Source organism: uncultured Dokdonia sp., assembly GCF_937910895.1.
Taxonomy (GTDB): domain Bacteria; phylum Bacteroidota; class Bacteroidia; order Flavobacteriales; family Flavobacteriaceae; genus Dokdonia.
Genome location: NZ_CALEMI010000051.1, coordinates 1 through 57,671 on the forward strand (window position 1 = coordinate 1; position 57,671 = coordinate 57,671).

The 57,671-nt window shown below is 35.8% G+C and carries 53 protein-coding genes and 1 tRNA gene; 19 read left to right on the top strand and 35 right to left on the bottom strand.

Annotation, left to right across the window (positions count from 1 at the left end):
- The 3 genes from Q0505_RS06110 to Q0505_RS06120 form a co-directional block, all read right to left on the bottom strand.
- Positions 1–3,125 (bottom strand): strawberry notch C-terminal domain-containing protein (locus tag Q0505_RS06110; protein WP_299210225.1); only part of this gene is annotated, 3,125 nt, incomplete at its 3' end.
- Positions 3,118–3,540, bottom strand: coding sequence for a hypothetical protein (locus Q0505_RS06115; RefSeq protein WP_299210227.1), 423 nt, complete (start codon positions 3,538–3,540; stop codon positions 3,118–3,120). The genes Q0505_RS06115 and Q0505_RS06110, both read right to left, overlap by 8 nt.
- Positions 3,537–6,236, bottom strand: coding sequence for an N-6 DNA methylase (locus tag Q0505_RS06120; RefSeq protein ID WP_299210229.1), 2,700 nt, complete (start codon positions 6,234–6,236; stop codon positions 3,537–3,539). The genes Q0505_RS06115 and Q0505_RS06120 overlap by 4 nt, the downstream gene beginning before the upstream one ends.
- Positions 6,237–6,544: 308 nt before the next feature.
- Between Q0505_RS06120 and Q0505_RS06125 the strand changes: the two genes are divergently transcribed.
- On the top strand, positions 6,545–6,676 hold the full coding sequence (locus Q0505_RS06125; RefSeq protein ID WP_015361296.1) for a hypothetical protein: 132 nt from the start codon (positions 6,545–6,547) through the stop codon (positions 6,674–6,676).
- Between the two features lie 21 nt (positions 6,677–6,697).
- On the opposite strand, the gene Q0505_RS06130 is transcribed toward Q0505_RS06125, so the two are convergent.
- The 6 genes from Q0505_RS06130 to Q0505_RS06155 are packed head-to-tail and all read right to left on the bottom strand — an operon-like array spanning position 6,698 to position 10,337.
- Positions 6,698–7,864 (bottom strand): glycosyltransferase, encoded by a 1,167-nt coding sequence (locus Q0505_RS06130; RefSeq protein WP_299210233.1) that lies wholly within the window; start codon positions 7,862–7,864, stop codon positions 6,698–6,700.
- A 1-nt stretch (position 7,865) separates the two neighbouring features.
- Positions 7,866–8,096, bottom strand: coding sequence for a hypothetical protein (locus tag Q0505_RS06135; protein WP_299210235.1), 231 nt, complete (start codon positions 8,094–8,096; stop codon positions 7,866–7,868).
- A gap of 50 nt (positions 8,097–8,146) precedes the next feature.
- Entirely contained in the window at positions 8,147–8,635 is a 489-nt protein-coding gene (locus Q0505_RS06140) for a hypothetical protein (protein ID WP_299210237.1), read from the bottom strand.
- 3 nt (positions 8,636–8,638) lie between these two features.
- Positions 8,639–9,895: a winged helix-turn-helix domain-containing protein gene (locus Q0505_RS06145; protein WP_299210239.1), complete on the bottom strand. Its 1,257-nt coding sequence runs from the start codon at positions 9,893–9,895 to the stop codon at positions 8,639–8,641.
- Positions 9,882–10,043: a hypothetical protein gene (locus tag Q0505_RS06150; RefSeq protein ID WP_299210240.1), complete on the bottom strand. Its 162-nt coding sequence runs from the start codon at positions 10,041–10,043 to the stop codon at positions 9,882–9,884. The genes Q0505_RS06145 and Q0505_RS06150 overlap by 14 nt, the downstream gene beginning before the upstream one ends.
- A gap of 15 nt (positions 10,044–10,058) precedes the next feature.
- Positions 10,059–10,337 (bottom strand): hypothetical protein, encoded by a 279-nt coding sequence (locus Q0505_RS06155; protein ID WP_299210242.1) that lies wholly within the window; start codon positions 10,335–10,337, stop codon positions 10,059–10,061.
- Between the two features lie 162 nt (positions 10,338–10,499).
- Here Q0505_RS06155 and Q0505_RS06160 point away from each other — a divergent pair, with 162 nt between their 5' ends.
- The 4 genes from Q0505_RS06160 to Q0505_RS06175 all read left to right on the top strand — a co-directional run bounded on the left by Q0505_RS06160 (position 10,500) and on the right by Q0505_RS06175 (position 14,025).
- Positions 10,500–11,252 (top strand): hypothetical protein, encoded by a 753-nt coding sequence (locus Q0505_RS06160; RefSeq protein ID WP_299210244.1) that lies wholly within the window; start codon positions 10,500–10,502, stop codon positions 11,250–11,252.
- A gap of 58 nt (positions 11,253–11,310) precedes the next feature.
- Positions 11,311–12,057, top strand: a complete 747-nt coding sequence (locus Q0505_RS06165) for a DNA-directed RNA polymerase subunit beta (protein WP_299210246.1) — start codon at positions 11,311–11,313, stop codon at positions 12,055–12,057.
- A 178-nt stretch (positions 12,058–12,235) separates the two neighbouring features.
- Complete coding sequence (locus tag Q0505_RS06170; RefSeq protein ID WP_299210248.1) at positions 12,236–12,421, top strand: hypothetical protein; 186 nt, start codon at positions 12,236–12,238, stop codon at positions 12,419–12,421.
- Positions 12,421–14,025, top strand: coding sequence for a recombinase family protein (locus Q0505_RS06175; protein WP_299210250.1), 1,605 nt, complete (start codon positions 12,421–12,423; stop codon positions 14,023–14,025). Before Q0505_RS06170 ends, Q0505_RS06175 begins: the two co-directional genes overlap by 1 nt.
- On the opposite strand, the gene Q0505_RS06180 is transcribed toward Q0505_RS06175, so the two are convergent.
- Positions 13,991–14,064: transfer RNA gene (locus Q0505_RS06180), tRNA-Arg, on the bottom strand. The two genes, Q0505_RS06175 and Q0505_RS06180, sit on opposite strands and share 35 nt — an antisense overlap.
- A 93-nt stretch (positions 14,065–14,157) precedes the next feature.
- Here Q0505_RS06180 and Q0505_RS06185 point away from each other — a divergent pair.
- Positions 14,158–14,670 carry an adenine phosphoribosyltransferase gene (locus Q0505_RS06185; protein WP_299210252.1) on the top strand — a complete coding sequence of 171 codons (513 nt, stop codon included), beginning with the start codon at positions 14,158–14,160 and terminating at the stop codon, positions 14,668–14,670.
- Between the two features lie 79 nt (positions 14,671–14,749).
- On the opposite strand, the gene Q0505_RS06190 is transcribed toward Q0505_RS06185, so the two are convergent.
- The 3 genes from Q0505_RS06190 to Q0505_RS06200 all read right to left on the bottom strand — a co-directional run bounded on the left by Q0505_RS06190 (position 14,750) and on the right by Q0505_RS06200 (position 19,806).
- On the bottom strand, positions 14,750–15,619 hold the full coding sequence (locus Q0505_RS06190; RefSeq protein WP_299210358.1) for a cation diffusion facilitator family transporter: 870 nt from the start codon (positions 15,617–15,619) through the stop codon (positions 14,750–14,752).
- 833 nt (positions 15,620–16,452) lie between these two features.
- The gene (locus Q0505_RS06195) at positions 16,453–18,186 is read right to left on the bottom strand and encodes a M14 family metallopeptidase (protein WP_299210255.1); all 1,734 of its coding nucleotides are present in this window, start codon (positions 18,184–18,186) and stop codon (positions 16,453–16,455) included.
- A 9-nt stretch (positions 18,187–18,195) separates the two neighbouring features.
- A complete protein-coding gene (locus Q0505_RS06200; RefSeq protein ID WP_299210257.1) occupies positions 18,196–19,806 on the bottom strand; it encodes a M14 family metallopeptidase in 1,611 nt (536 codons plus the stop codon).
- 532 nt (positions 19,807–20,338) lie between these two features.
- On the opposite strand from Q0505_RS06200, the gene Q0505_RS06205 reads away from it, so the two are divergent.
- Both Q0505_RS06205 and Q0505_RS06210 read left to right on the top strand, forming a co-directional pair.
- On the top strand, positions 20,339–21,031 hold the full coding sequence (locus Q0505_RS06205) for a hypothetical protein (protein WP_299210259.1): 693 nt from the start codon (positions 20,339–20,341) through the stop codon (positions 21,029–21,031).
- Positions 21,032–21,037: 6 nt separating this feature from the next.
- Positions 21,038–23,890 (top strand): AAA family ATPase, encoded by a 2,853-nt coding sequence (locus tag Q0505_RS06210; RefSeq protein ID WP_299210261.1) that lies wholly within the window; start codon positions 21,038–21,040, stop codon positions 23,888–23,890.
- 174 nt (positions 23,891–24,064) lie between these two features.
- Here Q0505_RS06210 and Q0505_RS06215 read toward each other — a convergent pair whose 3' ends face one another.
- The gene (locus Q0505_RS06215; protein WP_299210263.1) at positions 24,065–24,685 is read right to left on the bottom strand and encodes a JAB domain-containing protein; all 621 of its coding nucleotides are present in this window, start codon (positions 24,683–24,685) and stop codon (positions 24,065–24,067) included.
- Between the two features lie 917 nt (positions 24,686–25,602).
- Between Q0505_RS06215 and Q0505_RS06220 the strand changes: the two genes are divergently transcribed.
- From Q0505_RS06220 to Q0505_RS06250, 7 genes are all read left to right on the top strand, one after another.
- A complete protein-coding gene (locus tag Q0505_RS06220; protein WP_299210265.1) occupies positions 25,603–26,109 on the top strand; it encodes a hypothetical protein in 507 nt (168 codons plus the stop codon).
- A gap of 324 nt (positions 26,110–26,433) precedes the next feature.
- Positions 26,434–28,137 (top strand): ATP-binding protein, encoded by a 1,704-nt coding sequence (locus Q0505_RS06225; protein ID WP_299210267.1) that lies wholly within the window; start codon positions 26,434–26,436, stop codon positions 28,135–28,137.
- Positions 28,130–28,879, top strand: a complete 750-nt coding sequence (locus Q0505_RS06230; RefSeq protein ID WP_299210268.1) for a response regulator transcription factor — start codon at positions 28,130–28,132, stop codon at positions 28,877–28,879. The genes Q0505_RS06225 and Q0505_RS06230 overlap by 8 nt, the downstream gene beginning before the upstream one ends.
- 705 nt (positions 28,880–29,584) lie before the next feature.
- Positions 29,585–29,887: a hypothetical protein gene (locus Q0505_RS06235; RefSeq protein WP_299210270.1), complete on the top strand. Its 303-nt coding sequence runs from the start codon at positions 29,585–29,587 to the stop codon at positions 29,885–29,887.
- An 825-nt stretch (positions 29,888–30,712) separates the two neighbouring features.
- A complete protein-coding gene (locus Q0505_RS06240) occupies positions 30,713–31,297 on the top strand; it encodes an SET domain-containing protein (protein WP_299210273.1) in 585 nt (194 codons plus the stop codon).
- A gap of 37 nt (positions 31,298–31,334) precedes the next feature.
- Positions 31,335–31,766, top strand: coding sequence for an NUDIX domain-containing protein (locus Q0505_RS06245; RefSeq protein ID WP_299210274.1), 432 nt, complete (start codon positions 31,335–31,337; stop codon positions 31,764–31,766).
- 12 nt (positions 31,767–31,778) lie between these two features.
- Positions 31,779–32,033 carry a hypothetical protein gene (locus tag Q0505_RS06250; RefSeq protein WP_299210276.1) on the top strand — a complete coding sequence of 85 codons (255 nt, stop codon included), beginning with the start codon at positions 31,779–31,781 and terminating at the stop codon, positions 32,031–32,033.
- Between the two features lie 735 nt (positions 32,034–32,768).
- On the opposite strand, the gene fahA is transcribed toward Q0505_RS06250, so the two are convergent.
- Entirely contained in the window at positions 32,769–34,061 is a 1,293-nt protein-coding gene (fahA, locus tag Q0505_RS06255) for a fumarylacetoacetase (RefSeq protein ID WP_299210278.1), read from the bottom strand.
- Positions 34,062–34,174: 113 nt separating this feature from the next.
- Here fahA and glyA point away from each other — a divergent pair, with 113 nt between their 5' ends.
- Complete coding sequence (gene glyA / locus Q0505_RS06260) at positions 34,175–35,449, top strand: serine hydroxymethyltransferase (RefSeq protein WP_299210280.1); 1,275 nt, start codon at positions 34,175–34,177, stop codon at positions 35,447–35,449.
- 70 nt (positions 35,450–35,519) lie between these two features.
- On the opposite strand, the gene Q0505_RS06265 is transcribed toward glyA, so the two are convergent.
- The 7 genes from Q0505_RS06265 to Q0505_RS06295 all read right to left on the bottom strand — a co-directional run bounded on the left by Q0505_RS06265 (position 35,520) and on the right by Q0505_RS06295 (position 42,032).
- Positions 35,520–36,620 carry a VWA domain-containing protein gene (locus Q0505_RS06265; RefSeq protein WP_299210282.1) on the bottom strand — a complete coding sequence of 367 codons (1,101 nt, stop codon included), beginning with the start codon at positions 36,618–36,620 and terminating at the stop codon, positions 35,520–35,522.
- 242 nt (positions 36,621–36,862) lie between these two features.
- Positions 36,863–37,246: a LuxR C-terminal-related transcriptional regulator gene (locus tag Q0505_RS06270; protein WP_299210284.1), complete on the bottom strand. Its 384-nt coding sequence runs from the start codon at positions 37,244–37,246 to the stop codon at positions 36,863–36,865.
- 181 nt (positions 37,247–37,427) lie between these two features.
- A complete protein-coding gene (locus tag Q0505_RS06275) occupies positions 37,428–38,075 on the bottom strand; it encodes a response regulator transcription factor (protein ID WP_299210286.1) in 648 nt (215 codons plus the stop codon).
- A 135-nt stretch (positions 38,076–38,210) separates the two neighbouring features.
- Positions 38,211–40,109, bottom strand: coding sequence for a sensor histidine kinase (locus Q0505_RS06280; RefSeq protein ID WP_299210288.1), 1,899 nt, complete (start codon positions 40,107–40,109; stop codon positions 38,211–38,213).
- A 2-nt stretch (positions 40,110–40,111) separates the two neighbouring features.
- Entirely contained in the window at positions 40,112–40,852 is a 741-nt protein-coding gene (locus tag Q0505_RS06285; protein WP_299210290.1) for a hypothetical protein, read from the bottom strand.
- A gap of 15 nt (positions 40,853–40,867) precedes the next feature.
- Positions 40,868–41,671 (bottom strand): caspase family protein, encoded by an 804-nt coding sequence (locus tag Q0505_RS06290; RefSeq protein WP_299210292.1) that lies wholly within the window; start codon positions 41,669–41,671, stop codon positions 40,868–40,870.
- Positions 41,672–41,843: 172 nt separating this feature from the next.
- Positions 41,844–42,032 (bottom strand): hypothetical protein, encoded by a 189-nt coding sequence (locus Q0505_RS06295; protein WP_299210361.1) that lies wholly within the window; start codon positions 42,030–42,032, stop codon positions 41,844–41,846.
- Between the two features lie 165 nt (positions 42,033–42,197).
- Here Q0505_RS06295 and Q0505_RS06300 point away from each other — a divergent pair, with 165 nt between their 5' ends.
- Positions 42,198–42,584: a nucleoside triphosphate pyrophosphohydrolase family protein gene (locus Q0505_RS06300; protein WP_299210294.1), complete on the top strand. Its 387-nt coding sequence runs from the start codon at positions 42,198–42,200 to the stop codon at positions 42,582–42,584.
- Between the two features lie 141 nt (positions 42,585–42,725).
- On the opposite strand, the gene Q0505_RS06305 is transcribed toward Q0505_RS06300, so the two are convergent.
- The 12 genes from Q0505_RS06305 to Q0505_RS06360 all read right to left on the bottom strand — a co-directional run bounded on the left by Q0505_RS06305 (position 42,726) and on the right by Q0505_RS06360 (position 54,705).
- On the bottom strand, positions 42,726–43,562 hold the full coding sequence (locus Q0505_RS06305) for an IS3 family transposase (protein WP_299210296.1): 837 nt from the start codon (positions 43,560–43,562) through the stop codon (positions 42,726–42,728).
- A gap of 8 nt (positions 43,563–43,570) precedes the next feature.
- The gene (locus tag Q0505_RS06310; RefSeq protein WP_299210298.1) at positions 43,571–43,969 is read right to left on the bottom strand and encodes a transposase; all 399 of its coding nucleotides are present in this window, start codon (positions 43,967–43,969) and stop codon (positions 43,571–43,573) included.
- A 464-nt stretch (positions 43,970–44,433) separates the two neighbouring features.
- Complete coding sequence (locus tag Q0505_RS06315; RefSeq protein ID WP_299210300.1) at positions 44,434–44,946, bottom strand: OmpH family outer membrane protein; 513 nt, start codon at positions 44,944–44,946, stop codon at positions 44,434–44,436.
- Between the two features lie 77 nt (positions 44,947–45,023).
- Positions 45,024–45,263, bottom strand: coding sequence for a hypothetical protein (locus Q0505_RS06320; RefSeq protein ID WP_299210301.1), 240 nt, complete (start codon positions 45,261–45,263; stop codon positions 45,024–45,026).
- A complete protein-coding gene (purB, locus tag Q0505_RS06325; RefSeq protein WP_299210303.1) occupies positions 45,263–46,606 on the bottom strand; it encodes an adenylosuccinate lyase in 1,344 nt (447 codons plus the stop codon). Before purB ends, Q0505_RS06320 begins: the two co-directional genes overlap by 1 nt.
- A gap of 274 nt (positions 46,607–46,880) precedes the next feature.
- A complete protein-coding gene (locus tag Q0505_RS06330) occupies positions 46,881–48,314 on the bottom strand; it encodes a hypothetical protein (RefSeq protein WP_299210305.1) in 1,434 nt (477 codons plus the stop codon).
- A 100-nt stretch (positions 48,315–48,414) separates the two neighbouring features.
- Positions 48,415–49,755 (bottom strand): DUF58 domain-containing protein, encoded by a 1,341-nt coding sequence (locus tag Q0505_RS06335; protein WP_299210307.1) that lies wholly within the window; start codon positions 49,753–49,755, stop codon positions 48,415–48,417.
- 1 nt (position 49,756) lies between these two features.
- The gene (locus Q0505_RS06340; RefSeq protein ID WP_299210308.1) at positions 49,757–50,848 is read right to left on the bottom strand and encodes a MoxR family ATPase; all 1,092 of its coding nucleotides are present in this window, start codon (positions 50,846–50,848) and stop codon (positions 49,757–49,759) included.
- Between the two features lies 1 nt (position 50,849).
- Positions 50,850–52,067: a DUF4350 domain-containing protein gene (locus Q0505_RS06345; RefSeq protein ID WP_299210310.1), complete on the bottom strand. Its 1,218-nt coding sequence runs from the start codon at positions 52,065–52,067 to the stop codon at positions 50,850–50,852.
- Positions 52,064–52,840: a DUF4129 domain-containing protein gene (locus Q0505_RS06350; protein WP_299210312.1), complete on the bottom strand. Its 777-nt coding sequence runs from the start codon at positions 52,838–52,840 to the stop codon at positions 52,064–52,066. Before Q0505_RS06350 ends, Q0505_RS06345 begins: the two co-directional genes overlap by 4 nt.
- Positions 52,830–53,711: a hypothetical protein gene (locus Q0505_RS06355; protein ID WP_299210314.1), complete on the bottom strand. Its 882-nt coding sequence runs from the start codon at positions 53,709–53,711 to the stop codon at positions 52,830–52,832. The genes Q0505_RS06350 and Q0505_RS06355 overlap by 11 nt, the downstream gene beginning before the upstream one ends.
- A 1-nt stretch (position 53,712) precedes the next feature.
- Positions 53,713–54,705 (bottom strand): stage II sporulation protein M, encoded by a 993-nt coding sequence (locus tag Q0505_RS06360; RefSeq protein ID WP_299210316.1) that lies wholly within the window; start codon positions 54,703–54,705, stop codon positions 53,713–53,715.
- 34 nt (positions 54,706–54,739) lie between these two features.
- On the opposite strand from Q0505_RS06360, the gene Q0505_RS06365 reads away from it, so the two are divergent.
- Positions 54,740–55,453, top strand: a complete 714-nt coding sequence (locus Q0505_RS06365) for an RDD family protein (protein WP_299210318.1) — start codon at positions 54,740–54,742, stop codon at positions 55,451–55,453.
- Entirely contained in the window at positions 55,453–56,073 is a 621-nt protein-coding gene (locus Q0505_RS06370; protein ID WP_299210320.1) for a trimeric intracellular cation channel family protein, read from the top strand. Before Q0505_RS06365 ends, Q0505_RS06370 begins: the two co-directional genes overlap by 1 nt.
- A 665-nt stretch (positions 56,074–56,738) precedes the next feature.
- Here the strand turns inward: Q0505_RS06370 and Q0505_RS06375 are convergent.
- Positions 56,739–57,629 carry a DJ-1/PfpI family protein gene (locus tag Q0505_RS06375; protein WP_299210322.1) on the bottom strand — a complete coding sequence of 297 codons (891 nt, stop codon included), beginning with the start codon at positions 57,627–57,629 and terminating at the stop codon, positions 56,739–56,741.
- Positions 57,630–57,671: the final 42 nt, after the last annotated feature.

Here is a 57,671-nt window from a genome sequence, read left to right on the forward strand (position 1 = left end):
AGAATCTTTCGTGAATCTGTAACTCCAAATTTTAAACTGATGTTACTCAGCGTATATGGATTCTTACCAGACTTACCGATGCTCACGCCCAAGAAGATTCCCCAAGATGGATTGATGGTTGTCCCAATAAACGGAACGCGCACCACGTCGCCAATGTTCCACATTGTGATATACCTGACGATAGAACGCTTCGTATTCTCCAATCCTGCCACATAGGTGGCGAGTTGAGATGTCTTGGCGTGAATAATTTCTTCCAGCTTTGTCCAGTCAGACTGAATACGCTCGTTTTCTTTTTCGGTATCGCCACTACCACGCTGGGGTAAATCGTCACGATCTTCTTTTAGCCTATTGATGACTTCAAGCTTTTTCGCTTTACGCTCTTCAATAAGCAATGGATACTTCTCATTGATAGCATCTACCATTTTCATTTGTACCTGAACAGGTTTCTGTCCTTCAAGCGCATCAGTAATTCGCTTATCGATATCCTGTTTGGTAAACGGTCGTTTTAGATTATTGACAATCGTAATATCGCGCACTGTATCTTTTCCAAATGGTGTAGCGCCACCTTGACCTTTCTGAAACAGAAAGCGCTTTTTAGTTTCTGCGTCAAGTGGCAGGAACTCTGTTTCCAGATCATAAGTTCCTTGTTGTTTTTCAAGTTTGATTTGATGGTCATAACGTTCCAGAAGATCATCATAAAGTGCATCTTGCTCTTCCACTTTCAGCAACCCAGCACGACCAGTTAGTTGACGTACAGCTCCATCCTTAAAACCATTTCGCTCATAACGTATGTAGCCGTTTTTATCAGTTTTCTTCTGATAGGTAGGATAACCTAATTGCTCCATCATTTCCTGATTCTCATCTACCCAATTCCAGGCAGCGATATCTCCATATTTATTTAGGAAATCGGCACTTTTTAAAGTTTCATCATTGGTTTTTTGTGATCCTGTGGTATTCGCATCCAGCGATTTTAATTTCGCCTTTAGCATAGTCATCAATCTTTTTTCCGTAGGAATGTCGCTTGTGATGTAATAGTATTCAGGCAACACCACTTGCCCAGTACGATTGATACGACCACGCTTTTGAACTTCGGTATTGATATCCAATTCAAATTGATGCACAATCATCGCCCGCTGCCGCTGATCCTTAAAATCTTTACTTGCGTGTGCCGATGAGCCTGTGGAACCACTTTGATTAATCAGCAACACATCATAATCGCCACTATTGAACATCCTAAAAGATCGCTCCGTATTACTGCGGAAGGATTGCACCACAGCTTCGTCGCCATCCATCGCAATGCGTTGATTACGACCTGTGACTTCGGCTACTTTAAAATATAAATCGGTATGGCCACCAAGATGTTTTGGTTTTTTCTTTTTCTCAATAAAGTGAATCAGCTCATCAATAGGCGAAATAGAAAGTCCTGAACTCTCCAGAACCATTCGACTTTTAATGTCTTTGTATTTCTCGATACCTTTTTGTGATAGCTCTTCCAGTTCTATGCGCTCACGTGTTTTTGAGCCATCAATAGCGGTATAACTGTAATTGAAAATTCCGTCCAGACCACGAACCAAAGTTCTCACAAAATCTATTTGTTCCTTGGGAATCACATCGCCACTTACCAAGTTCATTTCCTTTAAAAATGCACCCATTGTCGATTTAAAAGCGATCACTACCTTTTTGTCTTCCTTCAGCAATTTGATGGTATGATCAACCACATCTTTTACCTTAAGAGCAAACAGCATTTGGTCAACAATATTGAAAACTCTGGAAAAGTATGGCGATTGCTTTACGCCCAGACTTCTCGGTTTGGAAGACATATGCTCGCCTTGCGCTTTCGCGGAAGCGTGAATATCTGCCAAAATAGGCGCCACAAATTCCTGTTCAAACTGAACAACTTCATTCATCAATGAAATGATGCTGTTGACACTCGCACGACTGATGCTACGCTGTGGCTCTGCATCGAGCGTGATATAATCTATTTTAATGCCTTCATTTGATCTTTGCCTACGAATGAGCTGACCACTTTCAGAAAGGTTGGACGCCACAATTTCCTGAAGCGCTAAACCGCCACTAGTCATTGATCGCACAAAACTGGCATCAGTCAATCCAGTTTCTGCAATTGCGGTTTTCTTTGCATAAAACGGCATCACTTCTGGATATTTGGCAAAGGTGGCACTCAAAAAGCAACACGCTTTAGTTTGTGGTAATACATTCCGCATCCACGTCCCAATGATGGAATCAAAACCACCTGCCATATGCGACTCATCGAGAATAAAGATGACCTTCTTGTATTTCTTGCTGCCTTCCAGACCATTGTTTACCATACTTTCCAGCCACAATCGTTTATAAGGATGTGCAGACTGTACTTGAGAATAGGTGCAAAAAATCATATCGTAACCTACAGGCAAATGGTCTAAGGTTTCCGTAATCGTGATGAAAGGCAACTTGTCTGGATCTGGTAAATTCTTACCGATTTTCTTGTGCCACTCAATAGACTCGATGCTTTCTGTGGGAAATTCTTTTTCGGTGGTAATCAGCTCATATTGTGCCTTACTGATCATCGGTGTAAAGACGACATTTCCTTGGGCATCTTTTACCTTGGAATCCGTATCTGTGTTGACGATAAATGGGCGGATGTTGTCAAAACCAATCGCTTTGAGATCTCGGTACATATCTGTAAAAAGATCTGGCTTTTTGGTAAAGAAAACGGGAAGAAAGCCCTGCATAACTGCGTGTCGTATCACCGCCGCTGCTTGCCTGCCTTTCCCAATTCCCGTTTGATCTGCTATGATAATGCCTTGCTCGTTCTCAAATTGCTTGAGATATAATCCCACAGCATCCACCTGTTCTGCGCCGAGACCTTTCCACATCTCTTTAGTAGATTCATACTTGAGCTGATTGCGCACATAATTATCAATATTGCCTTTGTCCTTAACGATACGGTTCAATGACTTTTGTACTTCAAAAGCCATATTGCGTGGGATAAGCGTATTCATTTTGTAAGGTGCTTGCGACTTGGACGCATAAGGCACTAATGCCGCTTCCTGAGTGGCAAGTTTTGCTACTTCATCAGCGTTCTGGCTGTACTCAGCTTCCTTGATATCGAGTTCTTCGTTATTCATTTTTGAAAAGTGCTAAAGCTTCTAAGTAGCTGCGAAGCGTGGTTTCTGAATACAATTGCACGGCATCTTCCTTGTCCATTCCACCATACATTAATGAATTAGTGGGTAGGCTGTCGTCCATTTTATCCCAACTTTCTTTGAGCGTCCACAGCGCGGTTTGCATCTTATCGGTTTCCAATAAAAAGCTCGCAATTTCTTCAGTACTAGTCCCATCATTGTAGATGACTTCTAAGTATTCTTCAATAAGTGCTATAGGATCTTCTCCCGTTGCTCTAGCTTGCTCAATGAGTTCGTGTAGTTGGATGAATATGCCTGCTTCGTGATCTTCAAACCGTTCAAATTTTGAAGGGTTTGAAACCATAAACAGTCGCGCTTTGACATCGCCAGACATTAATTGGTTGTTATAAAATATCATTGTATTCGTGCTTTTTTAAGTTGCGAGATGAGTGTATTTAAATTTGGTTTAATGTGTGACTTGACACGTTTCCAGAGATCGAAAAAGGTCTCAACCATTGTATTTAATTCTGGCGCTTTAGTCTGATCTGGCGCAACACCAGATGGTTTTGATTTGCGACCACCTACTAGAATGAGCATCGTTTTTGTCACAGCGCCTTGCTTATTGTAGAGCTTGTAACTGTTCATATTGATAATATCGTCCACGTGATAATGACGGTACAACCAATTGAAAAATGGACGGTATTTTGCAAACAAACCATCTTCGCCAAAATACACGTGACCCATAATGATGATCGCCGCTTTGCCATCACCCTTCATCGTGTGCAACGCCAGTCCTGCCATTAAGTGTTCCAGACGAATATGGTTTGCTATCCCACGCTGTTTGTTGAAATATTTATTGGCGATACGCTGCTTATCAAATTTGGACGCTTCCCATCGTGCAAATGGCGGATTGGTCACAACCACATCGTGCACTTTATTCATTACTTCAGGAAAAGGTTCGGCAGCATTGTTATTTGTGATGCGGCCAAAACCCTGATACTCTAGTGATTTTTTTCGGCTGTTGTCAATCTCATTAACGTGCGTGATTCTAGGATTTGCGCCTACGAGCAACAGGCCATTGCCGGCACTTGGTTCAAAGATGAATTCTGCATCCTTCATTTGGGTGTATTCTGCGACGATGGCGCCTATGGGACAAGGCGTTGAATACTGTTTGTACAATTCTTTGCTACTGTCTGAATAGGCGTATGTCGGCTGAACTTGACTCCAGAAAAAATCCATTTTACGCAAGCGACTTTCAAAAGCGATTGGCTCTTTGTAGAGCATTTTGTACCACAGTAACCAACTCAATTCCACAGCTTCCCAGAGTGCACCTAAATTGGGTGCGCCGGTTTCTTCTTTTAATGCTTCGACTTTCTTTTTTGATAGGCGTTCCGCTTTCGCGAAAGCGGTATGCATCACAGCCACCACACGATCTATATAATCGTTTTTAGTAGTTGATTTTTGAGTCTTTTGCTTTTTGGGAAGTGATTTCGGTTTGTTGTCTGGCTTTTGCTGTCCATCCAAATAATCCTGAATATTGGACTTAGAACGCTCCAAACGATTCATCTGCCATTGCATCTCGTTAAAGGCTTCTTTGGATTTCTTATCCGTTTTGGGTTTACCAGTTTTAGGGTTCACATAGTCCAGATGATCTTCTACCAATTGCAATAACATCGCATCGATAATCTCAATTCCTTTCTGTGGATTTGCGATGGGACGTGAATGCTCTACCACAGACCACCACTTGTGGCTGTAATCCTCGATGTCGATTTCGGCTCCCAATGGCGAGACACTTTTATAGCCTGTGTGAATGTTTACATAAGGATAATTGAGATCAGTGGGATAGCCGATGGTTGCAAATGCTTCTGGCCCACGATTTTCCCATTCCTGCAACAGCGTCGAGCGATTTACAGCAATACCATAATCGTTGGGATGTGGCATCTGTGACAATTGAAAGAGCTCCAAACCAGACACTTGTTTCAAGTTCTCATCATTAACTGTATAAAGTTGGGGAAACTTAAATTTTAAGAAGTTGCCATCGCCTATGGTCAAACTGCCAGACTGAAATGGCTCGCCAGCGTGAACGGGAACAAGCACATTGGGAACGATATGATCGCGATTAAAAATATCTTTGGCAATAGACCGAGCTTCAGTTTCAACTTCTTTTAAGGGAATAAGCTCCAGACTCAAAGATTGATTCAACCGGTTCACTTGCATTAATGCCATCGCCCGATCTTTAATATCCAGATCGTACACCCAATCTTTAAAATTTTGAAGTGCTTTTAAAAGATGATTTTTAAAATGAATTTCGCTCCATTGGTCGGCAGCGTCTTCCAGATCCATTACGGTGGTGGCGATAATAGTTTCAGGTTCGCCGTCCAGATCTTCGGTTTGCTCGTTCAGTTTTTCTATGACTTCCTTTAAAACAGATCTTGTGGAAAGCTTACGTTCTGCATCTGTTTTATAACCAGAATCATTTTCTGGTTCTTTACCGATTTCTGTTTTTTCTTCAGCTAGTTCTTTAGGGACTTTGTCATTTGCAGCATCTCCTTCCTTAGCGACTAGTTCATCATTTTCAGCTACTTCCTTAACGACTTCGTTTTGGATAGGTACACTTTCTAAAGCTACCATACCATCAATCACTTTCCCATCTCTAAACAGGACGCGTGACTTTCTCTTGTAGTTGCGAGGATGTACTTCTATATGTTTGAGTGTATCGCCATACTTGCGCATTGCAAAACGACTCGCTATCTCGTGAGCGACTTTCTTGTAAGAATCAAAAACGACATAGTTTTCCTGTTCTGCTTTTTCCTGCCCCTTAAGGAAGATCGTTACATAGGTAAATTGCCCTTTGTCAATGTTTTCTAAGGACGACTCAAAAGATGGATGGATCAATACGTGTTTCCAATCGCCATCTTTTACAAATTCCTTTTCCAACTCTTCGACATAGCGACAGTATGCAGGATGATTGTCAACATACCATTTCATTGGGTCTGACAGTGTTTCCTTAAAACCAAGTTCCTTCAAATGAAATGCTAGTTCTTTAGGAAGGACTTCGCTAAAGTGAAGCTCGATGCCTTTTTTCTGTTTGTTGAATGTACTGGTTAATTGCATTTGCGTTCCCAAAATTTGCTAGTCGCTTAGGGACTAGTTTGTGGTGTGTATTGGGATAAATATAGATTTCGCTTTCGCGAAAGTGACGTAAGGGAAAGGGGTTGCGGTACGTTACAGCATTTAGTTTTTTAGTCTAAAATCAAGAAACCCTAGCGGTGGCTAGGGTTGTGAATTTATGGGTGGGATAAATAGAAAAAGAAGTTATCGGTACAATGGTCTTTTCTAAAAAAATTCAAACTAAGTTGAAAACTTAAATTTCTAACGAGCTTATAAATGATTAAATTAGTAAAGAATTTAAACTTAAAATTATGGGAATTAAACCAGGTCCAAAAAGAACTGCCAAATCAACGGGAAAACCAGACAGACGCCAACGAGATAATAAAAAGACTGGTGGAAATACGCCATCATTAAAACCACATAAGCACAAGAAAGGAGATTAGTTTATATAAATTATTTGATTTTTAAATAAACAAATCCTGAAACCTCTGAAGTTGCCTGCTCGTAAAATGCTGCTCCATCCAAATAGACTTCAGGGCATTCTTACCCATCTGATCGCGTAGCTTTTTATTAGAAACTAAACGTTGGATAGCGTTTACCCAATCTTCAGCGCTTTCGGCAAGTAATCCTGTTTCTCCTTCCTTAAGGACTTGTTCCGCTGAATGAAATTTTGATGCAATTACTGGAATACCAAAAACAGCACCTTCCAATAGCTCAGTGTAAGGCGCACATTGAGAAAAGCGGTTCTTTTCAGAAAGTAAAAGAACCATATCCAGTGCCAAATCATTCAGTTTTTTAAAGTGATTTTCAAACGCCACAGGTTTATGATATTCTATTGCTAGTCCTTTAAGAACTAGCTCGTCATTACTATCTTTTCCATCCCAACCATAGCATACAAATTGAACTCCTTCCTTAGGGACTTCTTTAGTTTTTGCAACTAGTTCCTTAAGAACTAGCAAATCTTCAAGCTGACTTTTACTACCTATAATCCCAATCCTGATTGTTTCAGACTCATTACGTTTTAATGGCGGTATTTCTTCGTATCCTAGTCGTGACACTAAAGAGGGCAATTGCGCAACGTGTGTACTATGATTAGGAAAATTGTCGTGCAGGATCTTTTTGTAAAAACTAGCCAGTGGTTTAGTAGCAGTTGTAACCACATCCATAGAAATCATATTAGATAATAATTGCTCTTTGTCACGAGTGTTGACTTTGCGCGACAATGCGTGACTTTGAGGAATAGCGGTAAAGTTTTGATCGATATCCATTATCAATTGAACATCTGGTCGCAACACACGAATCGCTTTTATAAAGAAATCAATATCTGAAAAGATAACTGGGAAGATCACATAATCTGCCCAGTATAATAGTTTTTCATCAATCAGATTCTCATAATCTTCAAAGCGCTTATTGAAGTTGAAGGTTTCAATAGCGGTAATAATCGCGCAATGAGATGATGTCTTATTTAGTTCTAACGCAGGTGTTATTGCACGGTAATACCCTGTGGAATCTAAACAAGGAGACACATACAGCAAATGAACTTTATCATCGTCTTCTTCATAATCAGGATATTTTCTGCTGAATAAGGTTTCATTCTTCAGTCGTGCTTTTAATTCTAAAATGGTTCTCATATCAATTGGTTTCAGCATTAATATTCATCTCGTTTCCTTCGTAGAATTTGGCAATACGTTGTCCAGTAGCTTTGTCATAAATCTCAATAGTGCCCGCAAGTGGTCCGTATTCCTTTATCTTTTTGCGAAAGCGCGAAAGACCAGTTTCCTTACTTTTAGTTTTGGATAATTTATGGCGCCAGTCGATAGAGTACATCGTTCGCACATTACCATCTTTGAACCAGACAATCATTTTAGTTTCTGAGTCTTGGCCGAGTTTCCAGCCTTTTTTCTTTTGTTGCATTATTTAAAGTATTTAATGAGTGATAAAAGTGAAATTTCCTTGACGTAGGTCTTGTTGTGAAAAGCTTTAACTGTTACAACATCCTCTTTGACATTTAGCCAGATCTGAACATCTTGCTCACAGATTTGATTGGCCGTGGCAAATTCCTTGAGATACTTTTTGATACTGAAGGCAATCTTGTTGCGCACATTGGGTAGCGCAGCAATACTTTCTTCCAGGAAAAAGAACGCCAGCTCATCAGTAGGGATTTTTTTCAAAGGCACATCCTGATTGTACAGGTAAGAATGAACTTTGTGCTGCTCTTGGTAAATACGCAGATATAATCGCTCCACGGGAAGTTGTTGCCAAGTGGCAATCTGCTGTGTATAATTCTTGATATTATGCGAGATCTTTTTCTCATAGCCAAAAACATCAATAGATATCTCGGCAATCGCTCCCTTGAGTTTGTTGGTCAGGGCAGCGTTTTTCTTTTTGAAAATGCGTTTCATTCGTTAAATATTGGTGTATAAAAATCGTTGTGTAGAAGGGTTGAGCACACTTGCGTGAAAGTGTTGCAATAGCTCAGGTTGTCCCAGTTTACCTATTCTCGTCTCACATTGCCTGAAAAGTGCCAATCTCGGTTTTTGTTTGGCAGTATCTTTTTTTTCGTTGTTTAGAAATCTGCGTATTTGCGCAGCAACGATGAGTTTTAGTTGCACTTCTACCTGGCGTTTTTTGTGGTCTCGCCACCATTTTTTTGTGCCGGCAAAACCTGTTTTATTTTTAGGATCAAAATATTGATTTGGCAACTGCACGAAGCGACGCTCTGGGTCTTTGGCGAGATATTTCCGTACGAGTTCTATGCGATCTACATAGCATTGATGCACATTTGCTAGATGTTTATCGGCTACTGGATTATACCATTGCCAGAGTAACTCTTTACCAATTTTGATTTGTGATTCTGTGAGATAGGTGTCTTGGTAGAGCACATTTCGCGAAAGCGTCCAAAGCGCATTCACATAAACAGAAAGGGAAGCGGAACGAGCCGAATCTCGTGGCAAATTTTCGGCGCCAGTTTGATTTGTGGCTCGATTCCGCGCATTTTCCCCTGCATCTTTGGATTTTTTGGGGCATTTTTTCCCTGTGTATCCTGTAAAAGTGTTGCTAGAAGCGTTGCGTGACGTTGTTTCTTTTGTGAGCGGTAGCGAATTCCTTTTATCTCCGAATAGCTTGGCTCGGCTTGAGTTATCAACGCCTATTATTAAATTATTTATGTAACCATTGTTACTAGAGTCTGTATGACGACAAGTTGTCGTATGTGTTTTTTTAAGATGTTGATTGTGTGTAGGTTGTAAATTCCGTGAGTCTTGCTCATTTTTGGGCTTATCAACCTGTTTTAAACCGTTTGCTAACAAGATTTTTGGCTCGACCCAGAGGTCATATCCAGAATTGGTACCGTGCCATATTTTATTGATAATAATCCCTGCATCTATGAGTCTTTTTAAGTGACGCTGGATGGTACGAGGACTGGCGTTGCCCATTTTAGCCAACTGTAGATTGTTGGTCTTTAGAGGCGGTAAATTTTGTGGATCAAGTTGTGTGACATTACTCGCTTTCAGTAGTGAAAGTCCGTAAATCTTAATGATATCCTTTGCAGTAGCGGCAATGGCCTGGCGTATGCGGTTGGAAAGTTGATCTGTATTCTGGTTGTGTTCTTTTATGTGATAATCCAATGCCTTAAAGGCAATGGAATAATTAACTATGCTCATTTTTAGGACTGTTATGAAACAGCAAAGTGTGTGCTTTGTCTATCTCACTAGTCGGCTTGTGGTGCTTTTTTAGCATCTCTATTTCTTCCTTGATTTCTTTGATAAGGCTAAGGAAACCTTGGTCTGGGCTATCTTCTGCAAATTTCATAAGATGAGATCTGCATTATAATTTCATCGACGTTTGCGACTTTAAAGGCAGGTTCTCTGTGAGTACTTTTCCCTTTTTACTATTGCGCAATGTTTTCTCGTGTTTAGATTCTAAAAGAGTCAGACAGGCTTCGTAAATAAGTTCTTCGCTAGATGGCCTAATTTCTTTCCTATTAAAAAATTTAGAAACCGTTGGTCTTGATTTTCCCGATTCTTTAGCTACAAGCGCAATGGGATTATCAAAATACTTGTGCATTTTTCTCGTAATGGCTTTAATTTCATCTGGTTGATACATCTATTATAAATTTTATGTGATTCGTGTGACAATTCCGTGTAAAAGTTTTGTAAATTTGACAACAATTTAACGCTAAATAAGCATTTATTTGGTCAAATATATGTATAAACGTTGCTTAATAAGCAACAAAAACAAATAATTATTTTCAGATTATAGAATTAAATGAATGTAAAAAAGGTAGAGAAAAAGGAACAAGTCACTCAAAATAAGGTAGATAAAATGAAAGAAAATTTAGATTATGATACCATTGATCTTAAGTTTATAGATGCCATCGATGAAGTATTAGAGAAGAATGATGAGATGGGTATTAAACCAAGTAACGATAGTAGCCTTGGAAAATTAATTTATCCATCTAATAGAAGTATTATCTCATCTGTAAGAAGCAGGTCAAAGCATATACCGCATCTGGCACTTATAAACTTTGCAAAAATTTTTGATGTAGATATGAATTACTTCTACGGCCGTGATGCGTTGAATTATCTTCCTAAATCAAAAGGCACAGTCAACAATTCTAATAACTCTGTTCATAATACGGGAAATAATAATACAACTACTCACGCTGGAAACCGTGGTACCATAAAAGAAGTTAAAAATGTTCAAAACGAGGTAAATGGCGGCTCAATGGACATCGACACAATGATAATAAATCTTATGGCAAAGCTAGATAAAGAGTGTGTTGACGAATTTTATAAAATCATAAAGAAGATGAGGAAAGAAAATAAAAAATTAAATAAAGAACTTAATTCTCATTTAAAAAAGAAATCCAAAAAGATTGAAAAGATGGCAGCATTGCACAGCGCCGAAGTCAAATCGCTACAAAAAGAACTTAAAAAAAGTAATCAAAATTTACTTGATGCTCAAAAGAATGAGAGCGATATTCTTAAAAAATATATTTTTTCTTTAGAAACAAAGTAAAAACGTCTTTGTTTCGTAACGTTTATAATAGTATGTTTGTATTATCAAAATAAAAGTCTTGAAAGAACAATATCCAGATTATTCAAAATTATTGAGATTACTCAACGAAAAGGAATATGCTAATAAATACATCGTAAATGCCGAAAGACGTATGATTACCCACTGGCAGGATATAGGTCTCTTTGAAGATCAACGCCATACTGATAGTGGATGGAAAAAATTTAGTCTCATCGATATTCTATGGATGGGTATCATCATTGAATATCGCAATCTGGGATTTGCAAATGAGAGAATAAAGCCTGTTAGGAAATTTCTTTTTGAGAATACAACCATTGTAGGTAAAAGCATAAGTAAGTTAGAATACTCAGCTGTTCAAGTTCTCGCTTTCGCGAAAGCGTTATACTTAATAACTGATGTGGCGGGAAACATATATCTCGCAGACGATTATGAATATGTAAAGCTCTTGCAGGAAGGCGAAGTGACCAACCACATTGTATTAAGCTTAAATAAAGTAGTCAAAGAAAATATAGCTGTCCTTTTTTCTGAGCCTAATTTCAACGCTTTTGCAGGATTAAATAAAGAAGAAATCCAAGTAATGCTCATACTGAGAAGTGAATCATATCAATCTGTCCAAGTGACCAAAAAGAATAGAGAGATCGATATGATAGAAGGAACAGAACGCATTAGCGAGAAAGATAGAATCATTGACATTCTAAAACAGCACGAATATCAAAATATCGAAATAAAACAAGCCAACGGTAAAGTGGTCTTAATAAGCCGTACCGTAAAACAGAAAGCAAAATAGAACAACCATTTGCCATTCACACTCAATTTGTAATCCCATAACGGAAACAAGTTTGAAACCAATAATTATGAAAACCTAATAACCATCGATTGACAGTAAACGGAATGAGCTGAAAAAGCCATCCACCATCCCATTAGTGCTATGACTATAAAATAGAATAGCATTCACGGATTTATTAATGCAATCAATAGATGTAAAAAAAGAGAATAATAAGGAAGTAACAAAAAATAAAATGTCTGTAGAGAGACTCAAATCATTTAAGGGATTTGAGAACGTGAACGAAGATGAGGCAGATGAAATAATTAAAAATCTTGAGCAGTTTGCACTCATATTATGCAAACAAGTTCAGCAAAACGTAGCCTAATGAAAGATTTATCCATCTTTAACCAATTTGCCCGTAAAGACGAAAGCAAGTCACTCAGACAAGCAGGAAATGCTGTTATATATACAAGAGTATCCACTAAAGAACAAGCGGATAATAATGCTAGTTTAGATACGCAGTTAAAGTACTGTGAGCAACTTGCTCAGAAGAAAGGGCTTGATGTGGTTGAGTATTTTGGTGGGACTTATGAATCTGCTAAAAGTGATGAGCGTAAGCATTTTCAAAAGATGCTCAACTTTGTAAAACGCCGAAAGGATATTGGATATATCATAGTGTATTCTTATGATCGGTTTTCACGAACTGGTGCAAACGGAGCATACATAAGTGACCAGCTAAAAAGACAAGGTATTGTTACCATATCTGCTACTCAAGAGGTAGATACTTCAACTAGTGCAGGATCTTTCCAACAGAATTTATATTATATGTTTTCTCAATTTGATAACGAGTTGAGAAGAGACAAATCCGTTTCTGGAATGCAGGAAAAGTTACGTAGAGGCGATTGGACTGGAGCGTGGCCATACGGTTATACTAATACGAATCCGGGAAAAGGAAAAAAACCCAACTTTGTAATTAATGAAAAAGGAAAGCTTCTAAAAAAGGCATTTGAATGGAAAGCAATGTTAAACACCTCACACGTTGAGATATCCAAAAAACTTAAGCGAAAAGGATTAGACCTCTCAGCAAAAAAGCTAAGTGATTATTTTAGAAATCCGTTCTATTGCGGATTAATGGTAAACAAACTAATACCAGGAGAAGTAATTCAAGGTAACCACGAACCTATGATCACTCGTGAAATGTTCCTCAAGATTCACAATCTTCTTAACTCAAGAGAAGAAGGCAGGAAGTACAACCTTGATGATGAAAATCTACCGTTGAAAATGTTCGTTAAATCAACGGAATGCGGCACACCCTACACAGGATATGTTGTTAAAAAGAAAGGTTTGTATTACTATAAGAACAGAAGATCTGGAAGTAGAGAAAACCGAAGCGCAAAAAAGCTTCATAGTTCATTTATGGCACTTTTGGAAAACTACACACTATCTGATGCAAAGTATATAGAACCTCTTAAAGAGATTATCGAGAAGACTTTCATCGATTTAAACAAAGAGCAGATAGATGAAGCAAAGGTATTGAATACTAAAGCTGCGGAGCTGGATGTTAAACTTGACAGGTTGGAAGAACGTTTCGTATTTGAAGAAATATCGAAGGTTCAATACGATAAATTCAAATCAAAACTTGAGTCCGAAAAGAACAAAATAACGGAGCTAGTTTCAAACTCAGGATTTAATAGTTCGAACCTCAAAAAATCGATTGACAAAGCTTTGAATTTCGCCTTGAATCTCCCGTCATTGTGGCAATCAGGTAATATTGAAGTAAAGCGCTCACTTCAATTTATGCTCTTTCCAGAAGGAATAGGGTATGACTTTAAAAACGACCGACTTCGAACTTTTAGAGTGAACTCAATTTTTAGCGCAATGGCCTCTATTTCAGATAAGTTAGGAGCAAATAAAAACGGGACTTTTCAAAATGATTTTGAAAAATCCCGTTTAGTGACCTCGACTGGATTCAAACCAGTAACCTCTTGAGCCGTAATCAAGTGCGCTATTCAGTTGCGCCACGAGGCCTTTATTTTTCCAAAACAACAAAATAATAATTGTTTGTTTCGGGGTGCAAATATATTTCTTTTTATCTTGCTGGCAAATACTTTTTACAAAAAAATGAAACTAATTAAGTACATCCGTGATATACAAGATTTTCCAACGCCAGGAATTATTTTTAAAGATATTACTCCTTTATTGGGAGATCGCACCGCTTTCGCGAAAGCGTGCCAAGAATTAGTAGCACTCGTCGGAGATCAGCAGATAGATAAAGTGGTAGGCGTAGAGTCCAGAGGCTTCTTTTTTGGAGGCGTACTCGCCGAAAAATTAAACGTAGGTTTTGTCCCCGTGCGCAAACCTGGAAAACTACCATATAAGACAGCATCACAAAGCTACGCACTGGAATATGGAACCGATACTTTAGAAATTCACGAAGATGCTATCCAACCAGGCGACAAAGTCTTAGTACACGACGACGTCCTCGCCACAGGAGGTACAGCCGCTGCCGTTGTCAAATTAATCGAAGCCCTTGGTGGGGAAGTCGTACAATGTAATTTTTTGATTGAACTCAGCTTTTTATCTGGAAGAGAGAAATTACAAGGACACGCTATCGCTGCCGCGATTACGTATTAAATCAGAATATCCGTTTGAGTATCGTTGAGAATTTCTATAGCTATTAAGATTAGGTATACTCTATAGAATATATTGCTTTTTATTTGTCTGGTTCAATATGTATTAATACATGCCCTAAATGGGGTATTTCCATTCGTAAATGGTCTTTTAAATGATGTGCTATATCGTGTCCTTCTTTTACCGATATTTCTCCGTCAACAATTGCGTGTAAATCAACGTGGTATTTCATTCCTGCTTTTCGAATAAAACATTTTTCTGTCCCTAGAACACCTTTGACTTTAATAGATTCTTCGCGAATTTCTTCTAAAAGATCATCATATAAGTGCTCATCCATAATTTCTCCCAAGGCGGGTCTAAAAATTAAATAGCTATTGTAAAGAATAAAAGCAGAAGCAAACAACGCAGCCCAATCATCAGCTGTTTCATATCCTTCGCCGAATATTAAAGCGATAGAAATTCCGATAAATGCCATCATAGACGTAATTGCATCGCTTCTATGATGCCAAGCGTCTGCTTTAAGCGAAGAACTATGTGTCTCTTTACTTTTTTTAATGACGATTCTAAATGAGATTTCTTTCCATAAAATAATACACCCCAGTACAATTAACGTCCAATATTTGGGAGATTTATGAGGTGTTTGGATGTTTTGGATGCTTTCATAAGCAATAATGGTTGCAGATGTTACAAGAAAAACAACCACTAAAAAAGTGATGAGCGGTTCAATTTTTCCGTGTCCGTATGGATGATTTTTATCTGCGGGTCGTTTTGCATATTTTAAACCAAATAGAACAAGTAAAGAAGAGAAAATATCGGTCGTCGATTCTATGGCATCAGCAATGAGCGCATAAGAGTTCCCAAAGAAACCTGCAAGTCCTTTTACGATGGCTAGAACTGTATTTCCAATGATGCTGAAGTATATAGTTCTTATGGCCGTTTGTTCGGTATTCATTCCATTATTCAGGTTGTTCATCATAACTCATACTGACGAGAATTTCAAAATCTAAGGTTGTAGACACGTGCATTTCTTTGACATTTAGAAAAATAAAAATAGAGCTTATTTTTTTAACTAGTGACAATGCCACCTTGAAGACAGTCAAAAGATATTCTCAAGAATAAATTGCTTATCATAAGTTCTCTACTGCGCTCGAACGGGCACGAACAGTTTTGTTTTTATTCAATAGTGTCCGATTAAAATGTATGTGTTTATTTTTTCCTTGATGAAAAACGAACCAAAAAAATCAAGACTTAAGAAGCTTTTACTAAAAATTTCTTTTACCAAGGCACAAAAATAAAGTGATGGCTTTTTAAGAATCATTGTGAACATAGTATATTTTTAGTCATTTACAGACTTTTATCTTGCGACATTTTTTGCTTAACCCTTCGCTTCAATTCATTTTTTACGTAAAATTTTCTTAGGTCAATTTACGATTGACCACCAAAAGTGTAAAACTTCGACAGGCTTAGTTTGAAAAACTAAAATGACGAACCATCAAAGTGGTGATTACGTACTAAAATGTAATAAATTATTAAGTTTTTTCTTCTTTTTCTCCAGTATAGTAAGATGTTTCCGTTAAAAATTTTTGAAGCCTTGGAAAAAATTTAGGAAGCATTTTACGGTTTTTCGCTTTAAGCGAAAAAATACCTAAGAAAAAGTGTCTTTTCTTTTGGTTCCGTTTTCTTTGGACAAGCAAAGAAAATGAACAAGATGCAAATAGCTAGTTAACCTTATTAATTTTGTAAAAAATCATACAAAGAAACTCACTAGCTATTAACATCTAAATTCTATTTAACACTCTTCTCCACAACCCCACCTTTGGCACTATCGACTTTGATTTTAAAGGTATTGCCACCTTTAACAATCCAACGAACCATGACAGTACTATTGCCAGGGATATTTTCAACGTGAATGGTTTCAGGGGTGTTTTTTTGCTCTTCTGTCACATTAAAATCGGCATCTTTGACGATCATACCTGCGAGTACAGTTCCGCCGGAAAGGGTAATGTAATCAGGGCGCTCGATGTTGTATTTTAAATCCTGACTTGCGTGGGTGGGCATCAAACGATCATTAACGATCGTGGCAGTGACTTCCTTTAAACCGTTTGGTAAGGATTTTACCGTCACATCACCTACCGAAAGATGTGGCATGTGAAAGGCGTGATAAAACACAAACACCATATTACGATGTGCTTCTTCCTCCAGCATAAACCCAGGCGTTGCACGACCGACGTTCTTTTTAAATCCGCCGATTTCTACTTCGCCATACGTTGGGTGATTATAGGCTTTAAAAGGCGTAAAGCCATCGCCTAATAGTAAGTCCTTCCCTGCATCATAGATCTGATCGCGACCTCTAGTTTTATCTTTATAATAGGCAAAACCTGTAAAGATTTCGTTGGTAAACGTATAAATCCCACGACCGCCATAAAACCAATCGAGTTCTCCGCCAAACACCGAATACAAATCTTTATACACCGTCAGGTAATTATAACCTGGTAATAACTCTTCTCCTTTTTTACCAATGGCATCATAAATCGCAACATCGGCACGGTTGTAGGTTTCTACATCTTCTTCGGCGCCAGGACCTCTTAGGATCATTCCGCCACTGTTATGAAAACTCTGTGCACCCGCAATATTTGGATGAGCTTTGACAAAATCGGCGACGGCTCTGGTTTCTGGTGCGGAGAACGGATATTTATACGCACCTCGTTGTACATAATCAGGTTGCCATTTCCATCCCCAATCTCGGTTTGGATCATAATAGCCTGGCGTATCTTCATTAATCTGACCATCCCCATCATTATCAATTCCTTCACGTCCTAACATCTCATAACGTTGTCCTGTAATCACATCATCTGGTTGGATGCGAATCATTTTTCGCGGATCTCTCGGATCTAAAATATAATCGCCTGTAGTGCTTTTACGACGCATTTGTGTGATCGATCCATCGCCATCCAAATCATCATACCCATCTTCATCAAAAAGGCCGTCACTATCATCATCTAACGGAATCATTCCCGCTCGCGGACTACTTCCCGTGTTGGGTTCTTTCATATAATTATTACGTGCATCTGGATTGATGGTTGCCACGATATAAAACACACGATCCTTCAACATTTCTGTGATATACGGTACGTTTCCGAAGCTTTCGGTGAGATACCAAGCCGTATAGGTGCTGATTTCTCCTCCTTGAATTTCGTTGGAGTGAATGTTTCCGTCCAGATAAAAACCTGGTTTCCGATCGGCGTCTCCTGTGCTGTAATCGGTGATGGCGAGCATCCAAATATCTCTGCCTTGTGTAGATTTTCCTATGGACATCCGCTTGACTAAGTTGGGATGTGCATCGGCTATTTTTTTACCGATGGCTGCGAGTCCTTCGGCGGTGTAGTATTGGTTAAAAGCGACGTTCACCTTTGGGTTGGAAGGGGTTCCTGCCGCTTGAAAAATGTCTTGGGCTGATTGCGCTTTCGCGAAAGCAAAAACCACCAGCACACATACGGTTGTAAGGATATATTTTTTCATGAGATACGTTTATAAGTTGATGGTTTTTGTTGCGGTTCCTGCCTGCGGAACCGTCGCCTCTACGGTCACATTTCCAGAACCTTGGATCAGCCAACTCAGGGTAATCGTGTCGTCTCCATCTATTTTTTCAATCACCTGACGTGGTTTCCCAGAAATGAGTTGTTGGTTGTTTTTTGTTTTTAGATACACATTAATCTTGCGCATCCAGCGAGATTTTTCACCCATTTCAGTGTGGGTAGGCAAGAGACCATTGTTATGTAGATCGACGGTGATTCTGGTAAGATTTGCGCCGACTTTTTCTTGTTTAAGATTCACGAGTTGTAATTCTGGTTGCATTTCGGCTACTTTCAGGATAAAATCCGTGTGCTTGATGGCAATACTATCCACGAGGGCATACGGAGGATTTTTCATGAGAAACGGACGGATGCCGCCGACTTCTACTTTGTGATTCGGGAAATCGGGATGTTGTATTTCTTGCCAAGGGATAAACGCATTTTTGATCCCTTCAGCTTCTGCGTAGGCTAGGAAATTTGCGGTTTCATTTTTAGGTGCTTTGTTTATAGAATCACCTTCAAATTTTTGAGGCCACCATCCGGGTGTACTCATGGCGAGTCTACCAAAATGAAAGTATGCCCACTCAAACGCACTTCCGCCTTGAGCGCTCCCATCCGGCGCATTGGTGTTCGGGATCAATTTATTATAAGTTTCTGAAAGCATGGCGTTAATGGCTTCGTCATCTTCTAGAATACTGGTGATGACTCTTTTTGATGCGCCTGATTTATTGTATTTAAGCGGTGTAGAAAGGTTGTTTTCATCACTAAAGGTCAGGATCGCATACAGATTCCATTGCGTATATAAGAAGTCGAGTAGGGCGCGGTGCTCCACCTGAGACACGGGATGTTCTCCAGCACCGGGTGTGAAATACGGGAAGTTAAACGTAAAGTTTTTATTAAACGCGACACCGCCCAAACCGTCTTCATTAAAATCACCATCTTTATCGTTATCCATCCCTTCGGTGAGGAGGTCATAGGTACCACGTTCTCCTTGATTAGGATCAGACATGACCATGATACGATTATCTTCCTCTAGCATTTTATAAATCCCTGTCGGGTCTTCGATCCGCATCATGGTAATAACGCCATCACCATTTAAGTCCTCAAACGGATCTTCATTTACCTGTCCGTCACGGTCATCATCTGTTTTGGTCGCATTGCCGTGTCGGGCAAATTGGGTCGCTGCAAAATACTGTGCGGTTGCATCTGGGCTTAGATTGGGGAAAATATAAAAGGTAGTTTTTTGTAAAACTTCTGGATGGTTGGTAACGATGTTTTCTGCCATATTCAGGGCAATCTCGGTGCCTAATAAGTGATCTCCTTGTACACCGCCCATAATGGCAATCCCGGGATGACTTTCTGGAGCGCCGTCAGAAAGGGTCAGCATCCAGATGTCTTTGCCGCCTACGGTTTTGGTCAGGGAGGTGAGTTGGGCTTCTGAGTGTTGGGAGGCCATGCTTTTAAGCGCCGCAGTGACCTGCTGTTCATTACGATACTCCGTTTGTGCGATGGTGACATAGCACAGGGAACATACCAGAAGTAGTGAGAGTAGTGATTTTTGATTCATATTTTGTGTTTGTTAGTGAAACTCAATTTTGTAAAGTCTGTAAGACGTACACAACATTGAACGTTGAATTCATTCCGCTGTATGCTGAACTTGTTTCAGTACCTGTCGGGTTTTTGTTTGAATTCTTTTTATGTTGTTGAAAGTACTATTAAATGGGAAATTTTTAAGAGGGATTAAGGAATTTTTAAGAAGGGTAAGAATTTGGAAGTGGGGTTGTGGTTGGGTGTTTCTTTTGGGTTCGCTTTCGCGAAAGGCTGTAGTGATAATCTTTATGTTGTGTTTACGGGTTTCCGTAAGGATATTTGTTGGGGGTGGGGTATTTTTGAATTTGAGAGGAATACTGTTTTTAAGAAGCGGAATGTGTGTGGAATGTGGAATTATTCTATTTAATTTTAATCAATTACGTAATTCTATTAATATTTACTTGTTAAAATAGATTATATTTAACAAGTAGCTATTAATCAAATATTTAAGATGTTAGCTGTTATTTTGGCAAATATTTGTTAATTTATATACAATAAGAATATTTAAAATGAATAAGAAACAATGGCTAATATTACTTTTCATTATTCTATCGGTAGTATTTGTTGCACCAATAATAATATTTATTTATCATTTTTTTGTTTGGCCACCAACATTTTCAAACGATCTGAGTGATTGGTCATCTGTTGGGGGATATTTTGGAGGTATATTAGGACCTATTTCAGGAATAGCCAATATAGTCGTTCTATGGTATATTACAATTCTTGTCGAGAAGGCGAATACACAAAGAGCTTTTAAAGATGAGATGTTTGCTGTTAGGCAATTCAACATAAAATTGATGCAAAGTTCATTTGTAGATATTGAAAAAAAATTTAAAGAAGTAGATGCAGCACAGATATTTGAACTTATAAATACAATAGAAGACAGAGATATTACGGAAGAAGTATTTTTGAAAGAAAAGAGAGTAATAAAAAGAAGTTTTCTAAATCTTTTTAATGAGGTTGATTTTTTTAAGAATAATCAAAGCTTAGTTTTTGATTATTTAAATACAAATAATGATAATTATCCAAAGCAAATACTAGAGGACATAGATAATAGTATCAAACTAGTAATTCAAGAACTATCTGGTGATTTAATTCTCAATAAAGGAGCCATAAAAAAAGTGATATTTGACTATTTTGACGCTCGAGATAGATTTTTCCAATCTTTATTAAAGGAAATTAAGCAATCAATAAAATATTAATAAGTAATGGATAAACCCTCTGAAGAACGGTTTGGTGATTTTATACCAAGTAATAAAAAGAATAAGATAATTTTAGCGAATTTACCACTTAAACCATTTTATTGTATAGATCGAAATGAATTGAGTAAGCACTTCAACGAAACTTTAAAGAGTAACTCAATTGTGAAAGTTCAAGGAATAGGAGGTTCAGGAAAATCAACTTTTATTAATAATTATTGTAGAAGCGGGTTATGTGATAGTAAAAATTATATTTGGTATACCTGTTCAAAATCTGAATCTGAATCTGATGTTCTTAATAATCTCTATGATTTAAACATTCCAATAACAAGAAAATCGAGACAAATTCGAATAAGAACTTTAATAAAATATTTAAATGATAGTGTAAGTGTCTTAATTTTGGATGATTTTGATAAAGTAGACAATAGTCAGTTTATTGAATTGTTTAGATCAATGAATCAGTTTGGTGATTCGGCTAAAATTATTTGCATCTCAAATATTGACAACAATGAAATGAGTGGTAATTATGATTATGTGAAATTTCATTTTCCAGATGGATATTCTAAGGTAGAGGTAAAAGAATTATTGAAATTAAAATACCTTGATATTTCTACAATAGACTTGTCAGGATTATTTAAATCTACTAATTTTTTACCAAGACTTATTGAATATTTGATCTCAAGTGATACGATAGTGGATTTTAATTCAAAAGTTATAAATAATAACTTTACTAAAAGAGTTGAAGGATGGATAAAACTTATTGAAACTAAACTAAAAGCATCACACATTAAAAGCCTAATCTGTCTTAGCCATATTGACGGCACATTTCCTAGAGATATGTTAAATTTTATAGGAAGTAAATATAATATAGATAATGATGATCTAGAAATGTCACTTAACAAGCCTCTTGTATTATCTGAGTTTGAAGATGGTCGATTGAAATTGAATGAGATGGTCTCTCAGTATTATAGAAGTACTAATGATAAAAAGAACATTAACGATATATATAGTACAATTGCTTCCTATTTTCGGGGTAGAATTAAATTTGAACCAGACAGGTTGAAAAAACTACTTTTATCTTTACGATCTATCAAGTATTTTCATTTAGCTGAAAATTACCTAGATGCAGAATATGTTCTTGAAAAGAGTATGAAAGGTTATAAGTTAGAAGGAATGTATGAGGAAATTATACCTATTTTAAACTACCAAATTAAAAATAGTGAATCGAACGAAGTAAATTGGTTAAAATATCATTATGCGCACGCAAATTTTGTTGTAGGGAATTATGAAGAATCATTAACTACATTGCGATCACAGTTGTTTGCTACTCCAAATTTCAACCTGAGAGAAGGAAAGAAAATTCAGAATATTATCCGATTTGAACTTAAAATATTTCTCCTTTATACTGAGCTACTATCAACAATAGGACAATCAGAAACTGCAATAGAAATAATTCTTCGTAAAATAAATAAAATAGTAGTTCAAGATTATTCTGTGTCAGAATTAAGCTGGCAAGTTATTTCAAATTTCATTTCCAATTTATCGTGGTATTTAATTGAAAATAAAGAGTATGATAAAGCGATAAATATTTTAAATAAGTTAAATAAATCTACCCTTTTGATACAAAAAGATTACTCCTTAGCTATAAATAATACAAGGCTAGCTGTAGCGTACTTTTATAAAGAAGAGTTCACCGAATCTAAGAGACTACTTGAACTTGCATATGAAATTTTCGATTCAAATAAAATCAATGATAAAAGAGCCAAAGCATGGGCATGCACATATTTTGTTCGACTCTACCTTGTGGATAGTCAATTAAAATTTGAAAAGTCATTAGAAGAGTATTTAAGAATTTGTTTAGAAATTAATTCAGATTCAAAGCTCATTGATTTGCGTTACTTTGAAATGTTGAATATGCTTTCGACCTCTTATGAAAATCTCGAGATAGATCCCGAATCAGATTTAATTCAATATGTAGAGGATGAGAAAATTAGACAGAATGACTTACTCGTTAACTCTATCGAAATAACTGAAAAAAAAGAGTTTATTGATATTACTATAGCAATTTTGGGTGGTTTGAAAGACAATGATTATGATATGTATTCATTGGTAAATAGATTTTTAAATAAAAAAACTGTTCGTATTGGAGGCGCTTATTTTAAATCATTTTTAAATAATGTCAAACACAATGCTACTAGGGTACTAGCACATATTTTTTCTACGAAAGATAAGAGTGAAATATTTATGACTCCTTATTTGAATGTAATGATTACAGTTGCTATTAAATTTGATGAGGATGGAATTTATAAATATATTATTCCGAATATTGACTTAATAAGTTCAAAAACTACAGATTCAATAAGATTACATTACGTTCGAGCATTGTCAGAAGGGAATTGTAAATCGTATGCCATAGATTTATTAGAAAAGATTAAGGATAGGTCTTCGGAGTATTATAATTTATTTGGTAATGCTACTTCGGACTCGAATATGTACGAAAGCTATAAAAATTACAAAATAGCTTTCGACATTAGTAATTCTACTTATGATAAAGGACGTTATATGAACAATCTTGCTTGGTTAATTTACAAGAATAATTGGAAATCTAAATATGATGAGGCAATAGAGTACTGTCAACTCTCTCTAAAATACCGAAAATATCATTATAAATTTTGGCCATACGCTATGCAATGTTTTTTATTGTTAAACATTGATCTTACACCTCTAGAGAAAATAGAAATTGAATTTAAAAAAATAATTAATGAAAGTAATTTGAATGTAAAAGTCAAATGGGGAATAATTGATAAAATTAGAGACGTACGAAAGAAAAAAATCATTGAAAATTTTGAAATTATTTCCTAGATTTTATCTTAGAAAATTTTTGCAAAAAAATAGGTAGTGTAGCGTAATTCAAATATGTGAGAATTTTATACGAATATATTGCCATTATTAGTGAAGTTCTCCTAACCACATTTTTGTGAAAGCATATAATAATACATCACATTACTTTTTCCAACTCCCATCAAACAACCCCCCCTACAACTTCCCAATAGCAGAAACAGGCAATCCCGTATATTTCTTTATGATATCAATCTCAACACCGTCTTTCTTCATTTTGGTAGCAACGATTAGGCGTTCTTCTTTGCGAGCACGTTTTAGTTCTGTTTCTATTTTCCATTCTTCTAGTGCCTTTTTCTCAGGACCTACAACCTCAAACAAACCAGATTTTTTAAGTTCGTCCATAATGCCTTTGTCTGCAAGACTTGTATAAGACTCGTCGGTAATAATCAGGTGGTCTATCACTTCTATGTTAATGAGTTTTCCTACTTTAAGCATACGGTCTGTAAAGGTGGTGTCGCCTTTAGAAATGGCTAACGTACCACTCGGATGGTTGTGTACCAACACCATTTTGACCGCCAATTTATAGATCGCCATTCTAAACACATCCGGCGGATCTGCATTTACACGGTTGACAGCACCCAAGCCAATTAATTCTATAAACAATACTTTGTTACTATTATTCAACCCAACCACCCAAAAGTGTTCTTGGTTTCTTCGTATTTTGTTTTCACGCAACAAGATTTGTTGCATCACATAGTAGATGTCATGCGAATTAAGCACTTTTATTTTTTGCTCCTTGGTCAAACGTACGTTCATAGTTCAAATATACAAAATGGTTAAGATAAGAAATTCATTCTGAGTGTATTTTCGCGAAAGCTTATTTATAAAAAAAGTTACTTTATGTTTTGTTATTCCCTCCTAGAAAGGAGGGTTAGGGAGGTGTTACTGAAAGGAATGTTCAGAACTATATTTTTCTAATTTAAAGATGTATATAATGATAACACACCCCTTAATCCCCTCTTTCTAGAGGGGAAACTCATAGTTTGTACTTTGGAGTGCGCTACTTTTACTTCAAAACAATCCCATCTCCCTCTGGGAGAAGGCTAGGATGAGAGAGGTTGCAAAAAATCTAGAATTTGTCTATTTAGAATAGCCTACGCTTCAGATACTGGGGAAAGGGTTTTCAGATTTGAAAATGATGTTATTAGTTTTTAAGAGAATTTATAGTAGTTGTTTTTTCTTTTTTTCATCGCCAAAAAAAGAAACAAAAAAGTCTAGGCTGGCGAAACCTTGTCTAAATGTATCGCTCTATTCCTGAATTTCAGAAACTCGCTACGCTCAGACAGGCCGAAATTCTACGGAATATTCACTTCACATTTTACGACAACTTTTCGAATGCCAAAACAACATTTAGAAATCATAACATGATCTCAAAATAATATCAAACATACGAGAGTGGGGAAAAGGCAATTCGATTTGAATCTTCAGGGTTTGCGGAAAAGGCGATTCGATATCAAAAAAACAACAACCAACTTGATTTTATGAGTTAGTTCCTAGATTTTAGATACTTAGAGTTCTAGTGTTTTTTTAGTTAAAAATGAGCTTTGTGCTGTGTTTTGTGGTTTTTATGGGTATAATGCTGCTTTCTGTGGCATTTTTTTTTGAAAAATCAAATCGTTTCCTCTTTATTTGTGAAAGCTACTTATTTAATATGAACCCAAAATCTAATATTTATGAACACAAAACCAACAAGTCCCGAATGTAGTTCTGTAATCGTACCAGAAGGATACGTATTTCTAACTAAAGGTCCTAACCAACCTAAAAACAATGTAGGGACTCAGGATCCCGTGGAGATTGAGTTTGAACATAACAGACCTGTGCGACCCTTGGAGCCTATGGTACAAGCAGATTATAACATTGTCAATAACGATGGGGTAGATACGGTCACCATTCAAGTGTGTGCCATTGTATTCATTAACACAAGCGCTGCTATGTGTATCCAAGAATATGGAACGATGGTGTATTGGAACAACAATTTTGCGGCTCCAGAATTTTTTATCGCTTACTATGCGCTAGAAGCAACATCAAAAACATTTTATGCGTACGAAGTGAATTTTGAAATCTCGCATGGCACGTCAGATTCTCATCCTCAAATTCCTGAAATCACGACTTATTTGGTAGATCAGGATCCTGTGACCTCAAGAGGAACAAAAACAACGGTACAACCGCCAACTACTTAATAGGTACTTGTGTAACCAGAGAAAATCAATTTTATTAAATATTTAAAAGTAGTGCCATTTGTGTACTACTTTTTTTTGCCCTAAATTCATTCACTACTTACACCCAGATTATGCAATAGAAAATCTATTATAACTTGAAGATGCTTCAAAATGTACCATTATACTACGTTTTTAAGTTTAACCATAGCAGTGCTATGCTAAAATCAGAAAACGTTATATTTTATTGCTTCTTCAAGCCTCATCACGAAGTTCTATTACATAATCTGGGTTAAAAAAAGATGTATGAATGTGAGGGGACATTTCCATGTATTTCTTTGTTTTTTTTTGATTTCCGTAGCGTTCTATGCTCAGGAAAAAGAGACGACCAGCTACTTTGACAACGAGGTGAAACGGGTGAGCAATGGGTATCTGAAGGAGTCCGCTTTCGCGAAAGCGCATACCTACTTTTTACAAAAGGAATGGGACTCTACCCTTGTGTACTCCATGGAGCAGTTAACGACCAATGTTGACGATAAAGCATTGAAGGATTTGTGTCTCTTTTTTAGAGGATATGCCTTTAAAGAAAAAGGGTTGCTCAACGAATCTAAAACCGCATTTTTAGGAATCTCTGAAGATTTTACATTTTATAATCAAGTCAAATTAAAACTAGGTACCATTCTCCTAGAAGAACAGGATTATAAAAATGCACTGACGTATTTTAAAGAAATAGAGCAGTATAGCACCGATGAACTTTTAGGCATTCAAAAAGATAATATAGAGGAAAATATTGGGCTTTGTTATATGCATTTGGAGCAGTTTGACAAAGCAGAAAGCTACTTGAATCGAAGTATTGCACTTAAGGAAGCAAGAAAAGATACGCTGTCACTGATAGGTAGTTATGGAAATATCGCCAACTTATACTATGTCCAATACAAGGATACACTGGCGATTCCTTATTTTGAAAAAGCATATACACTTTCTAAGGGAATCAAGCATTTTCCTTCCAAAAGTGATGCTACATTTAATATGGCGATTGTGGAAGAGAATCGTGAAAATATGGCAGCTGCATTGATGTATAGAAAAGAATACGAGCAATGGAAGGATTCCCTAAACGATCAAAATAAAGTATATGAGGTCGCGCAAATGGAAAAGGAGTTTGCGGTTAAACAGAAACAAAAAGAGGTAAGTCTGCTGGAGGCGGAAAATAAGATCAAAGAAGCGCAGAAAGATGGGTTGTTGTATTCGTCTATTATCCTTTTAGCTTTATTAGGAACAGGGGTGTATTTCTATCGCGAGAAGGTAAAAACGAATAAAATCATCGTGGCTCAAAAAGAGAATTTAGATGAATTGAATGCGACCAAAGACAAGCTTTTTTCTATTGTGAGTCATGATTTACGTTCTTCGGTACATGCGTTAAAAGCGAGTAATTCAGATTTGGTAGATCATCTAGAGGCTAAAAATCTAGAGAAAGTAAATACCTTATTACACTCCAATAGTGCGATTGTTAACGGTGCGTATAATCTGTTAGACAACTTATTGAATTGGGCATTACTACAGACCAAACAGTCGTATTTTGAAATTACGGAGTTGCGTTTGTTTTTTATCGTAGAACAAGTCGCTCATAATTATAAAGCATTACTTCTTGAAAAGAAGATTCATCTTGAAAATGCAGTTTTAAAAAGTGATAAAGTGTACGCCGACCAAGAATCCTTAAAAATCATTTTGAGAAACATCATAGATAATGCAATCAAGTTTTCGAATCCAGAAGATACGATCAAAATCTACACGCAAGCCACGAGAGAAGGGTATTGTGATTTGGTGATCGAAGATACGGGTATAGGCATGAGCGAAGCGACGAGACAGAATCTGCTGAAAGAAACCATTGTCACATCTGAAAAAGAAAACAAAGAAATTATAGGTTCAGGATTAGGAATGCAATTATGTAAGTCGATGATTAAAAAGAATCATGGGGAATTCTTTATAGAAAGTACGTTGGGAAAAGGCACAAAAATGATTGTATCTTTAGCTAAAATTGCACCTAATGGATAAGATCAATGTACTCATAATAGAAGACACTCTGGCTCAGAGTGATACATTGGTACACGCCTTAGAAGAAAACAACTATGCAGTTGTGGGTGTCGCGACAACGCTTACAGAAGCCTTATCCCTGTTTTATAGTTCGCAAAAAGTTGATCTTGTCATTATCGATATTTTTTTGCACGGTGTTCCCGACGGCATTGCTTTTGCCGAAACCATTAATGCGGTTCCTAATGCCTCAAAGCCTTTTGTTTTCTTAACCAGCTCTACCGATCGGCAGATTTTTGAACGTGCAAAACTAACACAACCTTTTAGTTACTTACTAAAGCCTTTTAATGAGCTCGAATTATTGTACGCCATAGAAATGGCTGTCGAAAAGTTTTATGCACAACAGGATGTGTTTTTTGGCGATGAAGAAGATACGGTCATTAGTGAAGAATATTTGTTTATCAAGAAAGGAAAATCGCTTAAAAAAGTCCAAATCACAGATATTATCTATATCGAAGTAGAGGAGAAGTACTGTAATATCATCACCGAAAAAGAAAAATTTGTGATTCTCATATCGCTGACTAAAATCTTGAAGTTATTAGATAATACTATCTTTTGCCGTACACATAGAAACTATATCGCAAATCTCGAAAAAATCGAAGAAATCATTCTCGCTGATAATCTGATTCTATTATCGGGAAATCATAAGGTGACGTTGAGCGATACGTATAAGGACATTGTCAAAAGAATGCGGACGTTGCGGTAATAGAGTGTCATTTTCTTTTTCAAAAGTGATTTTAACTTTTTAGATGGTCGTTACATTATATAAGAATAAGTGCTTAGCTATTAGTCGTTGGCTTTTGGATCTTGGCTCTTGGCTTCTGATTTCTATATTATTCAAATTATTACTTAGAGAATTTTTCATCCCTTTAAGGTAGAGGGGAAAAGAAAGATTTGGTACTGGTGAGGCTAGTTTTTTGCTTTCGCGAAAGCGTATAATGAATATTTCCACAACACTACTCAATTGATATCCGTTCGAGCTTGTCTACCGTAGATAGGCGCAGTCTAGGGTTATAGGTATTGTTTTGAGCTTCCCTCCTAGAAAGGCGATGTGCTGAGCCTGTTGAAGTAAAGGATTGAGGGAAGTGTTATGTTACACACTACCTAAATCATGTTCATATACACATCGCATTTCTAAAATAGAGTAGTGTTCTAAAATAGAGTAGTACTCTATTTTGCACACATCTGAATAGCATTCTTGTTCCCTTTAAAGCTAGGTAAATAAAAATATGACACTAACGATTACGAGTTCTTTAGCTAATAGGTACGGTTTAAGCACATCTTTTTATACTCTATTACCCCTGTTTTATGGATAAGAATCTCCACTTGATGCCATTTTTCTAGGGATGCGTACATTTCTTAGCTACTTTTAATATAGAAATCAAAAAGTATTGATGTAGTAATAGTGATTATGGGAGCATATAGATATAAAGTTCATTCAGCCATTTATTCTTGGGATACGCCAGGATCTTCCACACGACCTGCCTGTAATGTCACGGAAGAGGTTCAACATATTTTGGATAACTCTAAAAATAGTGGTGTGATTCCATTAAATGCAAATCTCATTACCGATCCAGCACCGGGGTGTTCTAAGACATTTGCGATTATCGTATCTATCGTAACACCAGATGGACATAATAGCACACGGTTTTGTTCTTCTATAGAAGGACCAACTCTTAATATTAATGATTCAGGAGTAGAGTGTTACTTCTAAAAATATAAAAAATAACAGGCTTCTTCTTACTGATTTAATTCAGGAAATACATAAGGGGTGAATTAGAATAGTATTGCCTGTTTATCAATATAATTTATATAATGATTTGTACTTATAAGTGAGAATTATATTGATGAAAGGCTATCTGAAGAGATAGCCTTTTTTTAGTAAAACGCTTTTTTGTAAAGTCTGAAAGACGCATACAAAACAGTTAGTTGAACTAATCCCTCTGTAAAGCGGGATTTATGATTTAATACCTTTTTTTTCTAAAATCCTTACTTCGTCTTCGGTTGAAATACGGGAAGTAACTTTATGAGTCTCTTAAACGGAAAGCTCTCAAAAAAGTCCATTGAAAGAATGACAATTTTAATACATTCAAGAAACAAAAAATCATAAAAAAGTGTACTGAAAAGTATATTCTTTTTTTATATATTTATGTAACTAGAAATGAATCTATATCTATAGAGGCATTACGTTTTACAATGAAATCTTTTTTCAGATTCGGGCAATGGAGAATAAAGAAGTCTACTCCAAATGCTGCCTTAGATATAAGGTGCCGAATTTTCAGGTTGACTTCTACAAAGTATGCAAAAATTGTTCAGATCGTAAGACAGGACATGCTGTGTCAGTCCTTTACTTTAGTTCCATTAAATAATATGAGAATATGTTGATTCAAATAGCATAATCATTTTTATGTGGTTTTTTAATTCTGTACAATTAAAAAACCTAAAAATTCAGTGCTGAAAAATATCTTAATAGCATATTTACAGCATTACATTTTAATAAATTTTTCTAAAAATATCTAAGCGTATAAAGAAGACAAAGATGATACATCCAAAAACAGAAATAAAATATATAAATGATAGCGTTGGCTACGGTGTTGTAGCTAAAGAGTTTATTCCAAAAGGTACCATTACTTGGGTATTGGATAAGTTAGATCGCGAGTTTACCCCTAATGAATTAGAAAACATGGAGCCTATTTACAAAGATATCTTTGAAACATACGCTTACAAAAATAATAAAGGAAACCATGTTTTATGCTGGGATAATGGGAGGTATGTAAACCATAGTTTCAATTCAAATTGTCTAACAACTGCGTATAATTTTGAACTTGCCATTAGAGACATTCATCCAGGAGAACAGTTAACAGATGATTATGGATATCTTAATGTTGACACCCCTTTTAGAGGTATTGATGAAGGGACAAAGCGAAAAATAGTCTATCCAGATGATTTATTAAAGTATCATAAACTATGGGATAAAAAATTGTTAGCTGCTTTTAAAAATATTTCAAAAATACCACAACCATTAAAAACACTGATAGAAGACGACCTTTGGTCACTCGTTTTGAGTATAGAGAAAGGGGAAGCAGAAATGGAATCCATACAAGTGAATTATTATAAAAAATAGTAGGAGTCAAAAGATTCATTAAGATCATACGGTATCTATGAGAGAAAAGCACATAAAAATTAAAAAGCATAAAGAGAAATCGAAACTAATTGTATCTCATGAAGATAAACTACTGGTACTCCAGAATGAAAGCAATCCCATGGTGTATCGTTTATTTGGTGGATCTTTAAAAAAAAGTGAATCTCCAGAAGAAGCTTTGATCAGGGAACTTTTTGAAGAAGCAAAGGTGAAACTTTCAAAACAAAGTATAGCGTATCATAGGTCAACTACTATTGATTTAGGGGATAAACAAAGACTCACTAAGCACTATTTCCTTTATAAGAATAATACGAAACCGTTTATGTCTCCTGAATCTCTCAAATTATTAAATGCTACATGGTTAGCTTGGGAGGATACGTTGAAGTTTTTAGAAAAGTCAGATAAAAAGATAGTGAAAGAATTATTTAAGCCGTGTACACTTAATTGTTAAAAACGTATATAAATGAAAGAGTCTATTATCAATCGAAATGTAGAATACGGAGTATTTAAAAAATACTATGATGGATACTTCCAATTTGTAATGGATAATGGTGATACCATTGTTTTTGAGAGTATCTCAAGTTTGGCGCTTAAAAGATTTGACCTTAAATCAAATAAGTTTATAGGTAGAAGTTTTGAAATCTCATACTCAGAATATATAGAAGATGATGATGAAGATTTCGTACTGTATAAAATAGAAAAACTAGAATTAGCTTAAAAGACATTGACCTAAGATAACGTGAGTTCGACTTAAAAAATCAGTAAGTCTTTTAGTGTAATTACGTTAAAATTTAATGTAATCAACTTAAAAACAGGCTATTATTTCATTTTCTTTGCGCGTCCAAAGAAAACCGAACCAAAAGAAAAGAAGCTTTTTATGCGTGTGATTTCTATCTTAAATTTTGGAACTTATGAATCTTTGATTTCTTAGGTATTTTTTCGCTTGAAGCGAAAAACCACAAGAAGTTTCTGCCTTCGCTTCTCCTCGCCCAAAGCTAACACTTTGTCGTTTCCTAGGCTTCAAAAATTTTTAACGGAAATCGCCCCCGTCTCATCTCGCCCAGAACTTACATTCTGTCGTACACTGGAGAAAAAGAAGAAAAGCTTATATCGAACTCACGTTAAGATAGGAATTCTAAATCCTATTTTAGTGGGATTTGAGAATTCCCTACTTCGTTTTCGGTTGGAATACTAGAAAGAGCTTCGTAAGTAGACAGGAAACGGAAAATCATAAAAAAAGAGTACTGAAAAAATGTACTCTTTTTTATGATAACCACCAATTACGGTTTTGGTAATGGTATGTTTTATATACTTACTTCGTTTTCGGTTGGAATACTAGAAAGAGCTTTTTAAGCAGACAGGAAACGGAAAATCATAAAAAAAGAGTACTGAAAAAAATGTACTCTTTTTTTATGATAACCACCAAGAGGTTTTGGTAAAGTTAGTATACTATTTACTTCGTTTTCGGTTGAAACACTGGCAAGAGTTTCGTAGAAACTTCACCAAAACCGATACGAGGGTATTCTTTTATTTTACAATGTCCGCGAATAATCACGGTATCAAGATCTCGTATAAACTTACGATCGCCGCCTTCTTCCAAACGGACTGGGCGTTCGCCTTTCCAAGATAATTCTAACATCGATCCATAGGATTCTGGAGTAGGGCCAGATAATGTACCACTTCCCATCATATCTCCTGCATTGACAGGACATCCGTTAATGGTGTGATGTGCCAGTTGCTGACTCATATTCCAATACATGTGCTTAAAATTGGATTTAGAAACGATGGTTTCTTTCTTTCCTTCTGGTTGTAAAGCAACTTCTAACTTAATATCAAAACTCTTTTTTCCTTCCGATTGTAAGTAAGGAAGTAATTCTTTTTTAGGTTTTGGACCTTCAACTCTAAAGGGTTCTAAAGCATCCAATGTCACAATCCACGGAGAGATAGAAGAAGCAAAATTCTTTGCTAAGAAGGGGCCTAATGGCACATATTCCCATTTTTGAATATCACGAGCACTCCAGTCATTAAATAACACCAAACCAAAGATATTTTCTTCAGCATCTTTCGTGGTGATAGATTCTCCAAGAGTATTTGCTGCGGTAGTTATAAATGCCATTTCTAGTTCAAAATCTACCTGACGAGAAGGGCCAAAAATAGGAGTTGTTGCACCATTAGGTAGTTTTTGTCCCTGTGGTCTATGCACAGGAATTCCCGAAGGAATGATGGACGAACTCCTTCCGTGGTAAGCAACAGGAAGGTGAAGCCAGTTAGGCATCAATGCATTTTCTTCGCCTCTAAACATTGTACCCACATTCGTCGCATGCTCAATACTTGAATAGAAGTCTGTATAATCGCCTATTTGCACAGGCAGTTGCATTTCGACCTCACTCATGTCAAAAATAACGGTGGCTCGGTCTTTTTTGTTTTCGCGTAAAGCGGTATTACTTTCTTCAAAAAGATCAGAAATACGATTACGTACCAATCGCCACGTCTTACGACCATCGGCTATAAAATCGTTTAATGTATCCTGTAAAAAAATATCGTCTGTAAGCGGGATGCCTTCAAAATAACCTAATTGATGCAAAGCACCTAGATCAATCGCGTAGTCTCCTATACGAGTACCAATGGTAATCACATCGTCTCGGGTAAGGAATACACCAAAGGGAATATTTCGGATGGGAAAGTCAGTGTTCTTGGTTGTTTTTAGCCAAGTTTTTCTCGTGGGGTCGTTCGCAGCTAGTGGCATATATCGGTCTTAATAAGATGTTAGTAAATTTTACTATCCAAATATAGGATTTTATAGTACTTCAATAAACAGTTTATGCTATTTTTACAACTCTTTTTAACATATACCATATTATGCAACGTGATACCGCTATTTTTGATTTGATCCAAGAAGAAAAACAACGTCAGTTAGACGGGTTAGAATTAATTGCTTCAGAAAATTTTGTAAGCGATCAAGTGATGGAGGCTGCAGGGTCTGTATTAACCAACAAATATGCTGAAGGATATCCTGGAAAACGCTATTATGGTGGCTGTCAAGTGGTAGATGAGGTAGAAACCATTGCGATAGAACGTGCTAAAGAACTCTTTGGTGCCGAGTATGCAAACGTACAACCACACTCAGGATCGCAAGCAAATACGGCTGTTTTTCATGCGTGTTTAGAGCCAGGAGATACGTTTTTAGGATTTGATCTTTCTCACGGAGGTCACCTCACACACGGGTCGCCAGTGAACTTTTCAGGGCGTTTATACAATCCTGTTTTTTATGGAGTAGAGCAGAAGACAGGATTACTTAATTATGATAAAATTCAAGAAATCGCTTTGCGCGAAAAGCCAAAAATGATCATTGCCGGTGCAAGCGCATATTCTCGTGAAATAGATTATGCCCGCTTTCGCGAAATTGCAGACAGCGTGAATGCCATTTTGCTTGCTGATATTGCACACCCAGCAGGACTCATTGCCAAAGGCATCATCGCCGATCCGATTCCACATTGTCACGTCGTAACGACCACCACACATAAAACCCTTCGAGGACCAAGAGGCGGATTGATCTTGATGGGAAAAGATTTTGAAAACCCTTTTGGAATTACCCTTAAAAATGGAAACTTGCGGATGATGTCCTCTCTATTGGACAGCGGAATCTTTCCAGGAAATCAAGGCGGACCGTTAGAGCATATCATCGCCGCTAAAGCAATTGCTTTTGGAGAAGCGCTTACAGATGAATTTTTACACTATATGGTGCAAGTAAAGAAAAATGCAACGGTTATGGCAGATGCGTTTGTCGCCAAAGGATATGATATTATTTCTGGAGGTACCGATAATCACATGATGCTTATTGACCTTCGTAATAAAGACATCACAGGAAAAGCCGCCGAAGCAGCACTAGGAAAAGCAGATATAACGGTGAATAAAAACATGGTGCCGTTTGATGATAAATCTCCATTTGTCACTTCTGGAATTCGTATTGGTACTGCCGCCATCACCACACGCGGACTGAAAGAAAGTGATATGCAAGCGATTGTCAATTTTATAGACGAAGCGATTACAAACCATGAAGATGACGCTGCACTAGAAGCGATTGCAGATAAGGTAAATGTGATGATGAGTCACCGACCTTTGTTTGTTGTTTAATATGGTATTACAAAAATATTAAAGCCCCTTTTTGGGGCTTTTTTTGTGACTAATAAATGAATGATCGTTTTTATTCTATGGTACAATTATCTTGAAATCCTGAGGCATTAAATGAAGCTTCTCCCCCTATACTTATTTCATTAGAGATACCTATGCGTAGTATATTTCCTCCGTTTCTTTTAGGAGTACAATATTGCAAAAGATAGAAACTGTTTGCTTCATTTTCGATCTCTTGTGCTACAGATGTAAACTCTTCCTCTAATTGATCAGAATCTTCAGGGAAAAAAGAACCACTGTAGCCTACTTGACTTAAGATATTTTGATCAATTTCATTACCTAATCCTACAGAATAGATATCTAGACCTTGTAGATTTGCATTGTTTACAATGCTTAACGCTTCGTTGGTGGTGTTAAAATTAGCTTGATCTGTACCATCTGTGAAAAACAAAATAGAACCACCTGTTATGAATTGAGATTGAGAATTAACCTCTTGAATAGTGTAGTTTATACTTTGTATAATAGCTCCATTAAGATTTGTTGATTGGTCAGAAGGAAGTGTATCATTAATTTCTTGGATTTTTTGCTGTAATAAATCTTCGTCTGCTGTGAAATTCTGAAATATACTTATGTTTTGATTTCCATCAAACCATAGTATTGAGGTAAAAAGATTTTCAGCATTTACTTGTCCATAGATATTTTGTACAAAACTAGATGTAGCCATTTTTAATTGTTCTAAATTATTTTGAATAACACTACCACTTAAATCGAGAACAATAGTATTAAAGTATTTAAAATCTGCTTTGTCTGGATCAATTTTTCTGAACGCTTCGTTTACTGAGATTAAATTAAAACTACTATTACTTTGTGGTTTCTCATAAATTTCAAAGAAGTTTTCTGTTTTATTAGGAACAGGGTTACCATCTATATCATTTAATTTAAAATAAACCTCTATTGTATTTGAATTTGCAGGTATAGTATTACTTGGAGATTGAGATGTGTTAATATCTCTAACAAGAACATTAAATGTTGCATTTGCTGGATCTCCAATGACATCTTCAATTTCTATTTGCTCATCCTCATCACAAGGTCCTATAACGCCTAAAAAACAACCATCTTCACAAGATGTAAAGAGAGAAATGATAAGGATTACGAATATATTTTTTAGTTTCATGATATATAATTTTATGGTTCAAAAATAGGAGTAACAAGAAGGCTAAAGAATACCCCTTAATAGGTATTTGTATAGTTTTCTTTTCGAACATATTATTTCGTAATAGACAAAGAAATAGTAACCGATAGTGCCATCCGTGAAATCTTAATATGGATGGCTAGTTCTATTTCCATGAGGTCTTTTATTTAGAACCCTTAAATTAGAACTTTCATACCCACCAAAACATACCTTATTGTAGGTATTTATGCCTCCTGCTTTTTGTGGATATATACATAGGCAATTTTGTGCAGCGCACCACTCCCAGAGATTTGTAATTTCTTGATGATATTTTTACGATGCGTACTCACGGTAGCTTCACTAATAGCTAACATTGTAGCAATTTCTTTTGATGAGAAATCTAACCCAATCAAATTAAATATTTGATTCTGTCTGGAAGATAATATCGTCGAATAGTGTTCTTGTTTGCTATATATTTTGATTAAATGAATGATCTTATCGATTAATTCGGGATTGTCAGAAATTGCCCGATAGGCAGTAATGATATGAAGCGTTTGCTGAATGTTTAATTTCTCGTGTTGTAAGCAAGCTTGTTCAATATTCGCTATGATTTTTTGGGTTGTATTCATAGTATAAAGCTACTCAGAAAGAACATTGCCTACCATACCCATCATTAGGTATTTCTATGAAGAGATGAGTGAAATAAACTCTAAATCCTGAATTTCAAAAAAAACTTCCCGCACCCAGCACCCAGTCATACGTTTTATGCCCTACAGCGAAGCGGTTTTATGTCTTTTTTAAACTCCGAAATTAAAACTCATATTTCTTTTGTATCGCGTATTTAAGAAGTTCGCCTTTACCGCTAAGTCCTAGTTTGCGCATCATATTTTTACGATGCTTTTCTACCGTCGAAACCGCTGTAAAACGGATATCGGCGATTTCTGAGGAGGTTTTATTATGAGCGATCAATTTTAAAATTTCCCGTTCGCTTTTGGATAATAGCGACTTAGGTGTTTTTGTTTTTGTGCCTAATCCATCGTGAGAACCATCACGATCAAATAGTTGTTGATTAATTCCTGTGTCATAATAGATCTTGCCTTGCATGACGGTATGAATTGCATTCAGAAGCTCTTCTAGCGGACTATTTTTTAAAATGTATCCCTTAGCGCCTGCATCTCGCATTTGGATCACCGCTTCGTCTTGATCAAACATAGAAAACGCAATCACCTTGGTGTGTGGGAACTCTTTGGTAATGATTTTAGTTGCTTCGATGCCATCCAATTTTGGCATTCGGATGTCCATAATGACCACTTTAGGTTGCTTTAAGCGGACAATGTCCAGCAGACTTTTCCCATCATTTGACGTCCCGATGATAGAGATACCTTCTTCATATTTCAAAAGCAGTTCGATTCCGTCTATCAGGGATTGGTGGTCTTCGGCGATGGCTACGGTGATCATTTTTTTGTATTTATGTGTTTATATGTTTGAGAGTTTATGAGTTTCAAAGTATTGATTTTCAGATAGTAATCTCTCTCATTTCGTATAGTATTGAATCATTACATCATTATATCATTACTCCATTATATCATTATTTCATTGTAAAGGTATATCAATACTCACACTCGTGCCACGTCCTTGAGCGCTATCGACTTCCATAGTGCCTTCTAAATGCTCTACGCGGCGTTCTATATTACCGAGTCCCATTCCATCTTTTTCCTTGAGTTTGCCGACTTTAAATCCCTTTCCGTTATCCTCGACCATAATGTTGAGTTCGTTGTCGTGTTGAGTGAGAGAAATACTTGCTTCGGTAGCTTGGGCGTGTTTTACGATATTGGTCACAAGTTCCTGTATGATTCTAAAAATGGTAATCTCTAGTTCGTTGGGAATTCTGTTTTCGAGTCCAAAGTCTTGTACATCTATTGCAAGTTGATTAGTCGTAGAAACGGTACGTGCGAGTTTCTGTATCGCAGGTAGTAACCCTTCCTTAGCCATCACACCACTATTACTCTTATGAGAAATCCCACGGACTTTCTCATACGTCTCATTGATTAAGAGATTAGCTTTTTGGAGTAAGGCTTTGGGGTCGTCTACTTTATCCAGATTTCGCTCTAGATTTTCTACCTGCATCCGTACGGTAGCGAGTGTACTTCCTATATTATCGTGTAACTCTCCTGCAAGCCGTAAGCGTTCTTTTTCTTGCCCAGAGACCATCGCATTAATGGTTTCGATTTCTTTTTCTTTAAGGATAGTTTCTGTCTTTTGGATTTGGAGTTCGCGGTCTTGCTCTGCAATACGTTGTTTTCGTTTGGTGTTTCGGTAAACGAGGAAGGCTATTATTGATCCTAGGAGGAGGGTGGAGGTAAGGGCTATGGTGATTTGTTTTGTTTTTGCTTCTTCTTCTAGCTTGTCTGCTCTAAGTTTTTGATTATTATTCTGTTCTTCAAGAATTTGTTTTTCTTTTTCGGCGGTTTGGTATTTGGTTTCAAATTCTTTAAATGCATTTATATTTTTATTAACTAAATCGTGTTCTAATATTATGGAATATTTTACTAGATTACGGTAAGCATTTTTATAATCTAATCTTACAGAGTCAGCTAGTGATTTATAAAAATAAAAATACTTTAGATGTCCTTTTTCGAATTTGTTATTAGGTTTTTTATTTATTCTTTTTAGATTTATATATACGCTATCCAAGTTTATATGCATAAAATATCGAGCTTTTGAAATGAAAGAAGAATTTATAACAGTAGATTTATAATTAGATGGGATTTTAGAAAGACTTGTAATTGCTTTATTTTCATAAAAAATTGCATTTTTTTTATCTTCTATTTCATCATAGTAACTAGCAATTAATTGATATATAATTGCATTTAGGTATTTGTGACTTGATGTTTTTGTGAATTCTAAAAGATTTTTTTGAACTTCAGGATTCCATTTTTTTTGTTTATAATGTTGAAAATGTAAAATTAAATTATAGTATTCATAGAATACATTTTCAATTGAATCGCTTTTAAATTTCCTATATTGACTCAGATATTCTTTTGATGTTATATTTTCAATTAAATAATCCTGCCTGTTGTGATTTAAGATTTGTCTAAGAGCAGTACAGATGTATATGGAATCCCTATTTTCTTTTCCAATTTGTAAAGCTTTTAGATATTTTTTCTGGGCTTCTTGGTTTTTATTAGGATATTTATAAAGAAGATAATCTCCATAATTTATGTAATATAGAAATTTGGCTAATTTTGGAGTTTGATCGTTTATTTTAATAATATCTTCTATATATCTAAATTTGGAAGCATAAATATCATATTCCTTAAGAAATTCTAATCTCCATTTAATCATATCCTTTGTTAAACCTTGAAAAGAATCTATTTCATTTGTGATTTCAGAAAGTTTATGATCTCTGAATTTTTTTAATAGAAGTTCCTCTTGAGGATACAAAAAACAATTACTCAAGAGGAATATTACAAATAAAATATTTTTTTTCAAACTCAATTTTTATATGAAAAATACGTATTTCTTGGTTTACAGGGTATATCAAACCCTTTAGGAGTTGAATCATCTGAAGTTTTATTTAAATTTAAATCAGCACCCGTTGACTTTAATTGTGTATTAGATATTAACTGTCTATTTACTAATTTAGATAAATTCTGCTTACCTAAAGTTGATATTTGTATGTCTTCTCCCATTCGTTCCATAAATATTTCGTCAACGTAACTAGCTTTTTTAATATTCACAATATCGTAGATTTTTGTTAATTCTGATTTTATAGGTATAAATACTGACTCAGTAACTAGTACATCCCAATGATAAATATCTATATCCAAGTTATCAATTTCTATGAAATTTTTCTCCATATTAAAACCTTGAAGCCCAACTTCTATCATAATTTTATTTCTATCAGGAAATCTATTATCTTTATCAGGGTCTTTACTATCTATATTACTTATTACATCAATATCAAAATATCCAGTGAAACCTATAGATACTGGACCTGTATAGTTTTGTAGGTATAATTGAATTTTATTTACATTAAAATAATTCTCTCTGCTACTTCCAATAAATTTAGCATAAATAAAAAAATGAGTTCCATAAACTAAATCTGCATAAATAGATTGCCAATCTGCTACCTCACTTTTATGTTTTAAATCCTTACTAAATATATCAGTGTCATCGCTTTTTGCAACTATGTTTTCATTTAAACTTAAGGTATGTTTAATATTCTCGTGCATAATATTTAATTTATTTTAATTAAAAAAAGTTTGATTGATTATTCCTGATTCATTTAAATATTGAGGGGTTTGCAGATACTCTTTTGATAAATCAGGCAATTTTTTTTGGAGTATACTTATTGCTTCTTTATAAGTTATTAGTGGATCATTTTTTAATACATCAATTAGATACCTACTGAATATTCCATTAAATCGATTTTTAATAATATCTTCAAATGCTTCTTCATTATTTTTGCTTGCAGTTAATGTTAATCTATTCAGGGTTGATATATCTTTAAAGAAGTTTTTGTATATTATTTCTTTGTTGGTTGGATTTATAACTTTATTAGAAGCTTCATAAGTTTTTGATTTTAGATATTTATTTTTAATTGAATCATCTATATTACATAAACCATCTTTATAAAATTCAACCCCTCCCGAAAAACAAGAATCAATAATAGATATTAGCTTAGCCTTGTCTTTAAGTGGATCAAGTCTTTCTCTAATTTCTTGATCTGTTATTGTTCTATCTACAACTCTGATACGTTCTTCAATTATAATTTTATTCCCAACTTCTTTTTTTTCAATAACACCATGTCCAGAAAAAATAAATATGCCTAGTTGTTCATTTTTTAGATTATGTATAAATTTTTTAAAAACTTTAAGTATGTAATCAGATTTTGTTTCATAACGATACCTCAAGCGTATTATATTGCTAGGACAAACATTATAATAATTTATTAAAAGTTTTTCCCAATCTTTTGCGTCGTTCTCACATCCGTTCAGAGATTCAATTCCATTATAATGGTTTATACCAATAATAAGAGCTTTAATTTTCATACTCCAAACATACCCCAACCATCCCCATCAAAACATACCCACTACTGGGTATATTTCACTTAAATTTATTGAAAATCAGTAAAATACAGGGTAATTTCCCTCAACAAGCTAGACAAACGCTACGAGTGCAGAAAATAAAATCGTTAAGAAGTGATAAATAAACGGTAAAGCGTTAGCCTTTGAGCGTGAACTTAATAAGAAATAGGAGGGCAATAAATCCTATAAAGCCCACCAAGACCCATTTAGCGCCTTTATATTGTTTGGTATGAAGCCTAGCATCTTTACGATAGGAGTAGATCATAAAGGCTATAAAAGCAATCACAAAGAAGATGACAAAAATAAGCTGACCCGTACTAAACATTTTTTGGTATTTTAGATACTTCAAAAATACGATATGTATCACATATCTAATAGTAATTAATAATAAGATATCCGTCGGTATTTATGCTGAGTGTCACACTGAGCTTGTCGAAGTGTATCGTCGAAGCACGGATATAAAAAGAATCCCGTATTCACGGGCATGAATATGAAGAACAAAATAGCAGCTGTACACGCCTTTCATAGTGCGTTTGGATTAGGAATCGAAGAAACGCCTACTGCACAACTCACCAAAGCAAAAAACTTACTTCGTTTTAATCTGATGAAAGAAGAGAATGAAGAATACTTAGAGGCTGCCAATGAAGGTGATCTCGTCGAAGTGGCTGATGCGCTTGGTGATATGCTCTATATCTTATGTGGTACGATCATCGAACACGGAATGCAGGATAAGATCGAAGAGGTCTTTAATGAGATTCAACGCAGTAATATGAGTAAACTCGGTGCCGATGGCAAACCCATCTATCGCGAGGATGGAAAAGTACTCAAAGGTCCTAATTACTTTAAACCGAATATTAAGGAGATTCTTGAGGGATAGCTGGTAGTCGTTAGTCGGTAGCTTTTAGCTGGAAGTTTGAAGTTTTTTTCGCTGTCGCGAGGTAGCTGTTGGCTTGTAGCTGTTAGTTGGTAGCTCGTAGCTGGATGTCATTTGTCATTCCCTGATATATGTTGACCGTTTTTAGGTTAATATTTCATTATTAAATATAGTCATCAATTTTCTTTGTTGAGGCCTCAACAAAGAAAATTGTTTTATGAACTTTTCAGGGCTCATTCTTTGGTTATTGTTATGCAATCTTTTGTTGTTATAATTGTTCACTGCTTTGCTGACCATTCTTTTTAGTTGTCCAAAGTCTTTTGGCTTCCAATTATCTAGATATTCTTCTTTTATAGTTCTATTGATTCGTTCTGCATAGGCATTATCTTGAGCTGAGAGTGACATACTAATCTTACTTCCATTGCTCTTTAGAAGTGCTATATACTCCTTGTAAGTATATTGACTGCCTCTATCACTATGATGAATCAATGGAGCTTGATTTGTCTTTAAAGCCATATTGAGTGCGTCCATATTAGCTTTTGCTCTCATGTTGTCAGATACTTTATAACCTACAATCTTTTTTGTGTACACATCTATTATAAAGACAGCATAATAATGCCTGTTTCCAATAGGAATATAAGTGATATCAGACTGCCATATCATGGAAGGACGGTCAACTTGCATTCCCTTTATTAGGTTAGGATAATAGATTTTAGAGGCTATAGTGGTTTTTCTATAGTTCTTTTTACGTTTTAACCGATATCCTAATTCCATCATTAGTTCTATAAACCTATCTCTTCCAATAAAATTGGGATTCAGTGTATAGTACATTTTCTCCACCCCACAACCTGGATGTTCTTCTCGAAGCTCATCTGCTTCAAGGATCATCTGTTCTACTTTTGTGTCAAAAGCTTTTTGTCGCACACTGTATTGCACAACGCCTTGTTTACTCAAGCCAGCTTCTTTATAGAGCTTGTTCATAGAAAAACTTACTTTTTGTTTGTTTTTCCTGAACCAGTTGATTGTGGGGTGGCGTAATTTTTTTTGATGTCGATATTTAGTTCTTCTTTAGCAATCTCCATCATTTTCTCCAGATATTCAATCTTTATCTGTTTACGACCTACGGCACTCTCTAACTCTTTAACACGAGCTTCTAGGGCTTTCATTTTTTTATTACTGCTGTCTTTCATCTCTACAATTCTAAATCCCTTTTCATTAAAGGTAGAAAATTTATAGATCCATTTATAAATTGTAGGATTGGAAACACCATGTAATCTTTCCAATTGATAAACACTGTACTTCCCACTTTCAAAATCATTAACAATCCTTTTCTTAAATTCTGTTGAGTATTGACGCTGTTTACGAACACTCCGTACGTTTGTTTTCATAAGTTTTCACTTTAAAAGTGGTCAACCTATATCAGGGACATACAGGAAGTTTGAAATTTTTTTTGCTGGCGCAAAATAGCTTGATGTTTTTACTTATAAAATCGAAGGTGACTGAGTGATTGTTTTAAGCAAATTGTGTCGTACTGATATTGTATAAGTATATATAAAACAACGACTTAACAAACTAAAAGTAAATTAGAATTGAGTTTTCCCTCTAGGAAGAGGGGATTAAGGGGGGTGTTTTACAATCGCTCATACTAAATACTCAAAATACCCCAATCAAAAATAGAGTACTACTCTATTTTTGATTTGATGTTTACAGTAGAACGGCTGAGTGATTTACTAAAAATAAATTGCGTTGCACTGAACTTGTTGAAGTGTACCTAAGTACCGACTTACATACCACCAACAAAAAAATGCCACTCGTAAGAATGGCATTTTTTATTGTATATCTTAATTAGAAATTACTCTACCGTAATCCCCATTTTAGCTAATACTTTTACTGTAATATCGTGTGCAGGATCTACATACGCAAGGTTGTTATTGTTTCCAATGTTTAGGATTTGAGTGTACCCCAACTCTTTAGCAATAATGGCAACGTTATCACCAATTTTTTTGTAAAGTGGTCGTAATAATTCTTCTTGCTTTAATTGTACGAGTTGTGATCCGTTGTTACGGAACTTTGCAATGTCGCTTTCTAAACCAGAAAGTTCCTGTTGTTTTGCTGTTTTCTCAGCTTGTGTCATTGTTTCAAATGAAGCTTCGGCAGCTTTGTATACTTTGTCGTAGTTGTCTAATTTTTCTTTAAGTTGTTTTTCAAGGTCTTGATTATAGACCTTCAATGCATCTTGAGCTCCTGCAAGTTCAGGCATTTTTGATAAGGTAAAATCAGCGTCTACGGTACCTACTTTTGTTGTTTGTGCATAGGTAGTTGCTGTAAATAAGGCTACAAATGCGATAAGTATCATGTTCTTCATTGTGTATTGTTTTTTTAGTTTTTTGAGTATTGCGCGTGCAAATATATGAGATAGAAACCAATATCTGTGCCGAACTATTATTTTTCAGTATATACTTGTCCGCGGTGAGGTTTTAAAGCATCTCTTACTGGTTTCATTTCATCTTCTCTTACAACAAGATAGGCGATGCTATGGAGTTCGCTAAGATCTTCTACACCTGTGGTTTGGGTGGTTAACGCTTTCGCGAAAGCGTACTCTTTCAGATGTTTTTCGTGATGAACTGCGGTTTGTGCTGCGCCAGGTCCTCTAAAATCCCAAATCAGTTTTAACAGTCTCATTAAATTCCTGTATAGTTATCTGGTGTAATTGCTTTTAATTCTCCTTTAATAGATTCACTGACTTCTAAAGTTTCTATAAAAGAAGCGATAGATTCTTGTGTGATCCGCTCATTAACACGGGTTAATTGTTTTAAAGTTTCATACGGATTTGGATAGGCTTCCCGACGAAGAATTGTCTGAATAGCTTCGGCAACAACCGCCCAGTTATTTTCTAAATCTTGTGCTATTTTTTGCTCGTTAAGGAGTAATTTGTTTAACCCTTTGAGCGTCGATAGCAATCCTATCATGGTATGACCTATCGGAACACCAATGTTACGTAATACGGTACTATCGGTAAGGTCACGTTGTAATCTTGAGATAGGAAGTTTTGCAGAGAGGTGTTCAAAAATAGCATTGGCGATTCCTAAATTTCCTTCACTGTTTTCAAAATCAATGGGATTTACTTTGTGTGGCATCGCACTAGATCCGACTTCTCCTTCTTTAATTTTCTGCTTGAAGTAGTCCATCGAGATATAGGTCCAGAAATCACGATTTAAATCGATGATAATGGTATTGATGCGTTTTAATCCATCAAAAAGGGCTGCCATGTGATCGTAATGTTCGATCTGCGTGGTAGGGAAGGAGTGGTGTAACTTTAAGGTATCGTGTACAAAGTCGTGTCCAAACCGCTTCCAATCTACCATTGGGTAGGCTACTTTATGGGCATTGAAATTTCCTGTAGCACCACCAAATTTTGCGGCACTCGGGATATCATTTAATAGATTGAGTTGCTCTTCGATACGTACGACAAAGACTTCAATTTCTTTTCCTAAACGGGTAGGAGAGGCAGGTTGCCCATGCGTACGTGCTAATAATGAAATGGATGCCCACTCATCTACCAGTTGTTTTAAGTGGTCTACCACTTCTAGTAACTGTGGGATGTAGACTTGGTTTACAGCATCCTTCAAACTCATAGGGATGGCTGTATTGTTAATGTCTTGTGAGGTTAATCCGAAGTGGATAAACTCTTTGTAGTCTGCAAGGTCTAGATCATCAAATTTTTGTTTGATAAAATATTCGACGGCTTTTACATCATGATTGGTAATCTTCTCAATGTCCTTGATGGCTTGTGCATCTTGGGTAGTAAAGTCGAGGTATATTTCGCGCAAAGCGATATAAGAATGCTTATCAATGCCTTCTAATTGTGGCAGTGGTAGTTCACAGAGTGCAATGAAGTATTCTATTTCTATTTTAACTCGGTATTTTATAAGGGCTTCTTCTGAGAAGAAAGGTACAAGCGATTCGGTTTTTGAGGCATAACGGCCATCAATAGGTGAAATAGCGTGTAATGGTGACAATGACATAAGATTGTGCTTTATGAATAAGGGGGCAAAGATAAAAAAACCAACCTAGTTGTATGGCAATGATTGGGAATAAAAAAAGGATGTAGCACCACGCACATCCTTTTTCTGCTTATACCGAGATCCTGTAATACATTTTTTTACAGAATTTGGGTTTTATAAGTACAAGTATATCCAATGAGAATAGCTTACAGCTGGTGTTTTCTTTTTTAGATTTCCAGTAGCAGGAATCAACACAGCGAGTACTTTTATAAGAATTAAATTTTTATATTATCGATTAATTTAAAGCACCTTCCATAATAGAGATTCCAAAAAGATTAGTTGTTCCAGGCGTTTGAATCGCAAAGTAGATTTTAGAATTTGAAACGGTCATTTCTCTCATAATCATATTGTTAGGTAATAGATTTGCGATGTCAATTTCTTGAAAACTAGTATCTAACGTATTGTATACTGTGAGGTAGTTGGTTGCTGCTTGCCCCGGTCCGTTGTATTTACGACCCGCGATATATAGAAGGTTTTCATATCTAGTCGTAAATGTTCTTATTAAACTTGCTGGTAATGCTATCACCTGAGTACTCATATCAGAAAGATCATAGGTAACAATTTCATCATAGGTAATAATATCTCCTTGATCACTAAATTTAAAACCTCCTACAACATATAGTTCATTATTAATAATTTCTGCACCTACACTTGCCTTTTCTTCTTGCATTGTTAAGACTTGTGAAAATGAAGTGTCTCCAACGTTTAATAGACTTACGGCATCAAGCCCAAATCCATTGTATCCGCCAATTTTATAAATCTCATTTTCAATGGCAACTGTTCTGAAGTCAAATTCTCCATTAAAATTAGAAAGTATCGTTGTCTGCGGATTACCTGAAAGATCAAGATTACTTTGACTCACTTCACTACTAGAAATTGTCATAATTTGATCACCTACAAAAGCGAGTTGTTGCGCGACATAATCACCTCCTGTGGTCACTTGACTGACACTACTTCCGTCTCCAAGTGCGTATTTAATAAGCTGTTGTTCATTTTGTTCCTTCCTATTAGTCATATACAAGCTTTGTGTCGCAAATGAATACTTCATATCTAAGACGGGCTGACTGGCTTCAAAACTGAATACTTCTGTTAACGACGGTATGCTTGTAGGAGATACTTCGTAATCTGCTGTTGTCTTTTCTGAAAGTGTAAAAACCATTGATATTCCGTTTTCAAATTCTTGCAAGCCCGTGATGGTTTGATCATTTTCGTTATAAGAAAAACGATATCGACTGGCATCTACAAATTGATATTCTCCTGTATCTTCATAATTGAGTGTTGTCTCGATAGGAGCGACTCTCACATCACTTTTAAGTTCTTGTGAGGTTGGCGCGGCATAGTTAATACGATAGCCTCTGCGATGTCTTAGTTGAATACTCGTATCTGTATTTGTGGAAAAAATAAATTCATCATCTTCCATACTATACAATGCTAGGACATCAGTTACTAAAGATCCATTTGTAATTTGAGCATTGTCTATTTTCCAAGTTTTTTCACTTCCATCAGTCATCGCATTAATCGTAGCGATGATGTCTAGATTTTCTTCTTCCTCTTCCATTTCTTCTTCAGAAACAGGAGGTGGAGTTGTATCGTCATCGGTTTGACAGCTGTAAAAGCTGGATGCTATTAGTAAAAGACTTGCGAAGTATATAATCGGTTTTTTCATCATCTGTTTTTTTAATTAGTGTATACTTACTAATCTGTGATGATAAAGAAAGGTTGCGTACTTAGTGCAAAATAGTTTTAAAAGAGATAGTGATTGGTGAGCGTTATATAAGCCCTTTTGCTTTGATCTCTAGGTACTTGTTAATAGTATTTACGGTAAGGTCTTCGGGTTTGGTGAGAATGGTCTGAATCCCATATTTCTTTAGCGTTTTGACCATGACCTTCTTATCATAGTCTGCTTTTTGAGCCATGGTTTTATGATAGACTTCGGCAAGATCATCTGTTTGGGTATCTAATAAGGTATCTAACTCTGTGTTCTGAAAAAAGATAACCACCAATACATGCTTTCGCGAAAGCGCTTTTAAATAAATGAGTTGCCGTTCTAATGCCGAGATATGTTCGAAATTAGTGTATAAAAGTAATAAGCTCCGCTGTGTTACTTTGCGTTTTACTTGTGCATATAGCGTTCCAAAATCACCGTCTAAAAACTTCGTATTGATATTATAAAGTACCTCTAAAATGGTATTGAGATGCGTTTTTTTACTACTCGCAGGAACGTGATTTTTAATTTTCTCAGAAAAGGTAAGAAGCCCTACTTTGTCTTTTTTCTTTAACGCAATATTAGAAAATGCCAACGTACTATTGATAGCATAATCCAGTAATGTCAAGCCTTTAAAAGGCATTTTCATCACGCGACTGGCATCGATAATGGTGTAAATAGGTTGTGATTTTTCGTCTTGAAACTGGTTGACCATCAAACTCGCTTGTTTTGCCGTCGCTTTCCAGTTAATGGTACGTACATCATCGCCTAACACATAGTCTTTAATTTGTTCAAACTCCATCGTATGTCCGATACGACGAATCTTTTTCATCCCGTACATCGTCAGTCTGTTATCCAACGCAAGAAATGAATATTTCTTCATTTGAATAAATGACGGATAGACTTTGACCATTTGATCTTTCTCAAAGCGATACCTTCGTTTAACAAGACCAATACGGCTACTTACATAGAGATTAAGATGTCCAAACACATATTCACCACGCTCTACAGGGCGTAACTTATAGGTGTATTCCTGCATTGATTTTGCAGGCAGTTGTAGTGTTTTTTTAAAATCTCTCTTTTGAAACTGCACAGGAATTTCGTCAATAATATCCACCGTTACTTTAAAAGGATATTTATTTTGAATGCTTACCGTGAGTTCATTAACATCACTATTCGAAAATTTTTCAGGGAGTAATCGTTGAGCTTTGATATGTTCGCTTCCGCGAAAAAGTACCAAGCAATCCATAAAAAATAGAACAGCGAGTCCTAGGGCTAAGAGCCCTGCAATAGGAAATAGCGCATGGAACCAATACGAAAGTAGATAACAAACACCTATTCCAGTTAAGGCATAGAAAATCCTGTTGCCAATGAATAAAGATTTTATAAAACGGATGAGTGCCAATCTATCTTGGGATTTCTATGGATTGTACAATCATATCAATGACTTGTTCTGCAGTCATACCTTCCATTTCTCTTTCTGGAGATACAATCACACGGTGACGCATCACAGGTGTTACCGAACGTTTTACATCTTCTGGAATTACAAAGTCACGTCCAGCGATGGCTGCAAATGCTTTGGATGCATTCATAATCGCAAGCGAAGCACGTGGCGAACCTCCTAAATATAAATGCGGATGCTTACGAGATTTGATGACAATCTCTGCAATGTAATTCAGAATCTTTTCTTCGATCATCACCGTTTGCGTCTGCTCTCTAAACGTTGTTAGCTTTTGAGGATTCAATACCGCATTAATGGTATCTTTTGCAATCACACCTTTGCGATCATGATGGCTTTGTAGGATCGTAATTTCCTGATCTAAAGATGGATAGTCTACTTTGATTTTAAATAGAAAGCGGTCTAACTGTGCTTCGGGAAGGGCATAAGTACCTTCTTGTTCTATAGGGTTTTGTGTTGCCAGTACCATAAATGGTGGTGGCATAGGATAGCGTGTACCGTCAATAGTGATTTGGCGTTCTTCCATCACTTCAAAAAGGGCTGCTTGTGTTTTGGCAGGGGCACGGTTAATCTCATCGATCAATACGATATTAGAGAAAATAGGCCCTTTTTTAAACTCAAATTCGCTGGTTTTCATATTAAGAATCGACGTTCCTAATACATCACTTGGCATTAAGTCTGGTGTAAATTGCAAACGACTGAATTCTGTATCGATTGTCTTCGCAAATAACTTTGCAGTGACTGTTTTTGCAATCCCAGGGACACCTTCTATCAACACGTGACCATCAGAAAGCAGTGCCACAATAAGAAGCTCTATAAATTCTGATTGCCCTACAATAATTTTGGCAAGCTCCTCTCGGATATGATTTGCTGCATTGCGTAATTCTTCTAACGGAATCCTGTTTGTAAACGTAAGATCTTCTTGCGTATTGGTAGTGTCCTCTATGATTTCTTCTGGAGTTGCCGAAGGAATATCTCGTGGTAATGGCGTATTTTCCTTTCCGTCTTCTGGTACTCCAGTTCCTGTTACGTCGTCCATATTATGTTGTTTTAAAAGCTTCTATGAGCTTATTTAGTTTTAATAATTCTTCTTGTGTAATGGGATATTTTTGACTGATGGAGGTAATATAATCCATGAGTCTTTTAGTCTCTTCTTGTGTATTATCAGATTTTGAGGCGAGGCGTTCTATAAAATCAAGACCTCTATCTGCGGTTTCCATCAGGTATTCTTCTCTGATGTACTCCATAAAGTGATTGATCTGGTGTAGAGCAATACTTTTATGGTCTTGCTTCTCAAAGTACATTCCCGCAATGGTCTTTGTAAAAGCCAATGTTTGATTCGGCAATGGTTTTATAATGGGGATGGCTCTTTGTTTGCGTTTCCCTTCAAAAAATACCCAAAGAATAACACCGATCACCAACATATAATACGCCCATTTAAGATAGCGGTTTTTGAAAAGCATATATAATGGAGAGGTATTAATAGTCTTTCCATTTTTGTAATGGTTATCCCAAAAGATAGGAACATCATCTGGTATATATCGTAATGCAGCTTCTGTATAGGCATAGTTTTCTTGATCAAGCATAAAATAATTTGTAAACACATCTGGCATTAGATGTAATACAATGGTACCTTCTCCAAAACTTTGCTTGATAAAATGAACTTTCGGTTCTTTAAGGGTTAATGAGTCATCATTTCTCATATAATCATAAGCTCCTAAGACAACCGTTTTGAGGGTATCTATTTCATGAAAGTAGATGGTTTGGATATTCAAATCAAATAGATACGGTTGTTCTTTTTTAAGTGTTGGATTCACGAGTTCTAGGAGCGGTGGTTTTCTATCAATATTATCTAGTTGATAGAAGCTTTTGGTATCCAAAGACAAGGTGTCTAATAGCGTACTTCCAATCCCTCTTGCACCTATATAAAGTGTATTACCACGCGATACCCAGTCTAAAAGTTGTATTGACTCCGCTTCATCAAAATTGATATAATCATTCACAAAAAAGTAGGTGCCTTTCTGATGGTTACTATCTGCTAGAAACTCATAAGGTGGTTGTGAGATTTCTTTAAAACTATCTTCTGTTCGCGTTTCTTTTAACGTATTGTAGAGGACAAAAGAGCCATAAGGGATTTTGTCCTTTTTTGCATAACTAGCAAACCAGTTGACAGGATCTTTCTGACTAGACTCTAAGTATACGAGTAACGCGAGTACAATCAATAATACGCCAGCAAGTATTTTTAATTTATTGCTCATAATTGATTGGTTAGTGTTACAAAAGAAGACTGTGCTTTTTCAAAAGCCTCTTTATCTACTTCAAAGTTTCCATACCATATATAGTCGTATAGATCTGTGACACGTCTAAATTGATTACGTACGTTAAGATCTTCTACTTCATATATATACTCATGATTGGTTTTTTGTACTTGCCAGTTGATGAGTTCTTTTCCGCTCATTTTTTGAAGCGCTAGCAAATAATAAAAACGAATGGCTAGGCGGTAATTTCCAGCAGCAATCGCGCTGTCTATAAGTCCTTGTATATCATCGCGTTTAATAAGTTCTTCGTCATCAGAGAGAAAGGCTTGAGCATTTTGCCTATTTTCAAAGGCTAAGTGTCCAGTATCCATTTTTAGGAATACCCAGACGAGCAATCCTACAAGAGAAGCAACGATTAAGTAGGGTAGTAGTTGTATTAAAAAACTACCCGTACCAGAAACGCTTTCATCTCCTAGAAGCCAACGTATAAAGCTTGACCACAAATCACTTAACCATTGTTTAAAATGCGTCCACCAATTATCTTCTACTAACGCTTCGGTATAATCAAAATCTTCGTCGTTTTGATAGTTTTGGATTTGCTCTTTATCTAAAGTAATGGGATATAAAGGAGCTGTATCTTTTTGTAATTCATCTAAACTATAAGCAGTACTATCTTGTACAATGTTGATACCGACAGACGATGTTCCTGCATAGGTTTTTTTCGCGTAAAGCGAAATTAAAAAAATAAAAATCCAAATTATTCTATACTTCATCAGATCTTCCTATAGAATTTATGCGCTCTAAAGAGCCTGTTTGATTTTTACGTTCGTTAAGGTTAAAATAGACAAGAGCAGATCCCAGTGGTATGATAAGATATACAATGTATTGCATAGAAGATGATATAATCGTGAGAACAATAGTGACCGTATCAAACATATCACTAGGATCAGAAAAAGACCCTTCTTGCATCACCGTAAACATTTTGATCCACGTATAAATAATCATAGGGATACTAAAAACCATACTAATCAAATACCATAAAAGCCCTATGAGTACAATCGCAATAAAGCTGACCCACCACTCCTCTTTAATGATCTCAAATGCTCTAGATAAAGATTCCGACACACCTTTGTCTTCAAAAATAAGGATAGGAAAAACCATAGCCATAGGCACTGTCAAGTATATTCCAGGAATAAAGCAAAATATAAAGCCAATAATGAGAATTAGATATTTAGTAATTCCCATGAGTACAGTCACTGTTGATTTATCGCGTATGTTTTGAAGAACTTCTTCTTCTTTGATTTCACCGTTATTTTTTATGTATGATTCGATAATACACATGATCCCTGTAAATAAAAAAGATAAATATAGAAACAGGCATAAATACATGAATAATGCTGTGATAACAATTTCAGGCGCATTAAATGAACCGAGGGGATCATTATAATTAAACAGGGTTGAAGAAAACGAAATACTAGTATAATACACTTGTACGGCAAGAAAAAGTACAAACGGAATCCCTGCTGTCTTTGCTAATATTTTAAAAATGAGTTTATAGTTACGTCTAAAAAACTTGAAGGTATCTGTAACGATGTCTCCTATTTCTTTCTTTTTTCTGAATTCTATATAATTAGATGGTATCATCTTACAGGGTTGGAATTTTTGGTGTGTTAGTTAATTCGAGTTGTTGTTTTTTATATTGTTGTCTGGGGTAGATCACATAATAAAAAACGATAAGTGCTAGTGAACTAGTAATAATAACAATAGCTAATGCATCTGGCATTTCTGTATGTCTTGTGACAAAGCCTTCCAGAAATCCAGCAATGATAAAAAATGGGACAGTACTTACCACAATTTTAAGCCCATTTTTCACTCCTTTTTTAAAGGAAGCCAGTCGTGTGTAGGTGCCTGGAAACAAGATACTATTTCCTAAGACCATACCCGCACACCCTGCAATAATAATCACAGAAATCTCAATAGTCCCGTGGATCCAAATGGTGCGTACAGATTCCCAGCCAATACCTTGCTCAAAAAAGAAATATTGAAAACTCCCTAGCATAATGGCATTGCGCATAATAACCATTAAGGAGCCTATAGAAAATAAGATCCCTAAAATAAAGGCGTATAGTGCCACTCGGATGTTATTAATTGTAATTCCTAGAAACATATCAAGTTCGCCTTGTTCTTTATAGACCGCCATAGGATCTCCTTTTTCTATGTTACTCAATGTCATATTTACATAGCCATCACCTAATATAGAACGTACAAAAGTCCCATCATGCGCAGCACTGTAGGCACCAATAATGGTAAAAAGTAAGAAGGTTAAAAAAGCGATGAGTAATTGCTTTTGATAGCCATACATAAGAAGCGGAAACTCTTCGGTAAAGAATGTAATAAAGCGTTTACTAGATTCTCTTTTGGTCTTATAGATAATTTGATGTGATTGTGATGCTAGATAATTAAGGTACTCTAAGGTCTTGCTTTTTGGGTAAAATGTTTGCGCATAACTGAGATGATCTGTTACTTCAATATAGAGATTTGAGAGCTCATCAGGGTGTATTTGATTTTTGTTAATAATAACATTTTCAAACTTCAACCATTTAGCCTTATTTTGCTTAACAAAAGCCGCTTCGCGCATTTATAAAAAATTAGAAAGTAAAGAAAGAGAATAAATGGATAATTTTCAAATAGAAACTGCTCAAAATGTAAGTATTTATCAAAATGTAGCGGGAATTGGAGATCGGATACTGGCATATATCATAGATCTGCTTATTATATTTTCCTATTGGCTCCTATCTGTGTTCCTTTTAGGCGCTTTTGGGATAGACGATGATGCTGTTTGGATATTTATGTTAGTCCTTGGACTTCCTACATTTTTATACCATTTGTTTTTTGAAACGTTCTGGGATGGTAGAACGCCAGGGAAATCTGCTATGAAATTAAAAGTAGTCAAACTAGATGGTTCAAAACCTGGCTTTGGAAGTTATTTTGTACGCTGGATTATGCGTATTGTAGATATAAGTATCACCAGTGGAGGTGTAGCTGTTGTAAGTATCTTAATGAGTGACAAAGGACAACGGTTAGGTGATATTGCTGCAGGAACAACACTAATCAGTGAGAAGAAAAGAGTCAACATATCTCAGAGTTTATTGGTAAACGTGCCTGAAAATTATATCCCTACCTATCCTCAAGTAACCATTTTTAATGATCAAGATGTACAAACCATCAAAACATTGTATACAGATGCAAAGCGCAATGGCAATCATAATGTGATTATAAAATTGGCAGAACGATTAAAACAAAAAATGGGTGTTGAACCCAAAGAAACGAACATTGAGTTTGTAGATCGTGTGATTACAGATTATAATTATTACACACAGCAATAATGGAGATTATTACACTCATAGATATTTTAGGAACCATCTCTTTTGCGATTTCAGGAGCTTTGACAGCAATGCATAAACGTATGGATGCGTTTGGGATTTTGATCATAGCACTCGTCACTTCTATAGGAGGCGGAACATTGAGAGACGTTCTCATAGGTAAAACACCTGTTACCTGGATGCAAGATCAAGTATTTCCTACCGTAATTTTTATTACGGCAGTATTTGCTGTTTTACTTAGAAGCAAGCTCAAGTATGTTAGGCGTTCCTTATTTTTATTTGATACGATAGGGATCGGATTATATACGATTACAGGGGTACAGGTGAGTTTAGCTTTTGGATTAGACCCTCTTATATGTGTGATCTTAGGAACTGTTTCAGCGTGTTTTGGAGGGGTTTTACGAGATATTTTATGTAATGAAATTCCTATTATTTTTCATAAAGAAATTTATGCAACCGCATGTATTGCGGGTGCAGTCATTTATCTACTACTTTCTAAATCTGAAGTACCACAATCTATTGCGATGATTCTTTCTGGAACCACTATTATAGGGATACGTATTCTTGCAGTGGTTTTTAAATGGCAATTACCAAGGTTGTATAAAAGAGAGGTGTCTGAATAATCTTAAAATGGGTTTATGCGCTTCTTCCTAATGGCAGGCAGGCAGGTTCGCGAAAGCAAACACAATACGTAGCCTTTAAAATTAGAATCAAATCTTTACTCCAAACCATCATAATCCATAAAAAAAGCTCTCTTATGATAGAGAGCTTTTATACGTTGCTTACTTCAATCAAATGGTTCATATAGGAATTTTTATAAGTAAGAAGGCTAATTCAAATAATTTATAAAATCTCTTTCCGTAGTTTTTGATTGTCTATATATAGACGTAATTTTTTAGTCAATGTTTCATGACAAATATGAGATTAACAATTATTTAACCCTGACGCCACTTTATAACTTTACCTTTATATGGTATCATAGGTTTTCTGTAGCATTAGTTGCATATCCAAACTTTCCTATCAATAAATAACAATATCTAGTAACACTATGTTATGTTAAAGTCAATTATATATTCTTAATCTCTCACTCTATAGAATCTATACAATACAAACCGTTATGTATTTTGAGTTATTTTATCGATTTTACATTAAACCTAAAAGGAATATCGTAGAAAGTTTTTAATTCTTCCTTTAAGATTGAGGTAATAATTGAAAATTTTAATTCTTTTTTAAAGGCTATATCTCAAAATGCACAACGGGTATTAGATATATAATCTTATTACATAGTTTAGTTCTTTTTTAGAGTATCACTTCTACTACGAGTCTCTTTTTGTAATGCTTCAAAAAGAGGGTCTGCGATTGATCCATACATGGATTTCATGAAATGTAATACGTGGGGTTTGGTCTTACTGACATTTCCTCCTACAATGGGTGGAGCAGGATCATATTCCATATCAAGCATAACGGCTTGTGCGTAATCTTCTCCAGTAAGTTCTGCTAGAATAGCTAATGACATATCCATACCTGCTGTTACTCCTGCAGACGTCCAATATTTACCATCTTGCGTATATCTGTCTCCTGTAAAAGTCGCACCATTTTCTGCTAAAATCTCTTTTGCCCTAAACCAATTACCAGTAGCTCTTTTACCATCTAGCAATCCCGTTTTTCCTAATATCCATCCCCCTGTACAAACACTTGTAGTATATTTAGTAGTTGTATCTATCGTACGAATCCAACGTAATAATTCCTGATTATAAGAATTTTCAATAGTTTCTTTAAAACCACCTGGGATCACAAGGATATCTAAATGACTCACTTTATCAATTGTTGTGTCTGGAATAAACTCCAAACCCATAACAGTTGTTATATTACCCGGCTCCACAGCGATTGTAAATACATTAGCTCCCATTATATTTTTAAATACATATCTAGGGCCTAAAGCATCTAAATCATTAACGCCATCATACACTAAAATTCCAATATCTTTAACTTCATGATCTTTTATCTCTACAGATTTCATAACTTCATCATGTTCTATTGAAAACGTATCTGTCTGATTAGTATCTTGAGTTTTAATATTGGTATTGATCTTTACCTGTTCATTTGTAGGTTGTGTTTTTTCTTCATTACAACTACATATACTCAAAATAACGAGTATTAAAATTAATATATTTTTCATTTTTTAAATTTTTGTTTGAAAATGTGCCTTTAAGTATTTCTG

Bases quoted from the DNA above. Each gene is read 5' to 3' on its own strand.
- Q0505_RS06115 (WP_299210227.1), bottom strand. From the start codon at position 3,540: ATGATATTTTATAACAACCAATTAATGTCTGGCGATGTCAAAGCGCGA.
- Q0505_RS06120 (WP_299210229.1), bottom strand. From the start codon at position 6,236: ATGCAATTAACCAGTACATTCAACAAACAGAAAAAAGGCATCGAGCTT.
- Q0505_RS06125 (WP_015361296.1), top strand. From the start codon at position 6,545: ATGGGAATTAAACCAGGTCCAAAAAGAACTGCCAAATCAACGGGAAAA.
- Q0505_RS06130 (WP_299210233.1), bottom strand. From the start codon at position 7,864: ATGAGAACCATTTTAGAATTAAAAGCACGACTGAAGAATGAAACCTTA.
- Q0505_RS06135 (WP_299210235.1), bottom strand. From the start codon at position 8,096: ATGATTGTCTGGTTCAAAGATGGTAATGTGCGAACGATGTACTCTATC.
- Q0505_RS06140 (WP_299210237.1), bottom strand. From the start codon at position 8,635: ATGAAACGCATTTTCAAAAAGAAAAACGCTGCCCTGACCAACAAACTC.
- Q0505_RS06145 (WP_299210239.1), bottom strand. From the start codon at position 9,895: ATGAGCATAGTTAATTATTCCATTGCCTTTAAGGCATTGGATTATCAC.
- Q0505_RS06150 (WP_299210240.1), bottom strand. From the start codon at position 10,043: ATGAAATTTGCAGAAGATAGCCCAGACCAAGGTTTCCTTAGCCTTATC.
- Q0505_RS06155 (WP_299210242.1), bottom strand. From the start codon at position 10,337: ATGTATCAACCAGATGAAATTAAAGCCATTACGAGAAAAATGCACAAG.
- Q0505_RS06160 (WP_299210244.1), top strand. From the start codon at position 10,500: ATGAATGTAAAAAAGGTAGAGAAAAAGGAACAAGTCACTCAAAATAAG.
- Q0505_RS06170 (WP_299210248.1), top strand. From the start codon at position 12,236: ATGCAATCAATAGATGTAAAAAAAGAGAATAATAAGGAAGTAACAAAA.
- Q0505_RS06175 (WP_299210250.1), top strand. From the start codon at position 12,421: ATGAAAGATTTATCCATCTTTAACCAATTTGCCCGTAAAGACGAAAGC.
- Q0505_RS06185 (WP_299210252.1), top strand. From the start codon at position 14,158: ATGAAACTAATTAAGTACATCCGTGATATACAAGATTTTCCAACGCCA.
- Q0505_RS06190 (WP_299210358.1), bottom strand. From the start codon at position 15,619: ATGAATACCGAACAAACGGCCATAAGAACTATATACTTCAGCATCATT.
- Q0505_RS06195 (WP_299210255.1), bottom strand. From the start codon at position 18,186: ATGAAAAAATATATCCTTACAACCGTATGTGTGCTGGTGGTTTTTGCT.
- Q0505_RS06200 (WP_299210257.1), bottom strand. From the start codon at position 19,806: ATGAATCAAAAATCACTACTCTCACTACTTCTGGTATGTTCCCTGTGC.
- Q0505_RS06205 (WP_299210259.1), top strand. From the start codon at position 20,339: ATGAATAAGAAACAATGGCTAATATTACTTTTCATTATTCTATCGGTA.
- Q0505_RS06210 (WP_299210261.1), top strand. From the start codon at position 21,038: ATGGATAAACCCTCTGAAGAACGGTTTGGTGATTTTATACCAAGTAAT.
- Q0505_RS06215 (WP_299210263.1), bottom strand. From the start codon at position 24,685: ATGAACGTACGTTTGACCAAGGAGCAAAAAATAAAAGTGCTTAATTCG.
- Q0505_RS06220 (WP_299210265.1), top strand. From the start codon at position 25,603: ATGAACACAAAACCAACAAGTCCCGAATGTAGTTCTGTAATCGTACCA.
- Q0505_RS06230 (WP_299210268.1), top strand. From the start codon at position 28,130: ATGGATAAGATCAATGTACTCATAATAGAAGACACTCTGGCTCAGAGT.
- Q0505_RS06235 (WP_299210270.1), top strand. From the start codon at position 29,585: ATGGGAGCATATAGATATAAAGTTCATTCAGCCATTTATTCTTGGGAT.
- Q0505_RS06240 (WP_299210273.1), top strand. From the start codon at position 30,713: ATGATACATCCAAAAACAGAAATAAAATATATAAATGATAGCGTTGGC.
- Q0505_RS06245 (WP_299210274.1), top strand. From the start codon at position 31,335: ATGAGAGAAAAGCACATAAAAATTAAAAAGCATAAAGAGAAATCGAAA.
- Q0505_RS06250 (WP_299210276.1), top strand. From the start codon at position 31,779: ATGAAAGAGTCTATTATCAATCGAAATGTAGAATACGGAGTATTTAAA.
- fahA (WP_299210278.1), bottom strand. From the start codon at position 34,061: ATGCCACTAGCTGCGAACGACCCCACGAGAAAAACTTGGCTAAAAACA.
- glyA (WP_299210280.1), top strand. From the start codon at position 34,175: ATGCAACGTGATACCGCTATTTTTGATTTGATCCAAGAAGAAAAACAA.
- Q0505_RS06265 (WP_299210282.1), bottom strand. From the start codon at position 36,620: ATGAAACTAAAAAATATATTCGTAATCCTTATCATTTCTCTCTTTACA.
- Q0505_RS06270 (WP_299210284.1), bottom strand. From the start codon at position 37,246: ATGAATACAACCCAAAAAATCATAGCGAATATTGAACAAGCTTGCTTA.
- Q0505_RS06275 (WP_299210286.1), bottom strand. From the start codon at position 38,075: ATGATCACCGTAGCCATCGCCGAAGACCACCAATCCCTGATAGACGGA.
- Q0505_RS06285 (WP_299210290.1), bottom strand. From the start codon at position 40,852: ATGCACGAGAATATTAAACATACCTTAAGTTTAAATGAAAACATAGTT.
- Q0505_RS06290 (WP_299210292.1), bottom strand. From the start codon at position 41,671: ATGAAAATTAAAGCTCTTATTATTGGTATAAACCATTATAATGGAATT.
- Q0505_RS06295 (WP_299210361.1), bottom strand. From the start codon at position 42,032: ATGTTTAGTACGGGTCAGCTTATTTTTGTCATCTTCTTTGTGATTGCT.
- Q0505_RS06300 (WP_299210294.1), top strand. From the start codon at position 42,198: ATGAAGAACAAAATAGCAGCTGTACACGCCTTTCATAGTGCGTTTGGA.
- Q0505_RS06305 (WP_299210296.1), bottom strand. From the start codon at position 43,562: ATGAACAAGCTCTATAAAGAAGCTGGCTTGAGTAAACAAGGCGTTGTG.
- Q0505_RS06310 (WP_299210298.1), bottom strand. From the start codon at position 43,969: ATGAAAACAAACGTACGGAGTGTTCGTAAACAGCGTCAATACTCAACA.
- Q0505_RS06315 (WP_299210300.1), bottom strand. From the start codon at position 44,946: ATGAAGAACATGATACTTATCGCATTTGTAGCCTTATTTACAGCAACT.
- Q0505_RS06320 (WP_299210301.1), bottom strand. From the start codon at position 45,263: ATGAGACTGTTAAAACTGATTTGGGATTTTAGAGGACCTGGCGCAGCA.
- purB (WP_299210303.1), bottom strand. From the start codon at position 46,606: ATGTCATTGTCACCATTACACGCTATTTCACCTATTGATGGCCGTTAT.
- Q0505_RS06330 (WP_299210305.1), bottom strand. From the start codon at position 48,314: ATGATGAAAAAACCGATTATATACTTCGCAAGTCTTTTACTAATAGCA.
- Q0505_RS06340 (WP_299210308.1), bottom strand. From the start codon at position 50,848: ATGGACGACGTAACAGGAACTGGAGTACCAGAAGACGGAAAGGAAAAT.
- Q0505_RS06345 (WP_299210310.1), bottom strand. From the start codon at position 52,067: ATGAGCAATAAATTAAAAATACTTGCTGGCGTATTATTGATTGTACTC.
- Q0505_RS06350 (WP_299210312.1), bottom strand. From the start codon at position 52,840: ATGAAGTATAGAATAATTTGGATTTTTATTTTTTTAATTTCGCTTTAC.
- Q0505_RS06355 (WP_299210314.1), bottom strand. From the start codon at position 53,711: ATGATACCATCTAATTATATAGAATTCAGAAAAAAGAAAGAAATAGGA.
- Q0505_RS06360 (WP_299210316.1), bottom strand. From the start codon at position 54,705: ATGCGCGAAGCGGCTTTTGTTAAGCAAAATAAGGCTAAATGGTTGAAG.
- Q0505_RS06365 (WP_299210318.1), top strand. From the start codon at position 54,740: ATGGATAATTTTCAAATAGAAACTGCTCAAAATGTAAGTATTTATCAA.
- Q0505_RS06370 (WP_299210320.1), top strand. From the start codon at position 55,453: ATGGAGATTATTACACTCATAGATATTTTAGGAACCATCTCTTTTGCG.
- Q0505_RS06375 (WP_299210322.1), bottom strand. From the start codon at position 57,629: ATGAAAAATATATTAATTTTAATACTCGTTATTTTGAGTATATGTAGT.